Origin of the sequence: Pseudomonas sp. Sample_10, assembly GCF_004321495.1 — a bacterium.
Taxonomy (GTDB): Bacteria; Pseudomonadota; Gammaproteobacteria; order Pseudomonadales; family Pseudomonadaceae; genus Aquipseudomonas.
This window is the reverse complement of sequence record NZ_RCOE01000226.1, coordinates 1-55,851: the sequence shown is the minus strand read 5'-3', so window position 1 is coordinate 55,851 and position 55,851 is coordinate 1. Positions and strand designations below refer to the sequence as shown.

The window sequence follows — 55,851 nt, the reverse complement described above, 5'->3', positions numbered from 1 at the left end:
GGCTTCTTCTGATCCGGCGCGATATCGCGTAACGGCTATCGCGGGCAAGCCTTGCTCCTACAGACCGCGCAAATCTGTAGGAGCCGGCTTGCTGGCGATGGCATCCGCAAACACACCGCAAATCATCGCCCTGCCGCCCTGGCACGGGCTTTGCGTGCCCGCATTACACGCAACCGCAGCGCCCGAAAGTCCACAAGCTCAAAAAAAACCAGAGAGGACTTATGACTATTCCTTCCACACAGCTCAAACCCACACTCGGCACCCTGCATTTATGGGGCATTGCCGTCGGCCTGGTGATTTCCGGCGAGTACTTCGGCTGGAGTTACGGCTGGGGCACCGCAGGAACCCTGGGCTTTCTCGTCACCGCGCTGATGGTGGCGACGATGTACACCTGCTTCATCTTCAGTTTTACCGAGTTGACGACGGCGATTCCCCACGCAGGCGGACCATTTGCCTACAGCCGCCGAGCCTTCGGCGAGAAAGGTGGATTGATCGCCGGTATCGCCACCCTGATTGAATTTGTCTTTGCGCCCCCGGCCATCGCCATGGCCATCGGCGCCTACCTCAACGTGCAGTACCCGGAACTGGACCCGAAGCTCGCGGCAGTCGGCGCCTACATCATTTTCATGACCCTCAATATCCTCGGTGTCGGTATCGCGGCCGCCTTTGAATTGGTGGTCACTGTATTGGCCGTCGCCGAACTGCTGGTGTTCATGGGCGTGGTTGCGCCGGGGTTCAGCTTCAGCAACTTCGTACTCAACGGCTGGTCGGGTGCCAATGAATTCACGATAGCGTCGATTCCCGGCATTTTCGCGGCCATTCCCTTCGCCATCTGGTTCTTTCTCGCCATTGAAGGCGCGGCCATGGCGGCCGAAGAAGCCAAGGATCCGAAACGCACGATTCCCCGCGCTTACGTCAGCGGCATTCTGACCCTGGTGTTCCTGGCCATCGGTGTGATGGTGATGGCCGGGGGTGTCGGCGACTGGCGTCAACTGTCGAACATCAACGACCCGCTGCCCCAGGCCATGAAAGCCGTGGTCGGCAACGATTCGACCTGGATGCACATGCTCGTGTGGATCGGCCTGTTCGGCCTGGTGGCTAGTTTCCATGGGATCATTCTTGGCTACTCGCGACAGTTCTTTGCCTTGGCCCGCGCCGGCTACCTGCCACGCGGCCTGGCCAAGCTTTCGCGGTTCCAGACCCCGCATCGGGCGATTCTCGCCGGTGGCGTGATCGGCATCGCCGCGATCTACAGCGATGGCCTGGTCAACCTGCAGGGCATGACCCTGACGGCCGCGATGATCACCATGTCGGTATTTGGCGCGATCGTGATGTACATCATCAGTATGCTGAGCCTGTTCAAGCTGCGTAAAACCGAGCCGAACCTGGAACGCACCTTCCGTGCACCGGGCTACCCGATCGTACCGGGCATCGCGCTGTTTCTGGCCGTGGTGTGCCTGGTGGCGATGGCGTGGTTCAACACCTTGATCGGGTGTGTGTTCCTCGGCTTCATGGCCGCCGGCTACCTGTATTTCCAGCTGACCGCACGGCAACGTTCAGAGGCACCGACGGACGCTATGCTCGAAGGTATCTGAATGCACCGACGCCGGGCGCACGCCCTATTTGTGAGCGCCCGATTCCTGTAGGAGCGAGACTTGCCCGAAGGGCATGATGCGGTGTGACTGAAACGCTGTGTAATCGTTTTTCGCGGGCAAGCCTCGCTTCTACGGGTCATCAATTAACCAGGAGGACAGCATGGCCGTTTATGTCCATTGCGTCGGCGCCCAGACCTATCGCTTCGATAGCCTCAAGGAAGTGATGGCCAAGGCCAGCCCGGCGCGGTCCGGGGACTTCCTGGCCGGTGTCGCCGCGCTCAATGATGGCGAACGCGTCGCCGCGCAAATGGCGCTGGCTGACATCCCGCTCAGCCACTTCCTGCAGGAAGTGCTGGTTCCCTACGAGGACGATGAAGTCACCCGCCTGATCATCGACACCCACGACAAGCAGGCTTTCGCCGTCGTCAGCCACCTCACCGTCGGCGGCTTTCGCGACTGGTTGCTCAGTGATGCCGCCGACGAACAGGTCCTGCGCGCCCTCGCCCCCGGCCTGACCCCGGAAATGGCCGCGGCCGTGTCAAAGATCATGCGCGTGCAGGATCTGGTGCTGGTGGCGCAAAAAATCCGCGTGGTCACCCAGTTTCGCGGCACCCTGGGCTTGCGCGGGCGCCTGTCCACACGCCTGCAACCCAACCACCCGACCGACGAACCGGCCGGTATTGCCGCGAGCATTCTCGACGGTCTGCTGCACGGTAACGGCGATGCCATGATCGGCATCAACCCGGCCACCGACAGCATCGCCTCAATCTGCGCCATGCTGGAAATGCTCGACGCGATCATCCAGCGCTACGAGATTCCGACCCAGGCCTGCGTGCTGACCCATGTCACCACGTCTATCGAAGCGGTCAATCGTGGCGTGCCGCTGGACCTGGTGTTCCAGTCGATCGCCGGCACCGAAGCTGCGAATGCGAGCTTCGGTATCAATCTGAATGTACTCAAGGAAGGTTATGACGCCGGATTGAGCCTCAACCGCGGCACACTCGGGCAAAACCTGATGTATTTCGAAACCGGCCAGGGCAGCGCCCTGTCGGCCAACGCCCACCATGGCGTCGATCAACAAACCTGCGAAACCCGGGCCTACGCTGTCGCGCGACACTTCAAACCGTTTTTGGTGAACACCGTCGTAGGATTTATCGGTCCGGAATACCTCTATAACGGCAAACAGATTATTCGCGCCGGTCTCGAAGATCACTTCTGCGGCAAGCTGCTGGGCGTGCCGATGGGTTGCGACATCTGTTACACCAACCACGCCGAGGCCGACCAGGATGACATGGACACCCTGCTGACCTTGCTGGGCGTGGCCGGGATCAACTTCATCATGGGCATCCCCGGCTCCGACGACATCATGCTCAATTACCAGACCACGTCGTTCCACGATGCGCTCTATGCCCGGCAGACCCTGGGGCTCAAACCTGCGCCGGAGTTCGAACAGTGGCTGGCGAAAATGGGCATCTTCACCCAGGCGGACGGCCGGGTTCTGTTCGGCAACAGCCTGCCACCGGCCTTCCGCCAGGCCTTGGCGCAACTGGGATGAGTGTTGATATGGAAAAGCCGCCTTACGACCCGCACAACCCATGGCTGGAGCTGCGACGCCTGACACCGGCGCGCATTGCCCTTGGCCGTACGGGCACCAGCATGCCCACTCGCGCGCAGCTGGACTTTCAATATGCCCACGCTCAGGCCCGGGATGCGGTGCACTTGCCGTTTGACCACGGGGCATTGCGCTCACAACTGAGCGAGCGCGGGCATGCAAGTCTTTTGCTGCATAGCGCGGCCGTTGACCGCAACAGCTATTTGCAACGCCCCGATCTTGGGCGAAAACTGAGCGATGCGTCGGCCCAGGTTCTACGTGATCACGCTTCGGCCAATCCGGGCGGAGTCGACCTGGTGATCGTGGTCGCCGATGGTTTGTCAGCGTTGGCCGTTCATCGCCATACGCTGCCGTTTCTGGCGCGACTGGAAGAACAGGTTCGCGCCGAAAACTGGTCCGTCGCCCCGATCGTGCTGGTGGAACAGGGCCGCGTTGCCGTCGCCGATGAAGTCGGCGAATTGCTGGGGGCGAAAATGACCGTGATCCTGATCGGCGAGCGCCCAGGCCTGAGCTCGCCAGACAGTCTGGGGTTGTATTTCACCTATAACCCCAAAGTCGGCCTGACAGACGCCTATCGCAACTGCATCTCCAATGTGCGCCTGGAAGGCTTGAGCTACGGCATGGCGGCACACCGTTTGCTGTATTTGATGCGCGAGGCCTGTCGGCGGCAGTTATCCGGGGTCAATCTGAAGGACGAAGCGCAAGTCCAGACCCTGGAGTCAGACGCCGGCGCAGACATGAAGGGAAATTTCCTACTAGGCCCGCCGGATGCCTGAAGCGCTTGCGCGTTGCACTTTCGTTCCAGTTTCAGGCAGGATCGGCTCGCGGCTGCCAGGATTTCCCGTTGCCGTTCAAGCACGCAAGACAGCCACTTGAAGACGAGACCTACCATGCGGATTATTCAAGCGACCCTCGAACACCTGGACCTGCTGACCCCGTTGTTCGTCAAATATCGCGAGTTTTATGGCTCCCTGCCGTATCCGGACTCGTCCCGGGCGTTTCTCGAAAAACGCCTTCGTCGCAAAGAGTCGGTGATCTACCTGGCCCTTTCCGATGATGACAACAACAAACTGTTGGGCTTTTGTCAGTTGTACCCAAGCTTCTCTTCGCTTTCGCTTAAACGCGTGTGGATCCTCAACGACATCTACGTCGCCGAAGACGCACGTCGCCAACTGGTCGCCGACAATCTGATTCGTACCGCGAAAAAAATGGCCAAGGAAACCAATGCCGTGCGCATGCGGGTGTCTACCAGCAGCAACAACGCAGTGGCGCAGAAAACCTACGAATCCATCGGATTCAAGGAAGATACCGAGTTCAAGAACTACGTATTGCCGATCAGCGACGAGCTGTAAGGTCGCTGCAGCGGGGTCGATCTCTGCCATGCAGAGGATCGACCCCTGAGGCCGTCAATCCATCCGATGGAATTTTCCCGCCCCCTCAAACTCAAGGGTTCAGGGTGTGTTTGTGTGAGTTATTAATTGTCACCAGACTTGCGCACGTTCAACCGACATGCCCCGCTACAATCTCGACGCGCTTTTCACCACTCAACTCGTATAATGCCGATCTTTCCGGCTTGTAAGAAAAACTACGTCCGTTCGTAGGCTTTCGCGAAGTCATCCGCACAAGGCCCGCTGACCTGGACCGTTATCACAGGTGCTTTCCATGGATTTCAACCCGCTCGACCTAGTCCTGCATCTCGATGTCTACCTCGATTTGCTGGTAACCAATTACGGGCCATGGATCTACGCCATTCTGTTTCTGGTGATTTTTTGTGAAACCGGCCTGGTGGTCATGCCGTTCCTGCCGGGTGATTCGTTGCTGTTCATCGCCGGCGCAGTTGCCGCAGGTGGCGGCATGGACCCGGTGCTGCTGGGTGGCCTGCTGATGCTGGCGGCGATATTGGGCGATAGCACCAACTATGTGATCGGACGAACGGCGGGCGAACGCTTGTTCAGCAATCCGAACTCGAAGATCTTCCGCCGCGACTATCTGCAACAAACCCACGACTTCTATGAAAAGCACGGCGGTAAAACCGTGACCCTGGCGCGCTTCCTGCCCATCATCCGCACCTTTGCACCGTTCGTCGCGGGCGTTGCGCGGATGCCGTACCCGCGCTTCTTCGCCTTCAGCGTGCTGGGCACCATCCTTTGGGTCGGCGGTCTGGTCACCCTCGGTTACTTCTTCGGCAACGTACCGTTCATCAAGTCGAACCTGTCGTTGCTGGTGGTCGGCATCATCCTGCTATCGCTGGTTCCGATGATCATCGGCGTGGTGCGCAGTCGCTTCGGCAACGCAGCGTCCAAAGCTCACACGCGCTGATCCTCGATGTGGTCCCTGAGCGCCTGGCGTCGCCGGCGCATTCTGGCCAGGCACCCGATTGCCGACGATATGTGGCAACGGGTGCGCCATCACCTGAGCTTTCTCGACGGCATCACCGCGGCCCAGGACCAATGGCTGCGTGAAGCCTGCGTGCTGTTCCTCGAAGACAAACACCTGACTGCCCTGCCCGGCGTCGAATTGCATCAGGAGCAACGCCTGTTGCTCGCCGCCCAGGCGCAACTGCCGCTGATGAACCTGGGTGATCTGAACTGGTACCAGGGCTTTCACGAAATCATCCTCTACCCCGACGACTTCCTCAGCCCCCAGCGCCACCGCGACGCCAGTGGCATCGAACACGAATGGAACGGCGAGCACAGCGGTGAAGCCTGGCAGCAAGGGCCGATCATCCTCGCCTGGCCCGGTGTGATGGCCAGTGGTGGCTGGGAAGGCTACAACCTGGTCATCCACGAACTGGCGCACAAACTCGACATGCTCAACGGCGACGCCAATGGCCTGCCACCGCTGCACGCCGACATGCGCGTCAGCGCCTGGGCCAAAGTCATGCAGGACGCCTACGATGACCTCGACCGGCAGCTGGAACACAACCCGGACGCCGAGACCGCAATCGACCCATACGCCGCCGAGAACCCTGCCGAGTTCTTCGCCGTCACCAGTGAATACTTCTTCAGCGCCCCGGATTTGCTGCACGAGGCTTATCCACAGGTGTATGAGCAGTTGCAGCTGTTCTACCGCCAGGATCCGCTCGGAAGATTGAAGCAACTTCAGGCGCATGATCCGGTCTATCAGCCACACGACTAAGGTCTACACGACTTCTGGTCCATGGCGTCGGCGTAGGAATATGCCTATAATCGCCGCCACTTTTTGGTCAATCCGGCCAAGTGTTTTTGGTCAACTAACGGGGGCAACGCCCAATGAGCTACAGCAAGATTCCGGCTGGCAAAGACCTGCCGAACGACATCTACGTCGCGATCGAGATTCCGGCCAACCACGCGCCGATCAAATACGAAATCGACAAAGACAGCGATTGCCTGTTCGTTGACCGTTTCATGGCCACCCCAATGTTCTACCCGGCCAACTACGGTTACATCCCGAACACCCTGGCCGACGACGGTGATCCCCTCGACGTGCTGGTCGTGACCCCTTATCCGGTTGCACCAGGTTCGGTGATCCGCGCCCGTCCGGTCGGCATCCTGAACATGACCGACGACGGCGGCGGCGATGCCAAAGTCATCGCCGTTCCACACGACAAGCTGTCGCAGCTGTACGTCGACGTGAAGGAATACACCGATCTGCCACCCCTGCTGATCCAGCAGATCGAGCACTTCTTCGCGAACTACAAGGATCTCGAGAAGGGCAAGTGGGTCAAGATCGAAGGCTGGGCCGGCGCAGACGCCGCCCGCGAAGCGATCACCAAGTCGGTAGCTGCCTACAAAGGCTAAGCCGCCGCGGTACGCTTCTGGCGACCCGCTTCAAGAAAAACCCCGGTGATCCGGGGTTTTTTGTGGGCGCTTGAAAAGCATCACTTAAACGCCTTGTTTAAGATGGCTCTGTTTTGGTTTTTTCTTGTTTAATTTTCGCCGTTTACGTCTTACATCAAGTCTTAAATTTCCCTCGTTTTTGAACGGCTCGTTTATTCAAAGCCTTATGCCGCCTCCGTAGACTCATGTTTATGAAAAAGAACACTAGCGGCCCACGCTTTCGAGCGCTCCTTCGACTTGCCAACATCACGACATCCGGTTTTGCCGAGTTTTTGAACACGGCACCACAAAATGTCCACAACTGGTACACCCGAGGTGTGCCCGCCCACTGCCTGGAAGAAGTCGCCACGCGGCTCTCCGTGAACAGGGAATGGCTGAAAACCGGTGAAGGCCAGAAAGATGCCCGGCATCTGCGCGTGGCCGACGAGTCGGGCAACGTCTTCGACGCCCAGGCCATCCGCGGCGTCTATACCGTGGTCGAACCCACCGATGTCGACTTGCCGTTCTACAAGGAAGTCCCGACGGCCACTGACCCCAACAAAACCCACGTCGTCGAGGACCGAGAAGAGTCCATACGCCTTCCCCGCAGCCACCTCGACTCCCTGGAAATCAACCACTGCGACGCCATCTGCGCCCGTATGGTCGGCAACAGCATGGCCGAGAAAATCGAAGAAGGTTCGACGATCGCCATCGACCGGGGCCTGACACAAATCGTCGACGGCCAGATCTACGCTGTCGAGCACGACGGCATGCTGCGCATCAAATACCTGCACCGAATCCCCGGCAACGCCCTGCGGATGCGCAGCCACAACAGCGGCGAGTACCCAGACGAGATCCTCAGGCGCGAACAGATCGAAGAACAGAACTTCAGGGTGTTGGGTTGGGTGTTCTGGTGGTCGACGCTGAACAAACGCAGGCCGGAGGTGCCGTTCCTGTAAAACGTCATCAATTGCGGATGTCGTCGCATCGCAAGGCTCTGGTCGGCACCTTCTACTGGGAATTTCCATCAAACCTGCGTATGCTGCGCCCCACATTTGCGCATCGACCCGCCCCGCGGCTCAGATCGCACCGACAAGGCAGATGACTTTCTCGCCGAGTCCCGCAGCCGGACGCAAGATCCGGGTGTACGTTTTGAAGGCTGGCGCGGTTTACCAAAAATGATCCAAGCCAGTCCCCGAGAAGCCGGCCACAAGCCGGCTTTTTAATTGTCCAAAATAAACCTATCCCATCCGAGAAGCCACCTGATAGCTTAGCTATTCCGGGGTCTTCAGGCGCTTTCCTGTCCGATGGTGTTCAACACCATTTAACCTCATCCAACAACACAGTGGGGGGACAGGTGGGGGGACATAAGGGACGACAGGGAGAATCCAATGGGTAAGTTGAATCCGAAACAAGTCGAAAACCTGACCGAACCGGGCACCTATGAAGATGGTGATGGGCTTCGCTTGGTTGTCAAACCTACCGGGCGCAAATCCTGGCTACTTCGCTTCCAACTGGCAGGACGTCGCAGAGAGATGGGCTTGGGGTCATTCCCTGAAGTGAGCCTCAAGAAAGCTAGGCTTGAAGCCAGCGCTAAGCGCAGTCTATTAAGCGACGGTATAGATCCTCTAGCTGCTCGCGACATTGAACGCGCAGCCCAACTAGAAGCACAGCGAACAAGCGCGGCAAAACAGTTGAAGTTCGAAACACTCGCGAAGGACTATTGCGAGGCTCACGGAAGCACCTGGTCAGATAAGTGGCGCAAAGGCTGGCTGAGAAAGCTGGAGCTGTACGCGTTTGACCACATCGGCAAACTGTCAGCCGAGGAGATCGGCACGCCTCAGGTGCTCAAGGTGTTGCAACCCATCTGGGCTACCAAAACCAGAACCGCCGATGAGTTACGTGGGCAAATTGAACAGGTTCTGGATGCCGCCAAGGCCCGTAACCTGCGAGAAGGTGAGAACCCTGCTCGCTGGCGCGGACACTTAGACAATTTGTTGAGTCGCGCTGAAAAGAAGAAGGCTCGGAAGCGTGAGCACTTTGAGGCTTTGCGCTGGCAGGATGTGCCGGCACTGATGTTCAAGCTCAGGGCAAACTCCACACCTCCGTCTTGGGCCGCTCAACTGCTAATCATGACCAGCGCACGCGCTCACATGGTCAGGTTCGCTCGTTGGGATGAGTTTGACCTGGAAGCTGGAACTTGGTCGCTGCCGGATGAGCGAATGAAGATGCGAATAGCTTTCGTAATTCCACTCGCTGAAGAAGTCGTGACGCTGGTAAAGACCATTCCGCGAGATGAAGGAAGTACCTTTCTATTCCCTGGCCAGGGCAAGACAGGGGTCATGCATGCGAACGCTGTACGCACGCTACTGCATGGCATGGGATACGAGAGAATCACCCGACACGGCTTTCGGTCCTCATTTCGAGACTGGGCCGGGGAATGTACCCATTACCCGCGCGAGGTATGCGAGATGGCGTTGGCGCATGATGAGCGTGACCAGACTGAAGGGGCCTATTCCCGCTCGGACTTTCTCGACAAGCGCCGCGCCTTGATGAACGATTGGAGCAAATTTCTAACCACTCCCGTAACGGCCGCCAAACTCTGAGCTTGAGCCATGCCCGTTACCCACCCCAAAAATAGGGATATTAGAAACTGAGGTATCGGCCGACACGCAACGTCAACAACTACGATAAAGAACTACACAATGACAAAAACGACGTCACCACTCTTTTCAGCGCTTCAATTCGCAACACATCTGAATGAACGTATTGGCAATACCAGCATTGGTGAAGCCATCGCGAGAAACCACGGATTACTCTTGGAACATTTCTTCGAACCGCTGCTTGGCCGCGACGTACATATCAAACTGTTGAGTGATATCCGCGTGGTTACGAGCGATCTTGCACGACAAGCGGAGCTGGAGCAGGCGTGGGGTAGCGAAGTCAATGAGTATGACGACGAAACCAAGAGCATTCTCAAAGAGGCTCAATACGCCTGTTTGTACATTGAACTGGCTAGGGCCGCAGAAGCAAGCAACGAACATGTCCGCGCCTGGGCCTTCAACAACCACGCTAGCCTAATGGTCGGAGAAATTATAGAAAAATCAGCAGTCATCCAAAAACGCGAAGAATTTAAAAAACGCTCTCAACAAAACAGCAAAAACGGAAAAGCTCGAATTAAAAACTTCCTACCAGTCCAAGAAGAAGCAATAAGGCTGCTTGAGGAGTTGAAACCGAAGGGTGGCTGGCCTAGCTACCGTAGCGCAGCAACCGCACTAGAGGAGGATCTGGCCGAGTTCATTCTCAAAACCCGCCCACTTGGTTTGACCTCATCGAATATTCGAGAGCTTTTAGAGAAAACCTGGCTTCCTAAAGATAAACTCGTGAATCCTGCTTGGAAAAAGAATAAACATGCGGATGCACAATAAAGCTCAGATTTCCCGCAGCTGTGCTTTCGAGATCGACCATACGGCTCTCAGTGCCGCTGAGAGCCTTTGGCTGCGTTCCCCCCTATGCAGCGCGAGTGCTATCCGTAGGGACCGCCCTAGGCCTACCGCGCGGGTCTTTCTGACGAGGTCGTTCCATTTTTCCCATGCCGCGCCCAACCGCTTGAAGCTTCATGTAGAGATCAATCTTGGTCAGGTAGAGCACCGCCTTGCCTAGCCCATCCCGCATCAGGCTATCCCGGTGATCGACCATACCGATCCCACAGCTCTTGTAGCGCGATTTGTCCGCGTTACAGTTGTAATACACGCCTCGGCCTTTAGTAATCACATTGAGCCAGTACTGGCCTATTCGCTTGACCAGCGTTCCATCCTCCCGAACCTTGGAGCCATCAAAGAAAAACATCATATGATAATGGAAGCCTTTATCCGGCCCATGCTCCAGTTTCCATATGTAGCCCACCATATCGCCAAACAGCTTGTTCGACCTAGTGTTCTGGAACAGATGCTCTCGATCTTGCTTGGCCTCAGCCTGTGTCGTCTTGGAGAACTCTTTGCGGTAGCCCAGATCAACCCTCAGCACCAACAATCTGGAATAGCGCTCAAACAATGCATCTATGTACTCCGTCAGTTCTTTGTAATTTTTATTGCCTGAACGCTGGTAGTTTTTAAGCTTGGACTGGAACTGCTTAGATTTAGCCTCTTGGCGAATCCTATCAACACAACCGTTAAACAATGCGAGCAGCACCTGAGCATCACCGCATAGCGCTGCTCGTTTGTGCGACAAATACGTGTGATGCAAGCCCGCATCTGTAATCTGCCTGACGACCAATTCGATATACGGCTCAAACCTATACAACTCACCAAATCGGTCATCACTGAAAACATGCACTTTTACCAGCTTACGCAATATATCACCCGCAGCATTAAACTTCAGAGCGCTGCCACCGTCCCTGTCAACATACAACTCGAATGCGTCCCCCTCCGACTTGATGAGCTGCTGAGCCAAAAACGATGTTCGCTTCAGCTCACAGACCAAACCGATATCTAACTCGCCCTGTATGTCACCGCTCTCAAGCTTCATACGACACGTGCTCAAGAGCGCATTATAGCGCTCATGATTAGACACGCTTACATAGCCCTTCATACCCTTAAGCACTCAATAGATTACGTTGATTATTGATTGACTTGTCTTGGAACAAGTCAATCCATTCTTCTGTACTTTCTTCAGGCATGCCTCTCTATAAGATGGATAAGCATAAAGGACACCGATTATAATTGAACCCCATCATCACTAGAGCCATTACCAATGGCAAAGAGAGATACTACTAATTACTGCTGATAACATATAAGCCAGAAATATTTAGGCAAGCCGAGTCCGATCAAAGTACTGCCTGCAGCGCACCTCGCAACAAAAATATTAATTAAAACCCCATACAGAGTTAGTGTTCGAACTCAGCACAAAAATAGTCAGAAAATTTCAGTCTACTCACCGGTGAAGAGGCCTTTTAATGATTAGCATGCCTCCTTGGCAGACATGCGCTGCTCAATCCACGTGGTGATTTCGGAGTCGATCCAGCCAATGGCCGAGGCCCCCAGCTTGATCGGTTTGGGGAACGTAGGGTCGTACCTCGGCGACTGGACGTTCATGCGATCATAAATCGTTGACCGCCCAAGGCCGATACGCTCGGTCAATTGCTTAAGGCGCAATATCCTCGGGGAGAAAACCGTTTGGGTGTTTGTCACTTGGCTACTCGTTATGTGTTTGGGAGTGATGCGACTTTAAAGCGAGCGTGCCGCAACGATAAGACCGGCAGCGACAAGTATTTTTTTCCTGAGGATTGGCATGCTCCTCAAATGTGGAAACACGCTACCCGCCTCACGACCCGTGGAAGTGGTCTCTGCCCCCCGTTCGACGTTGCCCCTATGCATCTACACCGTCAATTCGTCTGACGTGCCTGTGAGGCCTGGCGGTGGTTTCTGGGTTTTAGCTCCGCTGCCGATGCTTCTTTTTGTGAATACTGCTCTAGGGGACCGGACACATCATTGGCCATTCCAGTAGTTTTCCATCGACGCATCGGTTGGCAAAAACCCTTCGTAAATACCCAAAAATCCCCGCCTAAAAGGAGCTTTCTGAACCGTAGGAACTAACTCAGTAGCTGAGGAACTAACTCCGCATGGCCTTTGGCTGCCAACGCCGCTAGCCCCCGCCACCAAAACGATATTGAAACTAATTTCACAACTACATCACCACACTGAATATCCCTCATGGAATCCAACACCATGTTATTTCAGTGCCCTTGCTGTACCTCCAGAAAAATTGCTTATCTCCAACCAGCCATGAAGATTGCTGCCTTCGTGGGTACTGTCGTCGGTGCCACGCACGGTGCAAGCACAGCACTCATCGATAGCCAATTAGGCTCGACCGCAGGCGCTCTTATCAGTCCGCTGGGCATCAAACTTGGACGCCTCTCGGGTGCCTTGCTTGGCGGGTTTGTCGGGAGCGTGCGCGGCTGCGCGCTCGGCGCTCAGCTCGGCGAAAAGTTGGATCGCTATGCGCTGGCCAACAACCTCTGTCTGGTCTGCGGACATCGCTTCAACCTGCCTACTTAATCAGCACACTCTCCCTAATCAACCCGGCTCGTGCTGCGATCTGCGCAGCGCTTATGCCGACCGTTACTCAAAGGAATCACATATGGCTCATCTCATTGAACAAATGGCTTATGTTGGTGCTACGCCCTGGCATGGCTTGGGCTCTGCTCTGTCACCGAATCAACCCCTGGAAGTCTGGCAACGCGAAGCCGGCATGAACTGGCAGATTCAGGACAGCCCAGTTCATTTCAAAGCCGATGCCGCCCGTCACCTAGGCACCATTCACTCATTCCCGGAGCAAAAGGTGCTGTACCGATCCGACACTAAAGCACCTCTGTCGGTGGTCTCGCATCGCTATCAAGTGGTCCAGCCCCGTGAAGTTTTGGAGTTCTATCGAGAACTGACGGAAGTCACGGGCTACGCACTTGAAACCGCTGGAGTGCTCAAAGGTGGTCGTAAGTTCTGGGCTCTCGCCAGGACAGGCCAGGCGACAACCCTAAGGGACAAGGATCAAGTCAACGGTTATCTACTGCTGGCGACTTCGTGCGACGGCACATTGGCTACCACTGCGACCCCCACCACCGTTCGCGTGGTCTGCAACAACACCCTGAGCATCTCCTTGAACAGCGCCAGTCACGCCATAAAAGTGCCGCACAGCACGCGTTTTGACCCGCAAACCATCAAAAAGCAACTAGGTATTGCCGTCTCGCGATGGGACGAATTCATGTATCGGATGCATGCCCTCGCCGAACGCAAAGTTCAGACGAAAGAAGTCATCGGCTTTTTTATGGAAGTGCTATGCGACACCGGCGCGCATGACCCCATTCCAAATGTACTGCCCAACAAACGAGCTATGGAGAAGGTGCAAAGCCTCTACGAAGGTAAAGGCCGAGGATCTGAAATGGAGTCCGCTCGCGGAACAGCATGGGGCTTGCTGAATGCCGTGACTGAATATGTGGATCATGAAAAGCGTGCCAGGAGTTCTGAGTATCGAATGGATTCGGCATGGTTTGGGCAAGGCGCAGTAATCAAACAGAAGGCACTCGATGCAGCGTTACAACTCGTTGCGTGAACCATCAAACACAGCATCGCCGAGCGCCTTCTCCAATGGGGCGTTCGGAATCTTTTTATCCCAGCACCGCCCTCAGTAACTGCGCGCCCACCCTCTTGTACTTTCACGCGTTCGGATAGGAATCCCAGCATGAAATATCCCAAGCTCAAATCCGGTGAAACGACCGACACCTATGCCCTGGAATCACCGCTCACCGAGGCGGACGTTTTACAAATGGCTCAACAACTCGCTATGTATCGCCTGACAAAAGGACGTGCATTGACTGAACGCAGACTCGTATTCAGCCACCTACAAACTCTGCTGCAGTTTCATGATTACGAAGTCTTTGCTTTGTTACTGCTCGATACAGAGCACCGGGTTATTGGTTTCAGAGAGCTATTTAGCGGCCCTCTGGAAGGCGCCGGCGTGTACCCACGGGAAGTGGTGAAAATCGTACTGGAACACAACGCTGCGGCTGTGATCTTGGTTCATAAACAACCCTCTGGCACCCAAGAGGTCAGTCAAGCCGATCGCGCACGCACAACTCCTCTTAAACAAGCTCTGAATATGGTTGGCACCCAGATTTTGGATCACGTTGTGGTGGCCCATGAAGGCTGCAAATCAATGGCAGAGCGAGGGAATCTGTAAGCGGCGCGTACGAGCCAATTTAGGAAGGTGGCGCCTAAAACTCTCACCGAGCCAAATCACTTAAAACAAGGAGACTCCCATGGCATTGATACGTTTCTTGATCACACTTTTCACCTTTATCGGCGTGCTGGCAAGCGCTTCAGCAGTAGTGTTGACTGTAATCCTGATATTACGATTCCCGCCGATCCTGATCGCCGTTGGCATAGCTTTATTGCTCTTTCAATGGCTTCTCCAGCGCCAATCCAGATTCGAATAAACGGCAGAAGCCGGACAGGAGGCAGACACGCCTCCTACCGGCACAAATTAATTTTCTTATCTGGCCGATCGAAAATCCGAGCTCTGTTTCTGCGCGACCTGCCGTTCTTCCTTGTTCGGCGCTCCTCGCAAACGTCAGGATTAATTCCCGCGCAGCACTTTCGCGGACGCAAGGGAGCGAGTGTTGCTATGCAGAGCCTATCTAAATCAAGGAGCTCCGTATCAGTCGACGAACGTGACTGTACGAATCGCCCCAAGGCCAATACTGTATATAATCACAGCACTCCGGGCCGGCGCCTTCCAAAACACCTGGATTCACCTGCCAACTCTTCAATACACTCACTCAGCTAGCTCCCGACTAAAGCAGCACAGGGTTGCGCTGAAGAAAGATTACTCGGGTTTCAAACCGGCTAAAGGAGCTCAATATGTGGGTACCACCAAGCGAAGCCCCAGGCTTAGCCGACGCAATATTTCTGGATGAATTCAAAGACATAAGTGAATTGGATAATCTCAAATTAATCCAGCCGTCAGGCGGCCTAAGCCATTGCGTTTGCTTGCAGGGCAATCCATTATCCACCACTATTGCCCCCTCGACGCCTACCGAGCTACCTCTAGTCAGCATGCCGAGTAAGCATCCAGCATCAATGGCGAAAAAAGACCACCATCGTGCTGCCTTTATTGGCGATAGCCAAGGGCTTCGCGAGACGCTCCCTACCCTGAAAACGACCGTATCCGGGCAGGAGCCCATGAAAAATTTCGAAACCCTCCCCTCACTACCTGCCCCCGGGCAACCTTTGATGTTCGCAGATCTCTTTGCGGGCTGTGGAGGCCTATCTCTAGGTCTATCGCTCGCAGGGCTAAACGGCGTTTTTGCCGTCGAACGCGACAAAATGGCATTTTCTACCCTTTCGGCAAACCTGCTCGAAGGGCGTAACGTGCCTGCACCTCAATTCGAATGGCCCGATTGGCTGGAAAGAAAAGCCTGGGGTATCGACGAAATTCTTGAACAGCACCCACTTAAACTTTCCGAGCTCAAGGGCAAAGTGCATGTGCTTGCAGGAGGCCCTCCCTGCCAAGGATTCAGCTTCTCAGGAAAGCGACTAGAGTCCGACCCACGAAACCAACTGTTTGAGAAGTACGTGGAAATGGTCAAGGCCATTCAGCCAGCGGCCATTGTCCTGGAAAACGTACCAGGCATGAAGGTCGCGCATAAAGCCAAAGCTTGGAAGGACCTTGGAATTCAAGTAAAGCCCCAGTCCTACTATGACAAGCTTGTCGCAAGCCTGGATAGCGTTGGATATCAGGTCCTCGGTCGAATATTGGACTCCTCACTTTTTGGAGTCCCCCAGAAGCGACCACGCCTAATCGTTATAGGAGTTCGCAAGGATCTTGCTCGTCATCTTCGTGGAGGCGCCAGCAGAGCTTTCGAGCTGCTAGAGGAAGCTAGGCTGAAACAACTGCAGGAGCTTGGCCTTCCAGAAATAGTCAGCGCTTCGGAGGCCATTTCGGATCTGGAGATAAAGCACACGGGTATCAGGCCATGCACTGATCCTTCTTCTCGTACCGGCTTCCAAGAGCTCGCGTACAAGGGGCCTCGGACACCGTATCAAGCCCTCATGCATCAGGGGAGTGACGGCTCCATGGACAGCGTACGCTTAGCAAAACACAAGCCTGAGGTCAGTGAACGGTTCTTGAAGATCATTCAGGACCCCGAGTGCATCAAGGGTAGCTTGATGAGCTTGGCCCAACGGGAGAAATATGGTCTCAAGAAGCACCGCATTTGCCTAATGCGAGCGGAAAATCCTGCTCCCACAATAACGACGTTGCCTGACGATGTGCTCCATTACAGCGAGCCCAGAATACTGACCGTCCGAGAGTCTGCGCGTCTGCAGTCGTTTCCCGACTGGTTCCAGTTCCGAGGTAAATTCACCACCGGCGGGAGCCAACGTACTAAGGAATGCCCGCGCTACACGCAGGTAGGCAACGCTGTTCCTCCTTACCTTGCAAGAGCCATTGGCCTGGCGATCGAGTCCGTACTAAAAGAAGCCATCGCCGCAAAAAGTCAAAAAACAATCAGTGAACCAGAACAAGAAATTTTAGCCATCGCTTAAAAACATAGGAGTCGAGGGGAATGGATAGCACCCAAATGGAAGGGGCGCGCTACCCCGCTGCCCTTGTCGACTGGGCCGGCCATCACTCGGGGGGAGTGAAGCGGCTTTTAGACAACGAAAGCGGGCAGCCCAACAAACTATTATTAAGGACAAGCCTTCTGGCTCGGCTCCAAGCCTGGACCGAGAAGCTTCCGGCCGACAGCACGAGCATCCCAAGGATTATCCTGCTGGTTGGCGGACCAGGTAATGGAAAAACCGAAGCGATCGAGTCCACTATCCACTGGCTAGACGCGAACCTAGGCTGTGGAGGACGGCTCATCGAAGAGCTTTCAAAGGCATTCCATCCATCCGCTGGATTCAAAGTTCCACGAATAGTAAGCGTCGATGCTGGAAGCCTTTCAAGACTCGATAGTAGTCTGAGCTTAGATATAGTTCAGGACGCCACTTCGACAGCTGGTCACGAGGGAAGCACTGCGCCAGCACTCCTTATCGAGGAGCTCGGCAGGCTTCTGGATGGGCCACCATCCCAAGCTTATCTATGCTGCGTTAACCGGGGCGTCCTCGATGACGCATTGATACATGCTCTCGACAATAATCTGGAAAAACCGCGCGCCATCCTCGAGGCTGTTACGCGGGCTGTAAGCCTGGCATACGATGCCCCTTCATGCTGGCCACTCGAAGGTTTCCCATCGATTGCAGTCTGGCCAATGGATGCAGAGTCCCTACTAGTCCAGCCTGACGACGCGACTTCGGCGCCAGCCGAAATCCTAATCGGCCAGGCCACTGCATCCGAAATGTGGCCCATAAAGGGAGCATGTCCAGCAGGCGAAAAATGCCCCTTCTGTACCAGCCAGGTCATCTTAGCCAGAGATGAGCACCGAACTGCGTTACTGAAGATTCTACGCTGGTATGAGCTAGCCAGCGGCAAGCGTTGGAGCTTCCGTGACCTTTTCTCCCTTACCTCGTACTTGTTGGCTGGTCACCACCCAGTAGTTCATGACTCAGCAAGGCACACGCACCAATCAACACCTTGCCAGTGGGCCGAGAATCTTGTCGAACTTGACCACAAAGCAGCCGGCACAAAAAAGCACAACCGGCAATCACTCACTGCGATTTTCCACCTAGCAACATCAAGCTACCAACATGCACTGTTCCATCGTTGGGACAAGGATGCGGCGACCTCGCTCCGCCGTGATCTCAAGGACCTAGGCCTCGAGAAGGAGCTAGATGCCGAAGCAGGGCGAACCCTGATGGGGCTCGTGCACTTTCTTGCAGAGAGAAAGACACATTACCTTCCGGCTACAATTGCGCCATTGCTGGAAGGCCTCGTCGATACCTTAGACCCAGCATTCGCAAGTCCCGACAGTCAGGTCGCGGTAAGTAGCCAAAGCATGGTTAGCCTCGGCGACCTCGACGTTCGCTTCAGTCGCTCCCTAGCCGGCGGAATAGAGTTCATCCGCAAATATAAAGTCTTATCGCGAAACGAGCTGGAGCTACTCAAGCGACTTTCTAATGCAGACGAAATGCTTTCAATGCCTATTGTCCGACGAAGGAGACCTGTCGCGGCCAGTCGTGTTCAACATTTACTCCGCGACTTTGCTTGCCGCCTAGTCCGCAGAAGCATTTGTACCCGAACGGCAGTAGTTGCAGATTTCAAGATCCTGCAGGCTTTCCAACTGGTCGTCGAAGAGAATGACAAGCACCAGCTTTACGAGGTTGTACAGCAAGTGAAGGGCCTGCTGAATACAGGTCAGGAATTCGAGGTCTCACTAACCACTACATTCGGACAACCACTTCCACCCAAGCAACGTCAGGCGACATTGGTTGTGCCTCTACGCCAGGTCAGGATGCTGCCCCAGAACACTCCAGGACGGCCTCGTCCACCAATCTGTTACCTCGGGGTCGGCCATGTGCAATCGGCGCAAGCAATCCCCCTTACCTATGACTTGTTCAAGGCAGTGAAGGAGCTAGAGAGGGGGCTATCCCCTGCTTCTCTCCCTCGTACGGTCTTGGCGCTATTAGATACAACAAAAGCTCGTCTTTCCGGTTCCATTGTCCGGGATGAGGAACTTCTCGAGCATGCCAAAATCCGCATCGGGTCAGATGGCACTGTAGTAGCTCGCTCATGGGATGGCTTAGTCGCGAGCAAGGAGGATGTCGAATGAGCCTTATGGAATTCAAACAAGCACCTTGGCGCTTCTCCAACAGCATTTATCAGAAGTCGGCTCTAGCCATGAGCCCCGCGCCGGAATACGCAAGCTCAGAGGTCCTTCTAGCCTCGCTCTACCGGACGATAGGCTTTGAATCAGTAAGCGAAGGCAGCGTGCCACAGGCGGGACGTGACTTAGATCGACGCATACAGAAACTTCGGGAAAAGAGCCAACTGCCGCCAACTGGAGCCGTAATAGGCGTGGATGCCTGGCACACAGTGCTTCACGGGATATTGGAGAGCCCAAAACTTCCTAACCAGTCTTCCAAACGCTTTGTGCAGGTTACTCCTCTCGTACCAGGAGCGGCGATCTTCTCTGGCTCCGCTCGCCTAAGTAGCAACTCCTGGCCTGCCGGCAGCTTGATACGCCGCATGGTTTGCCTGGGTTCAAAAGATCAGGAATCAGCACAGCGCCTTTGGAAACATCTCTTCGACTCTTTAAGTGTCAATGATAACGACGACTTCTTCGCTCGCTGGCTTGAGCAGGAGACATCGTCGTGGAATCAAGGCACAGGTGCATGGTCTCTTGCGCGGATTCCGGAAGAGGAAGCAACAACACTGACGGCGTCCGACTTTAAGGAAATTCAATTCCTGCCAGCCAGACGATTTGCCAAGGACCTGCAAGCCATCATGCAGGCGAAAGACTCCATGACTCGCCGGCAATGGACTAGTTTATTAGAGGCTGTGCTGCGCCTAGGAGCAGTCTCCCATGTGACATGGTTATGTGATGTCCACGCGAGGATTTGGAGCTGTCTCTCCGCAGCATTTACCGAGGGCGCGACGCCTAACGAGCAAGAGGTAAGGATCGCAATTTTCCCTGAAGCCCCGCAATACATGGCTTACGGAGGAAAGGCACTTCAAGGTATCAAGGACAAGGTGTCCAGCTACCTAAACGCGAGACTGGGGATAAATACGCTCCTTTGGTCACTGAAGCAAATAGGAACCCCCTACGAGGGCGATTTCTCCTCAAGCAAAGGAATTGCCGCACTTTGCCAGCATATCCAAAACCATAGAGATTCCCTCCTTCGCGCAGGGACTCTCGAAACCATTATCGATATACGCGAGCAAGAAGCTCGCGCGTTGCTATGTAGGAAAGGTATCGGCTCGAATTTGCTGGAATTCGCGAGGCACGCGCTAGGGCAACGCCAGACTGCAGTCCCGTTGCTCAGGGGGTATGACCAGGGATATATCCTCAAGAAGAAAGGAAGCAGTCCGTCCAGCCCATGGATCGTATCCCTTGGACCTGTAGCTGTGTTGGCTTTAGTCCACTGCGCCCTCGCCGGGATGGGTGGGCCTCGCTCAATCCATAGACTAGGACTACACCTCGAGGCCTACGGCATTACCGTAGATAAACACGAAATAGCCAGGAATGACTTGGGGCACCAGCTAAGGATGCTTGGTCTTGTGCTCGATAGCCCAGATGCCGAGAGCGGCATGCTGCTATTGCCACCCTTCCACACGAGCCAAGTCCTTCAGGAATACGAATATGAATAAACTCGCAAACTGGCTCGCATCAATTGTCCGTGAAAAAGCTTTGGGTGCAACACAGGGGCTTAGCGGCAAGAAATTTGAGTATCGGCTGATTTTCCGCGGCCCACCCCTTGAGATTCTCGAGCAAGTCTACGTGGAGCTCGCTCGTGATGGGGGAATTCAAGTTATGTCTGGAATAGACGGCAGTATGGTGACTCTACCAGTACTGCTCCAGTATCCAACTGACCAGTTGAATAGCCATAAGCTTCGTATCGGGGAGTCTGGCAAATGCGATAACGACCATTTGCTGGATGTACGAAATGATCCAAATAATTCCAGCTTCGTAGCCCTAGTTCCTGCGGGCCAGCACAACAACCTTTCGATCGAGTCTTCAAGTGATGTATTCGGCATGAGTGCCGATCTCGAAAAATGGTGGGACGACGGCTTTGTGCAGCAATCGGTAAATGAGGCATTGCTCGCCGCAGGCATCGTAGATCCGCAGAGAGACGATGCGAAGCAATTAATCCGTGCAGCTGCAAGCTCCATCGACGAGGTGGATCCAGAGCATGCCAACCACGCAGCTTCATGGCGCATGCTATCCCGCATATTTTCGATAGAGACTGCCCAACTACATCTCTCACCAGGAAATGCGCTTGCCCTGGCATGTGGTCTCCCCCCAATGGCAGACAATGGGCTCTCGTCGAAGGCACAGCTCTCCGTCATAGCGAAAATTGCAGATGAGCTTGCTGATGGGTTCAAGACTGGTATTGAACGCCTAGCACAGGGCGCGCCTGACGATATCGCTCAAGCTCTTCGCGAATTGCTCCACCACCTTCAAGCAAGCTGCGACGTCCCTACTGCCTTTGAACGTGCGACCCAGGCTTTTTATTTGCCAGGGAAAGCCCTAGCGCTAGTTTCTCCACCCGTTTGGTGGACGCTGCTAACTATAGAGCAATGGACTGTTCTGCTTGCCGAAGAGCCCGATGAAGTTATCGGAGAAATCAGTATTCGATGCACGAATAGTATTATTCCCGCAACCAAGGGCTTACCAGCGATAGTGCGTGATAAGGTGGAGCTAGCCGTCTCTACGAGCGAAAGCGGTCAACCAGAAGAGTTTCTACTGACAGGGGGCTCCTATGGTAAGGCGCCAACCCCGTTACAAGCATCCTCTAGCGGAATTAATGAATACACAGATCTTCTCCCTCCCGCACACAAGACACCCTTAACTTATAAGGTCACCTCTACGGGTTGCAAGCCTGCAAGTGTCCGGGTCATTTCGTTAATGAACTGGAAGCCAGGGATACTGGTAACCTGCAGGCTAGCGACAAAACTGTCACCACCTAAGAAACCCAGTAAAAAGACTGCAGCGATGGACTGGGAGACATCCCTTTCGCTGCCTGGTTCGGGGCGATATGAACTGCGCTTCCACTTATCGCCAGGAGCAACCATTGGCAAAGTGGAAGGCATGTCGGACGATGCTACTGAACTAGAAGGACAGCAACAATCCATCGACGCGCGGATCGTTGGAGAAGATGAATATCTAGTAGAAGTTGAGGCCGACGGTAAGTATCAGCTAGATATCGCCTTTAACCTCTTGGGCGAGGCCTCTCCTCAGACCTGCAGAGTTTACCTTGCTTGCGATGAAGCAAAGGAGGAAGGCTGCCGGAGTGAGTTCGAGCGCCTAATCAAGCTAAACCGCCGACATCTTGAAAAGTTCGACACAAAGGCCGTCGTCCATCTGGACCGGAATGCGCGTGCTTCAAGCTTGCAGACCTGGATACTTGAGGAGCAGAACGTAGCCAAATCGTTCAGCCCCCTAGTGATAGCAGATGACTACGTATCTAGTTGGGTTCCACCCAACTGGAATGCCGCTAACGGTCCAATTCTCTCGCAAGGCCGCTTCCTGCATGACCCGCGCCCGAACATTCTGAGTTTCCAGCCACCAAAAGGATTCGTGGAAGCTCGCCAAGAGATTGCAAAATATATACGAGGCGATGACCAGTCGGGACTCATCGAGTCTGCGACGCTAGGAGCCTGGCTCTCGGATGACACTGAGTTTCGCGTACTCGCCGAAACCTATCTTGATGCTTATATGTCTTGGCTCGACACCGACCCGGACATTGCTTGTTGGATAGATGCCATTGCGGTCTGCTCGCTAGAACTAGACGGACGAACCCTGAGTAGAATTCCAGACGCCATCATCCTTTCCCCCCTTCATCCATTGCGACTTGCATGGCATTGCCTTGCCCAGAAAGTCCTACGGGATGAAGTGGAAGGCGACTCCCCCTTACCTTGTCCGGCGGCAAGTATTCTTGACCCAGATTGTGTTCCCGACCTGTTGACCATCTCTCTACAGTCTCCAAGTGGCGTAGAGCGAATAGACTTTCTGTCCGTCGAATGTAGCTCGGACTATTGGTCCGTTCTCTGGAATGGCTCTCGTCTTGGACAGTTACCAGCCCGTACCCGCCGGCCCCCATTCGACAATACTTTTGGCCTAACTGTCGGTGGTATCTCAAGTGGATTCAGTCCAGCTCAGGTTTCGCGCGCACTCGACGATGTAACTAACCTTCTTGCAGCAAAGCCCATTATCAGTCTGGTAGTGTCTAGTGCAGGTGGTACCACTGATGCCTGCAACGAAGGTTTAACCAACTGGTGTACAAAGCGGTTCGGTAACGGAGGCGCGAAAGCACCGATGCAAAGTGTCGGTGCGAAGATTTTGGAAGTTTTCGATACTAGGCTTTCAGGAAGGCCTGACCAAGCCACGATCGCCAACCTCTCCGAGGACACCGATAACCACGTTCGCTGGTATGACAAACAACCTTTAGGCGCCACGCCTGATCTAGGCATCATTGCACAATTAGATTCGGCAGAACCTGGGTCCAAAGATGTAGGCATGCTCTCACCGATGGGCGTTGGCGGCCTAATCAGACATAGGGTTAGGCGTCAGCTTCAAGGCTCATTCCTAAGTGAATCACGTCAAGGCCTGCAGATGCCTCCCTCTGGCGAACCATTTGCCGACAAGGTGTCAACATGCATGCTCATGGTCGAAAGGATGAGGGACAGTAAGGTAGGCCTGCAGTTCTCGCCAAGCGTCCACGCAGTGTCAGACATGCTTAAGGAAAATAGCGCCGGTTACGTTGCAGTCTCGTCCTCTGCAATTGACCCTGCTTGCTTTTTGGGTGGATGGATCGAAGGCACTTACCTGTGGGACTACGACCTCCCCTCGTACTCCCATCGTGCAGGCGATACCAGTGGCTACTACCTCTTATCACAGGTCAAGGAAGCCGATCGTGATGCGTTACGCCGTGTACTGAAGCCCCTTCCAGGATGCGACAACTTAAACGATTCCAAGGTCGAGCAGATTCTTCTGGAGGTCGCTAGAAGGGGAATCCCCACCGTACGCGGCCTCTCTGGGGACGATACAGGTGCTACAGGCGACCTTGGCCTCTTCCTAGCGGTCCGACTCCTTCAAGACCAGTTCCGCGTTGAAGGAAACCTGAATAGCTTGTTACCAGTGCTGGCGGGGTCGTCAGAGGAATCTACAATCGCAATAATCGTTCCCGTCGACCCATTCAGAGGTTATCTTGCCGACCTTGCACGTTCCCTCGGCAAAGAACGCAAAGAGACCTCCCTTTCACGCCCCGACCTGCTGGTAGTCGGCGTACGAATCAGTAGCGACAAAGTGCATCTCCATCTGACGCCCATAGAGGTCAAGTGTCGTCAAGGAAGTGTGTTCGGAGCCACCGATGCCTTCGAAGCCCTTTCGCAAGCCAGAGCACTCTCAAAGCTTTTGGAGGCCATCGAGGAACGCGCCAGTAAATCTATGGCATGGAGCCTGGCTTACCAACATCTACTACTTTCTATGATTGGCTTTGGCTTACGAGTCTACAGTCAGCATCAGGCAGTAGAGGGGCAGGCGACCCGATGGGCGAGTTACCACGAGCGCATCGCCGCAGCGATCCTCGACCCTGCATCAAGACCTAGCCTAGATTTAAGAGGACGACTTATCGTCGTCGATGATTCAACCTTGAGCGGTCCACACGATCGTGATGGCGACAATTTCGAAGAGACGATTGTCATTTCAAGTAAGGATGCAGGTCGTATCGTAGTCGACAACGACCCACAGTCGTTCTACGACGCTGTGCGTGCCAAAGTGGGTGATTGGGGACTATTGCCTCCCCTGCTGACCAAGACTACCAGCGTGCCTTCGTTCGACAGTTCCGCAGCAAAAAACGAACAATCATTAGACCCTTCAATAATTTCGAACAGCGCACCGGTAGTGCAGTTAATCGACGAAGAAACATCCTCCAGCAATTCAAATGGAGAGATCGCACCTTCCTTGATACCTGACGAATTAGGCGCAGGCGTAATCCTTTCCGTAGGCAAAACAGTTGATGGTTTCGAGCCAAGACCGCTAAGTCTAAACATATCGGATACTCGACTAAATCAATTGAACATCGGTGTGGCAGGTGACCTTGGCACAGGTAAGACCCAATTCCTCAAGTCGCTTATCCTGCAGATATCCAGAGCCAGCGATGCAAACCGTGGGATCAAGCCACGCTTCTTGATCTTCGATTATAAGAGCGACTTTAGTAGCCCGGATTTCGTAAAGGCTACGGGGGCAAAGGTGGTAAAACCCTACCACCTACCCCTGAACCTCTTTGATACCACCGGAATGGGGGAATCTTCCGCACCATGGTTAGATCGGTTCCGGTTTTTCGCAGACGTCCTCGACAAGGTGTACTCGGGCATAGGTCCTGTGCAGCGGGACAAACTGAAAGCAGCTGTCCGTAACGCTTACGAGGCAGCTACTGCTCAAGACCGCCAGCCTACGATCTACGATATCCATGCGGAATACAGAGAGATACTCAGCGGAAAGTCGGACGCGCCAATGGCAATCATTGATGATCTGGTAGACATGGAGGTGTTTGCGAAGACCAAGGGGGAAACAAAACCTTTTGACGAATTCTTCGATGGCGTTGTGGTGATATCCCTGAGCTCCATGGGACAAGACGACCGCAGCAAGAACATGCTCGTCGCCATCTTACTAAACATGTTTTACGAGAACATGCTCAAGGTACCCAAGCGAGCTTTTACTGGCACCGACCCGCAGCTCAGGGCGATCGATTCCTACCTATTGGTGGACGAAGCCGACAATATCATGCGTTACGAATTCGACGTTCTACGCAAGCTGTTGCTACAAGGCCGGGAGTTTGGCACTGGCGTGATATTAGCATCGCAATTCCTTAGGCACTTTAAGGTCGGTGCGACCGACTACAGGGAACCACTACTGTCCTGGTTCATCCACAAGGTACCAAACATCACGCCTGCCGAGCTGGGAGTCCTCGGCTTTACATCGGATCTTGCTGAACTATCAGAGCGTGTGAAGACCCTACCTAATCATCACTGCCTCTATAAGTCTTTCGATGTCTCGGGAGAGGTAATTCATGGCTTACCTTTCTACGAACTGGTTAAGAAGGGAAATGAAAGCCCGGCCTAGGAGCTCTCAACGCGGAGGTCGGATATGACCGACTTCCTCTCCCCTAAAGAACGGTCAGAAAGGATGGCCCGAATCAAGGGGAGCAACACTCGCCCAGAAATAGCACTGCGCAAAATTTTGCATAGTCTAGGCCTGCGCTACCGTTTGAATGGGGTTGGCTTGCCCGGCAAGCCTGACCTTGTCTTTCCCCGGTATAAGGCTGTGGTTTTCGTCCACGGATGCTTCTGGCACAGGCACTTCAACTGCAGAATTGCCACGACACCGAAAAGCAATACAGCATTTTGGGTGGAAAAATTCGAGAAAAATGTCGCTCGGGATTGCCGCGTAACAAATACTCTCGAAGCGTCGGGCTGGAGAGTATTCGTTGTCTGGGAATGTGAGGTTGCATCCGTTAGAAAGGCAAAGGTAACAGGAGAGCGCCTTGCTGAATGCATACGCAAGAAACAGTAGCGGCTAAAAGGTGATAGTTAATCCATCCTCTGCGTTGCCATACGTGGTGACGTAGTCGAACGCACTGCGCCAGTCATCCCTATCCCATTTTTCATTGATAGCACTCGGGACATTAAATCCGACATTTGCAGGACGTTGATTACTGTAGCTGAGAATACGAGCTAGAGTTTCGTCATCTGGATGCCGGAAGCGCGAGCCATCGGTTGAAATCAGCCATTGTTGGCAAATCACACTTTCTATCAACGCCTTACACAGATTGCCATTGCTGCCATGGTGGGGGATTTTAAAGGCTGTCAGCTCAAGTGGCTGGGTCGGAGACAACAACTGCACTGATCTCTTCAAGTCAGTAGAGAACGAATCCCCGGACAGTAATATTCGCTTACCTTGATACTCCAGTAACAGGACAATGCTGCTGGCATTAGCCGGACTATCATCGCGGTTCCGACCTCGCTCGGCGAGGCGACTGAGCGCCGACTGGCTGTCTAGCTCCCGAAGCTCTACAGCGCCCCCCATCCGTTCCAGTACTGAGGTGCTATGCTGCTCCCTCTTCAGCGCTGCCTGCACTTCTTTCTTCCAAACAGGTTTCAGCGCACTGAGCCGTTCTGCTGTTGGTCCTAAAACGGTCAAGCGCATTCCGCCTTCCAGATCCAGCCAAGGAAGAGGGAGCGTCTTTTCACAACAAACGGGACCACCATTGAAATGCTTGTTCCAGTGTTGTGTCTCAAGCCAGCGGCTCAATCGTTCGCCCTGAACGGCACCCATCGACTCAAGCCCACTGTCTGGCTTGTGGCCATCGAGATGCGCAAAACCATTAAACCAAAAATCCTTAGTCGCAAAACCTGATAGGGGAGCGGCATCGACTAGGCATGACAACAAGCCACCAATATGGTCTCGGTCTATGTGGGTGACCACTACCAGCTCGAATACGCGTTGAGCTTCAGGCAGGCTGTTGATGCGTTCACGCAACTGCCTGCCAGTTTCCTCGGTGCCCATGTCGATCAGCATTTGATAAGGCGCTTCAGAGTTCCCCCAGCGCACCCAGATGGCATCACCCTCACGCGCGGGTAGGAGTTGCAGCGTCAGCATCGTGGTCCTCCGGTAATCGGTCGCATAAATAGGTCGAGCGCCAGTCGACAAAGGGCGCGCATTTACCCAGACGAGACAGGGCTTCGCTACGAGCACTACTATCACCCTCAGCAGGCCAGTAGCGCAGCAGATCAAGAAGTAAGGAGAAGGTTTCGGTAAATAAAATGCGCTGTTTACTGGCATCACAGGCAAGTTGCAACGCTATGTGACGCTTCTCAGGAATTCGCGCCAACTGCGAGGCTAGCAAGATTTTACCGTCAGGAAGCCAGTCGAAACGCTGTACCAAATGGATGAGAAGAGCCAGCTTGTCATTGAGGCGACCTGTCTTGTGAAGGATCAGTGCGGCCAGCACGGCACCAGTTGGGTCGACGAACTTCTCCAGCAAGGTTTTCATCGCGTTACTGGCGAGCCGTGCTGCAGACTCAAACTGACCAGCGAAAACCATGCTCTCCATCGCTGAGGCAATGCTACGGGATTGCGAGATATTGATCTCGGGTAGCTTGGAAGGAGCTTCGGCATGGCGCTTTACATGACAAGTCACCGAGTAGCGATGGTCGCCAGCACTAATAGGCAGGCTTGCTCGAACCGCGCGTCCAGCTATACGTATTGTCGCAACTGGAACCTGCTCCATGTCCTCTGTATGACGGATGATCCAATGGCTTTCCACTGCATATACAGTGACATCTGAACTGATGTCGACTAATTCCATTTCTGATTTCAAGGATTGAAGCTGGTGCATTTCGCTTAGCGAATGAAAATCGTGCTCCTTGGTAGAAGCCGGAGGCTGAAACGGCAAATCTGGGTCCAGCGAGATACGGGTCGACTCTTTTTCGGTGACCGCTACAATTTTGGTGGTTCGCTTCCCATCCTCGAGAACCGCGCTAATTTCGTAGAGCCCGATTGGCAGGTCAAAGCGTCGACGAGTGGTCGCAGGCTGGATCAAAATCAAATCACTGTCGCGAATTTCCACTCGGATCCCTTCGCCGCGATAGTAGAGTTTTGAATCGACATCTATCTGCAACACCCCACTCTTTTCTCCATTAGTTGTCATAGTGGCAGCACCTTCTCATTGCTGGGAGGTTGGAGATTCAGGCAATCCTCATCTTTACCTGGAGGAGTGAGAGTCGTTACTTCAATTGCATAAAGGCCCGCGCGGACCCTAGCCGTGAGTGGCCAGGCTGAATGATTCGCGTAAAGCAATGCACCTCGATGCTTGAGGTTGGCCGTGTAGTTGGCGCTGTTGAAACCTGATCGAATAGAGATTGTCAAGTCGACATCAGGCGGCTTCGAACATTCGTGGAAAATTGCGTTGGTGATTTTTCCAGTGCATTCAACCTGCTGTATCTCACCGGCTGCGTTGGCCAAGGACTGCACTGCCGCAGGTAGGTACTCGACCAACGTATTGACCGACACACGCCAAGGAGAGTTGCGCTCTCCTTCGGAGCGCGCCGCATGCCCCTCTTTAAGACCCGACATAAGAGCATCACAAAAGAGAGTCAGTTTATCCTTGCTTGCAAAGGCACCTTGCCCAGAAGATGCCGAGAGAAACAACGGAGAAGTCTTGGCTGAACCGGTACGGCTTACGTTACCACCCATCACACCGGCGAGGACGTCGTAGCGCTCGACGTCGGCAGGCACATCGCGGCATACATCGACGAACCAGAATTGTGTTTGGGCAGTTTCTCCATGGTTCATGGCGTCGTGCATCATTTTCATATCCACAGCACCGGTATACGTTGCATAACGATGCTGCGGGTCAGCGAAATCATTCAACAACAATACCGCGCCATTTTTACTAAACTGCACACCGTGCCCTACAACATACACAATGGCGATATTATCTTCGTGGCTTGCGGCAGCATCTCTGAATTCGGTGAACATGGCCTCGACATTTTGCCGGGTGGCCTTCCAATCACCTTTAAGGAGAGCGTGAATACTTGGCGAGATGGTCTCATCTGGTGAAGGAGATAACAGCACGCGCAAGCTGCGCAAAGGTAGTTCGCTGCGGCTATAGTCTTCCATCAACCAAGCGGCGAACTCTGATGCAGAGCGAGCAGCGGCTGAAAGTTGGCCGATACCAAATTCCTGACCTTGCGAGCTGCAATTTTGGCTCTCGAGCAGAAATTCGTAGGCACTCACTCCAATCACCAACGCATGGGTACCGGGCTGGCTCAAATCTTCTGTTATCAATGACGCCATGGTGGCAGCCCACTCCTTGCCTGATGCCGAACGAAAGCGCGTGAGCATAGCAACAAGCCATTATTGATGCAGAGGATTATCCGTAACGTAGCGACCTTGATCCGTCCTTCAGTCGACTCCAAGCACTGTAGTGCCCTGAATATCCCCCAACAGTTACGAAAGCCCTAAGTGGGGGGACAAATGGGGGGACAAAGATTTTATACCAACAAAAACCCAGCAAAATAAGGCATAATCAGGAAAATAACGCCGCCCACAAGCCGGCTTTTTAATGCCTGCTGAAAAGCAGTCCTCTGATCTGAAAAATCAGAATGGGGTTGTCTCGCTGTGGATGCCATTGCTACTGTAACGACAAACGTCATTACAGGTGTCCGACTATGGCTTCCATCAATATTCGCATCGACGATGAGCTCAAGCAGCGTTCGTTTGCTGAGCTGGAAAAACTTGGCGTAACGCCCTCCGAGCTTCTTCGCCAAACCCTTCAATATGTCGCCGAACGCGGGAAATTGCCTTTCAAGGTGGCATTACTCAGTGAAGAAGATGAAGCACTCATCGCCGTGGTCGCCGAACGTCTTGCCTCCCCTCAGCGAGTCAAGGTAAGTCTGGATGACCTGTAGGCTAAGTCCATCGACTGACTTTTCTCAGCAGCGCCGATACTGAAAAACAAACAGAGTCACCAACGCCCTCTCACGGATAACTAAACCCCTTAACCAACGTCAACTCCCCTACCGCCCGCATCGGCACCAGAAAAGTCTCCATCTTCTCGCTAGGCGTCCCCTCCTCCGTAATCACCGTCACCTGCGCCGTGGTCAGCGGTTGTACGGCATCCTCCTGTCCTTCTTCATCACTGCGATACCCACCACCAAAGTAGTTCACATAGACCAGATACTGCCCCTTGATCGGTGCGGGCATGGCGAAGATTTCCGGGCCGTAGCCGGTGGTGACGTCGACGTCGAGGGCGGCGCCGTTGGCGACGGCACGGTCGCCGTACCAGATGTGGGCGCCGTCGGGGGTGATGAGGTGCAGGTCCAGGTCGGTGCCGTCGCTGTCCCAGGCCAGCAGGACGCGGAGTTTGGCCGGGGTGGCGCCGCCGCTGGCGTTGAGGAATTGCGTGCGTTGGCGTTGTTGGCCGTCGGGGCTGCGGACTTCGACGCTGTTGCTGCCATTGGGAAAGGAGAACGGGCGATCGAAGCGGCCGGCGGGGTCGATCTTCAGGGGCATGCTGACGCCGTTGACGATCAATCGACCAGGCTCAGCGGATTTCGGCGTCGCATTGATCTGACCGCTGATGCGTGCGGTGTTGGCCTGCCCTGCCGGGGTGTTGACCGACGAAGCAGGGTAATTGACGGTCTGGCGGAAACTCTCGCCCTCACCTTCAGGCGCGCCGGTTCGCCAGCCACCGTTTGGCGTGTCGAGTTTGATGCCTTGCGCCATTGCCAACGGCAGTGCCGTCAGCGAACAAAGTAATAGCAAGACCTGTGGATAACGAAGTGTCATGGTCTATTCCAGCAAAAGGTGGCGGGCGAGCCCTTCGATGTAGGTTTCATCTTGGCCGTTGGGGTGAGCTTCAAAGGCCAGGTGCAGGTATTCGTGGGTCAGGTCGAGGCGATCCTGCAAGGACAGTGCGCCGCGCACGTAGATGCGCTGGCGTTCGCGGTCGACATAGGGTCGGCCGAATCCCAGGCGGCAGACTGCAAAGGTGCTGACTTCGCTGTAACCGGCCTCGCTTTCCAACTGCATACGCCAGCCACGCCGTTGTTTCTGCAGCCAGTCCTGCGCCGCGGGCAAGGTTTCGCAGGAGGCAACGGGGTTGTCCCAGCGACTGAGGCTGGCACGCGGATAGGCGTGCAGCAGGATGGCGTCGTAGCGCTGGCCGGCGTTGGCTTGTTCCACGGCTTGTTGCCAGGAGAGTTTGTCCGGGCCGGGTTGGTCGGAGTGGTAGGTGACGCCGGTGCCGGCAAGCACGAGGTCGTTGGTCCATGCGGCGATGTTGCGCGCCTCGGTGGTGGCCGGACGTGGGGCGACTCGTTGCCGTTGGCTGCTGTCGTCGATGCTCAGGCATTGACCGTTACGCGTGGCGTTTTGCAGCAGGTAGGTACGGATGGCGACCGCCAGGGCCTTGGCGGCTTCGACAGGTTCGGCAGCGGCTTCACGCTGTAGCACGCGGGCGACGTATTCCTCGCGGTCCAGACGCGCGACGATCTTGTCCTTCAACAAAAACAGTTCACCGTTGCTGTGGATATCGAGCTGGTTGCCGTTGCTGAATTCGACGCGAAAGTCGCCTTGCATCGGCCCGGAAGCAACAACACGATCTCCCGCCAGAACGCGCCCGATCGGATAGCGTGAAAACAGCTCCACCTCGACACATCGCCCAGGATCCACCGGCCAATCAACCGGCAACACCGAAGCCAAGGCTTGAGCGTAATTGCGCAGAACCCTCTGACTGGTCCCCCGTCCACCCGCCCAGATCGGCGTGCCCTTCGCCGTCCAACCGGCGAACCCGCCCTGACGCGACGAAGGATCATGTTCATCCAACCAACTCCAGGTTTTCACCCGCAAGCGGCCACCGAGTTCGCCCACGACGTTGCCGTCGGCGGCGTTCAGCACCACGTCAAGCAACACCCTCCGCGCCTGATCCTGTGCGGGCAGCACGGCCAGCATTTGCAGCAACTCCACTACCGAAACACGTGTGGACGGTTGCATCGCAGGCAAATCAAGCAGCCACTGCGGCGCTTTGCGCGCTTGCCAATACTGGCGCCAATCCGCGGCGGAAATGCCCAATCGCGCAGGCTCGAAGTACAACCCGCAGGACTTCACCAACGCCTGATCGCGTTCGATCCTGCCCCCCGCAGTACAGCAATAAACCTCTTCTTTGGACTGCCCGCGACATTCATACGCAGGTTCTCGGGCACCGGTATCGACCAGCCAGCCGTAGACAAACAACTTCCACAAACTACCCAAAGGCGCCTGCAATGAGTCGGGCAACGGCTCCCGAGCGATCACCCGGGTCCCGCTCAACGACAACAGTTCGCCTTCGAATCCCAGTCGCAGCGGGGCTTCCTGCGCTGTCGCCAGCGCAGGGATCAAACACAGCAGCCACCAGAGCAAACGTCGGGTCATGTCAGTTGACCGTGATCTGACCAAGCGCCGGTTTCTGTTCCTGGGCCTGATGCTGCGGTGCATAGACTTGCGTGAAACGCACCGGCGGTAGATGGAATTGGCCTTTTTGCGAGAAGCGCACCAGATGGCGCAGCCGCAGCTCGCCACTCAAGGCATCCACTGGAATCGCGTAAGCCATCTGACCCGGCTCGAAGCGCGCCTTCTCCAGCGCCGTCGGTTCGGTGCCGGCCTTACCCATCAACTTGATGCCCCACGTGGTGCGCTCGACATCCGCGCCCGGCGGCAGCGGCACTTCGATCATCCCGTATCGCAGCGGCCTGGCGGCTTTGCTGGTGATGATGATTTCGTCCAGATACAGGCTGTCGCTGGACAGCGGCTTGCTGCCCACCGCTTCGAGCTTGAAGGTGAATGCAGCGTCACCCGGTACCAATCGCGACAGGCGACGAGTGATGGACACGGCCATCGGCTCGACGGCCGGTTGCCGGGTCTGGAAGCTCAATGCCGCACGCAGCGGACGCTCCTGAACGCCGGACAGCGACAACACACTCGGCACCGGCGTCGCGCCCTGCCACGTCCAGTACATTTCCCCGGTGACACTGTGTTGTTTCTTCCAGCCCTCTCCCGGCGCCAGTGCGATGGTCGGCGAAGCCTGCTCGATACTGCGTTGCAGCCAGCTCAGCGCCAGTGCCCGTTCAAGGGTCGATTGCTGCGGCAACAGCCGTTGCAGCAGCGCCTGCGCACGGAGCTGATCGAACGGCTGCAGCGACAGATTCAGCGCTTCGGCAAACGGCTGCGAGCTCACAGCCAAGCGTTGCTGCGCATCGGCCAAATGCCGATTGAAGGCCTCCGGCAGCGCGACCTTCGATTGCCTGGCCAGCGACGCGGTCAACACCCTCGCCGCCGCCAGCCCCAAGGCCGAATCCGGATCGCTCATGACCAGGCTGTCTTCACCGCCCTCCATCAAGTTCGCGGCATTGCCCTCGCCCGCTTTCGCCAGATCGTCCACCAAACCGCTGAGCAAGGTGTTGATCGGCAACTGCATCTGTTTGGCGAACGCCACAATCAACGCCCGCTGCAACAGCGGCGTGTTGTTCGCCTGCTTGGCATACACCTCCAGCACCCGCTGCCAATGCTCCGGTGGCAGGCTCAATTGCAGCACCTGGCTGGCGTGCCAGTCGGCGAAATAGGCGTAGGCAGTCAGGAACGCATCCGGCTCACCGTCCATGCCCCACCAGGTAAAACTCGCCGAAGGCCCGGCCATTTGCACCAGGCGCAAACGGCTGTTCTGCATGATCAGGCGCAAGCGATCGCGGATCTGCGGATTCGACGACAGCGTCGGATACGCGATGCTCAGCGGCAGCAAGCGACTGGCGGTCTGCTCGACGCCGCCGTAGGGATAACTCAGCAGATCATCGAGCGCCGAGCGGAACAGCGCTTGCGGACTGTCGTCCAGACGCAGGCGAATGTCCGTGGCGTCCGCCGGCAACGCCAGCGGTGTATCACCACTGGCGACATCCAGGCTTTGGCTTTGTGTCACTTGCCAACCTTCGCCGGTCGCGCTCAAGTGCACAGCCAAGGCATCGACGGTTTTGCCGTCCTGCACCAGTTCCGCGGCCCACTCGCCCGTGCCCAAGGCAAACGTCGGTAACGGGATGTAGTTGATGCCGCTGTTGAGCGTGACGGCGATGCGCTGCTCGGCGCCCGCGTAATGTGTCACCAGTTCAGCCTTGACCGGATCTTGCGACTGACTGAAAGCAAACACACCGAGATCGGGTTTGTCCCCAGTGCGGAATTTGCCGGGTCCGCTCCACTTCAGGTACAGCGGTTTTTCCGAGCGCACGAATTGCTTCTTCTGCCCCACCGCACCGTCGTCGGCGATGGCCCGGGCGGTGATGCGCCAGCGGGTCAACGAGTCCGGCATCTTGAAGGTAAAGCGGGTTTTGCCGTTGGCATCGGTGAGCAGTTCCGGTTGCCACGCGGCGGTGTCGACGTCTTCACGCCGCGGCCGTTCCAGCACTTTCACCCCGCGTTCACTGCGATTGGCTTTACCCGGCGCACCGGGGCTGCCCGGCAGCGCGACGTCATAGCTGATGAACGACAGGCTGGCACTGGTGCGCACATTGTTGCGGCGTGGGTGATAGAAGAACTGGTCGATGCTCGGTGCCACTTCCGGTTGCAGGGCATAGACCATTTCGTCGACCACACTGACCGTCAGATGCGCGGGGATTGGCTTGCCGGCGAACTGCGTCGTCAGGTCCACCGATACCGTTTCACCCGGCTGGTAGGTGTCTTTGTCGGTGGTGATCGCCACGTCGATCTGCGGCGTAATCACTTTGATGCCGGCGTTCTGGAAGCTGTACTGCCCGCCCTTGGTGTACAGCACCGAGAACGTCAGGTTCGGGGCGAAACCGTCCTTCACCGGGATGCGCGCGCGGTACTGGGTGTCGCTGAGTTTCTCCATCTTCAGCCAGTCGCCGCCCTTGGACAGCAGCGCGGTGGCTTCGACCTTGTCGCGCTCCAGCGACAGCAGCGCATCGTTGATCGGCTCGGGGAAGGTGATCAACGCCAGTGCTTCATCGCCGGCCTTGTACTCGGGTTTATCGAGGACGATTTCGACGGTTCCCGGCACGGCCTTGACTCCGTCGCCGGTGACTGAATGACCGGTGGCGCCGAGGGTTCGGCCGTGGTCGTCCCTGAGCGTCAGGTTGTAGGTGCCGGGACGATCGAAGGCCAGGGTGAAACCTTTGTCGGTGGCCGCGAGCTTACCTTCGCCGCTGCTCTGGTCTTCCAGACGAACCCAGCCATAGCTGCTCGGGGTGACCGCTGCCTTCTGCTCGCTTTCGATGACGTAGCTGAACGCAACCTTGTCGCCCACCGCACTGAAGCGCTGCGGTGCGCTCAAGCGGAAATTCGCGGCGCCTCGGTCGATGAGGATTTCCTTGGTGGTCTTGACCCGATACGCCGCGCCATCACTGGCGAACACGGTGAGCATGTAGCGGCTCGGTTTGTCGGCGGCCGGCAGGTCCAGGGTCGCGTTGCCCTGGGCGTCAGTGGTCAATTCGGTGCTGGTCAGTTCCACCGGGAATTGCCCGAGGTATTGCAGTTCGTTGTCGACCATCGACAGTTGCTGGGCACGCAGGCTCAGGGTCAACTTGGCATTGGCCACCGGTTTGCCGTCGGGGTAGAGCAACACCAGACTGCCCTTGACCGGCTCGCCGGTGCGGTAATCCTGCTTGGCCAGATTGAGGGAAATTTCGAAGTGCGGCTTGATGTATTCAGCCACGCGGAAGGCACTGCTGTAAGCCTGATCCTTGTAGCTGAAGCGCAACTCGTATCCACCGGCCACGGCGTTGTCCGGCAGCTGGAAACGGCCCTGGGTGCCGGCCTTCGAATCGAGTTTCAAGTCCAGGGTTTGCAGGGCCGTACCGGTCGCATCCAGCACCGTTACGTTGACGTCGGCAGCGCTTGGCTGCACCGAATCCCGGGCGTTCTTGAATTCACGGCCAACGATTTTCAGCGACACCCAATCCCCCGGCCGATACAGCGGCCGGTCAGTGAAGGCATAGAGTTTGGTGTCGTAGATTTCGCTGTCGTAATAGAAGTTTTCCGAGACAAAAACCCCGCCCTCTTCGTCCTCGCCAATCACGAACGAACGCTCGGGGCTGACGTGTTTCAAACGCAGCAAACCATCGACATCGGTAGCACCGCTGCTCATCACGCCCAAACCGTCAGTCCACAGCACATTGACCTTCGGCGCCGAACTGCCTTGGTGTTTGCGCGCGGCCCACACCAGTAATTCATCACCGGCAATCTTGCTCACCGCCACGGTGTTGGAGACGAAGACCATGGTGGTCGCGCGGTACTTGCCGATCAGCGCCTCCACCAGGTACAGACCCGGCTTCAAGTTTCCCAACGGGATGTAGACGTTGCCCGGTGCGACGCTGACGAACTCACTGGAAGAGCCCGCCAGATTCACCCCTTCCGGTGGCTGGATCGGCTTGGCCTGCCACAGCGGATAACGGAACTGGCTGACCACCGGCAGGCCCGGAATCAAGGCAAATTGCGGTTGCGCGTCGTAGGGTGTCGGCGCGGCCATGGCAGCGCCCATTTTCAGTTCCGGCACTTCCTCGGTGACTTGTTTGCGCGACTCGTAGGAGAACGCCCGCTGCATCACCCGCCGCGACTTGCGGTACCAGTTATCCCACAGATAGGCGAGCGTGTTGGACAGCCCTTCGCCCTTGAACTGGCCGTCGCTGACCACGCGGTGCAGGTTCTTCTGGCGCTTGAGAAAGTCCAGCGGCTTGTCGATGCGATACACGCGAATGTCGGCACCGCCATAGGGCTCCATGCGGAAGCGGCGGTAGTCGCGGCCCGGCGCTTCGAGGCGCACCATCGCCTGTTCATCACTGGCAAAACTGCTGTCGGCCAACAGGAAAAAGCTTTCACCGGACACCGGCGTGTAGCCGCTGGGCTCGACGGTGTCTTGGGCGTTGACTGCCGAGAACGGCAACACCATGACCAACAGCAGAGACAGAAAACGCAGCATGCGGGCACCGGTCATTGGGAGAGAAAATTCAGTCGATAGACGCCGATGAAGTTGGGGTTGGCTGCATCGGGTATCCATCGGGTGTCCTTCCATGTCATGAGTTGTTGCAGGCTTGCCGAACGCATGCCGTTATCGGTGGGAGTGGTGGTGCCGGTGTGATAGGCGATGAAGCGCCCCATCCAGATCATCAGGTGCTGGTCGTCGCCCTGATCGAAGAACATCAGGTCGCCTGGGCGCGCCTGGGACACATCGCGGCCGACCAGATGACTGTTGAACTGGATCAACTTGATCGCGTTGACGTACGGCCCGACCTTGCCCCCGCCCTGCTGCCATTGCTGGGCGAGGCTGCGCTGGGCGTCGCTCAGCTGCAGCTCCGGCGGCAGGTAGCGATTGGACAGGCCATTGCTGCGCAGCCATTTGTCGTCATGGACTTTCAGCGCTTCGTTGGCGGCAAAGCGCACCAGCCCGGCGCAGTCCTGCTGATACCAGCGCGGGCTCGGGCCTTGGCTCAGTTGTTCCTGGGCGATGCGCACGAACCATGCACGGAACACCTGGGATTGCTGCGCATCCAGCGCCGGTGCATCGAGCGCCCGGGCACTCGCGCTCAACAGCAAGGCAAGCAAGCCGAGACTGCGGATCCACCCATTCACAGCGCTTTCCACTCCAGCGGCAACCATTGCCAGTGACCGTCCGGCTCGCTGCCTTCGGGCAAGGTCAGGGCATATTTGCCGTAGCCGCCGAGCGTGCGCAGTTTGGGGATCAGGTAGGTTTGCGCGGCGTTGTAGAACACCGGTTCCATGTCCTGCGGCAGGCTGTCGAGGGTTTCCTGCTGGATCAGCTGCGCCATGGAGTCAGGGCCGAAGTAGATCGGCATCAGCAGGTCTTTGGGCAACACGTCGGCCATCGGTGGGAAGCGCTTGTCGAGGGTGCCGAGGGCCTTGTCCACCAATTTGTCGTCGAGGGAAAACAGCAGCGTTGAACCATGTCGCGCAAGGCTTACACGCATGAACGCCTTACCGCTGATGGCGTCCGGATGTTCTGCATCCTTGGCCGCGTAGGGACCGAAACTGGAGCTGACCTGACGCTGCCATTGATGGCTCTGGCCTTGCTGTTTCTCCACCACCGGGAACACATGCTCATCGACCTTGCTTTCATGGGCGCCGACCATCGAACCGAACAACTTGCCCAGATCGCCATCCATGCTGGCGCTGTCTTGATCCTTGAGCCCGGCCACCAGCAGCGGTGTGTACAGTCGCGAATCGGCATACCAGCAAAGCCCTGCCGCACCGGCCATGTGTTCGGTCAGTGCTTGAGCCGCGCGCTCTTCGGCACCGAGTTTTACCAGCAACGGTTTTTGTTGTTCGGCCGCCAGCGGCAGGGCGACGCACGCGCTCGCGCCCATCGGCATGGCTTGCCAGACCGGTTTGAAATCGAAGTCTGGCTGATTCTCCAGCTCATCCATGGCGAGGAAGCTGTGCCAGCCTTTATCGTCCATGTCGAAACGCAGACCGGCGAAATTCGGGATGAAGCGCTGATAACCCATGGCCAACACGCTGGCGTTGACCGACAGCCGTTGCTTTACCTCGGGCGCACGGGGTGGCAGACCGAAAGCTTCGGGAAACAGTTTTTCGCCATTGAGCAAAGCGGCGATGGACTGGGTCGAAACGCTGCCGGCTTCCTGTGCCATGCCACTTTGCGGGTCATAAAGCTTGGTCGGATTCGACAGCACCACGAGTTTGTCGCCATGGGAAGCGAACACCAGCGCCTTGCTGGCGTTGTAGGTGAGCTGATACAGCTCGACGTTATCGGCGCCGACTTTCACCTCTGCGATTTTGCTCAGTTGCGAATCATCCAGCGCCACTTTCGCCAGCGGTTCCAGCACATTGGCCAGGCCGCCGCGATCCATCACCAGCAGGAAATCCCTCAGCCGCCCATCCGCCCCGCGCCACAGCGCGACATCTGCCGGCTGGTCGAACAGTTGCTCGATCAAGGAGTCCTGCAGTTTCAAATCGTGTTCATAAATGATCCGCCGCAGGCTGCCGATCAGGCCAAGACGATCGGCGTGGGTTTGGTAATAGAAGACGAAGTCTTCAGTCAGGGTTTCCTTGAGGAACGGAACGGCCAGCAAATCCTTGGGCAATTGGCTCAAGGAGTGGGTTTCGAGCAAGCCATCGGGGCGGCTCATGCCAAGTTTTTCCGCCGCCAGTTGCGGTGCCGGGGCTGTGCTTTTTTTCATCAGCCAGCCCATGCCGGCAGCCACAGCGGCGACCAGGCACAGCCCGAGCACAATGACCGGCCAACGACGGGACGGTTTGGCGCTCGGTGTATCGGCAGCCGGAGAAACAGTGTTATCGCTCATTTCACAAAACCCGATGTCATCCGTGGTGCGGGATGTTTAATAGTTGAAAGTCTTGACCAGCAGCAGGTCACCGATGGCCCGCAGGGGCACGATGAAGCTCTCGCGTTTTTCGTCGACGGTGTTTTCGTTGAGCACCAGGTTGATCTGCGAAGTGATCACCTCGTTCTGGTTGCCGGCCTCATCGAAGTTATAGCCGCCGCTGCCGAAGTTGCCCCAGTAGTTGACGTAAACCAGATAGGTGCCATGCAGCGGTGCGGTCATGGTGAACATTTCCGGGCCGGGACCGTCGACACCATCGGGGTCGAGGCCGCCGCCGTTGGTCAGCGCCGAGTGCGCCCAGAACGCATGCTGGCCGTCAGGCGTGATGATGTGCAGATCGAGTTCGGCCTTCGGATCATCCCAACCCAGCACCACACGAATCCGTGCGGGCGTGCGCAGGTTATTGGCTTCATAAAATTGAACGCGCTTGAGCGACTGGCCTTCGGCACTGCGCACTTCGACGCTGTTGGAGCCGGCACCGAACGCATACGGCCGGGCAAAACGGCCCTGGTCGTCGGTGTACAGGTTCAAGGGATTGCCATTGACTGCCAGCGTGTGTGGCCCGCGTTGCGCACCGATCGCCTTGAGCTGGCCCTGGATCATCGTGCGATTACGCTGCACACCCCGGTCGATGGGCGGTGTGGGATAGGCGACCTGCGGGTTTTCACTACGGTCGAGCAAACCGTTGAAACGCCAGCCACCCACCGGCTCCGACATCTCGGCACTCGGCGCGGCCAGCGCCGAAGCGCAAGCCAACCCGATCAGCAGCGAAAGAAGTGAACGCATGTGATGCCTCCTGCCATGCATGACGAAACCTTGCGCCAGATCCTCGGCGCGTTACAGATGGGGGTACTGCGTTTCGTCTGAAAGACCCGTGAATAACCGGTCGTCGATGGCGCGAAGGTTAATCGCTCGGTCGCTTTCTAACAATCGGATACATCTGAAATTGCAGCAGCATCAAGCGGGTGGGTGGACGGTGAGCCGAATAAAGATCATATTCGGCTCACTATATGAGCCGAATAGCATTTCTAATCGGCTCACTCTTTATGGAAGTTGAATGCATGGTTCCCCACTGGATCTGGCAACAGCCCGATTGGCCAAGTTTCACCTGGCATGCCGAGCGTTTGGCATCGCTGCTGCGCGAGTGTGTTCAGGCGCAAGGTCGATTGACTGGAATGATCAGCTCCGTGGGCAACTCGCTCAGTGCACAGAGTGAGCTCGATGCATTACTGCAAAACATCGTTACCTCTTCAGCGATTGAAGGTGAGCAGTTGAATGTCGGCTCGGTACGATCTTCTCTGGCGCGGCGTCTCGGTCTACAGATGCACGAGGGCGACCCCATCAGCCAACGCAGCGAAGGTCTGGCGCAGTTGATGCTCGATGCCACGCAGCATTTTGCCGAACCGCTGACCCTTGAACGGCTGCTTGATTGGCATGAGTGGCTGTTCCCCGATCAGGACAGCTCATTCACCGCTCAAAGTATCCGCGTCGGCGCATTGCGCGGCGATGACCCGATGCAAGTGGTGTCCGGGCGACTCGACAAGCCCATCGTCCACTTCGAAGCGCCGCCCCGCAGGGGCCTGGAACGGCAACTCGAGACTTTCCTCGAGTGGTTTGAAAGCAGCCGCCATGAGGTCGGGCTCGATCCACTGTTGCGCGCCGGTATCGCGCACTTCTGGTTTGTCACGCTGCACCCTTTCGACGACGGCAATGGTCGCCTGACGCGAACCCTCACCGACCTTGCCCTGGCGCAAGGCGAGGCTCAGGCCATTCGTTTCTACGCCATGTCGGCGAGCATTCTCGAGGACCGCTCCGGCTATTACCGCGTATTGGAAACCAGCCAGAAGGCCACGTTGGACATCACCCATTGGCTCGAGTGGTTTCTGCAAACCTTGCTGCGCAGCTTGCAGCAGGCGATGGTGCGAATCGAGTCGGTGCTGGGCAAGGCGCGTTTCTGGCAGGCGCATCGGGAATCAGAACTCTCCAGCGAGCAGACCAAAGTACTGAATCGTTTACTCGATGGCGGCGAACGTGGTTTCGAGGGCGGAATCAGCGCGGCTCAGTATCAAGCCGTAGCGAAGGTTTCCAAAGCCACCGCAACCCGTCATTTGGCTGAACTGCTGGAAAAGGGTTGCCTGGAACGACTGCCCGGCGGCGGTCGCAGTACTCGCTACCAAATTCACTATCCTGATCACTCCCCCCTCTAAGCGCTGCCGCAGGCTGCGTCTACAGGGGTTTGTATCATCTGTGAATTTGCCCATACCCCCCCTATCTGCTAGTGTCGCGCCGGTTTAACGTCAACCGGAAATCGCCGCCATGGCCCGCAAAAAAGCTGCACTGGATTTCGAACAATCCCTCGCCGACCTGCAAACGCTGGTGGAACGTCTGGAGAATGGCGAATTGTCGCTGGAAGATTCGTTGACCGCTTTCGAGCAAGGCATCGGTCTGACCCGCGATTGCCAGGCGGCGCTGGCGCAGGCTGAGCAGAAGGTTCAGGTGCTGCTCGAGCGTGATGGCGAGCTGGCCGAGGAACCCTTCGACGCGGACCAGCCAGAATGATTGCAGCGTATTCGGCGACCAGCCAGGCCCGGGTCAATGCGGCTCTCGAAACCCTGTTCATCGCCCCGAGCCCTGAGCTCGCGCGGCTCTACGAAGCAATGCGCTACAGCGTGATGAACGGCGGCAAGCGCGTGCGTCCATTGTTGGCCTATGCCGCCTGCGAAGCGCTTGGCGGAAAGGCCGAGCAAGCCAACGGCGCGGCCTGCGCAGTGGAATTGATCCACGCCTATTCGCTGGTGCATGACGATTTGCCGGCCATGGACGATGATGACCTGCGTCGCGGCCAGCCCACCACCCACAAGAAATTCGATGAAGCCTGCGCGATTCTCGCCGGTGACGGTTTGCAGAGCCTGGCGTTCAGCGCCCTGCTCGACCCGCGCCTGAGCCATGCAGAAGCCGACATCCGCCTGCAAATGGTCACCGCACTGGCCCAGGCTGCAGGCCCGGCCGGCATGGTCGGCGGTCAAGCCATCGACCTGGGCTCGGTCGGCCTGAAGCTCGATCAAAAAGCCCTCGAATACATGCATCGGCACAAGACCGGTGCCTTGATCGAAGTCAGCGTCAAACTCGGCGCCCTGGCCAGTGGCCGTGCCGAGAAGGACGAACTGAAATCCCTGCAGACTTATGCAAGGGCTATCGGCCTGGCGTTTCAGGTTCAGGACGACATTCTCGACGTCGAAAGCGATACCGAAACCCTCGGCAAACGCCAGGGTGCGGACATTGCCCGCGACAAGCCGACCTACCCGGCCCTGCTCGGCCTCGACGCGGCCAAGGCCTACGCCCTGGAACTGCGCGATCAGGCCCTGCATGCGCTGCGACCGTTTGACGCGGCGGCCGAGCCATTGCGTGACCTGGCCCGGTATATCGTCGAGCGCCGCAGCTGACGGCGTTTGCGCCAAAAAATACCAACGCGTGGGCAGGGGCCGATGCATCAGGTAAACTGCCGCATCTTTTATACCTATAACGATTCGCCTGATGCCCACGACGTTTCATGAGATTCCCCGCAAGCGCCCGACCACGCCCCTGCTCGACCGCGCGAACACGCCGGACGGCCTGCGCCGGTTAGGCGAAGCCGAGCTGGAAACCCTGGCCGATGAGTTGCGCCTGGAATTGCTCTACACGGTCGGCCAGACCGGTGGGCATTTCGGTGCCGGCCTGGGCGTGATCGAGCTGACCATCGCGCTGCATTACGTCTTCGACACCCCGGACGACCGTCTGCTGTGGGACGTCGGGCATCAGGCGTATCCGCACAAGATCCTCACCGGTCGCCGCGAGCGCATGGCCAGCCTGCGTCAGAAGGACGGCATCGCCGCGTTCCCGCGCCGCTCCGAGAGCGAGTACGACACCTTTGGCGTCGGCCACTCCAGCACCTCGATCAGTGCCGCGCTGGGCATGGCGATTGCCGCCCGCCTGCAAAACAGTGATCGCAAGGCCATCGCTGTGATCGGTGACGGCGCACTGACGGCCGGCATGGCGTTCGAAGCGCTGAACCATGCGCCGGAAGTGGACGCCAATATGCTGGTGATCCTCAACGACAACGACATGTCGATCTCGCGCAATGTCGGGGGTTTGTCGAACTACCTGGCGAAGATTCTTTCCAGCCGCACTTACGCGAGCATGCGCGAAGGCAGCAAAAAAGTGCTGTCGCGGCTGCCCGGAGCCTGGGAAATCGCCCGTCGTACCGAAGAGTACGCCAAAGGCATGCTGGTCCCCGGCACGCTGTTCGAAGAGCTGGGCTGGAACTACATCGGTCCGATCGATGGCCACGACTTGCCGACCCTGATCGCCACCCTGCGCAACATGCGCGATCTCAAAGGCCCGCAATTCCTGCACGTCGTCACCAAAAAAGGCAAAGGCTTCGCCCCGGCGGAAGTCGACCCGATCGGTTACCACGCCATCACCAAGCTCGAGCCGCTGGACGCCCCGGCCGCTGCGCCGAAAAAAGCCAGCGGGCCGAAGTATTCCGGTGTGTTCGGCGAATGGCTGTGCGACATGGCCGCTGCTGACCCGCGCTTGGTCGGCATCACGCCGGCGATGAAGGAAGGCTCCGACCTGGTGGCCTTCAGCGAGCGTTTCCCGCTGCGCTACTTCGACGTGGCGATTGCCGAGCAACACGCGGTGACCCTCGCGGCCGGCATGGCCTGTGAAGGCGCCAAACCGGTCGTGGCGATCTATTCGACCTTCCTGCAACGCGGTTACGACCAGTTGATACATGACGTGGCGGTGCAGAACCTCGACGTGCTGTTCGCCATCGATCGCGCCGGGCTGGTTGGCGAAGACGGCCCGACCCACGCTGGCAGCTTCGATCTGTCTTTCCTGCGCTGCATCCCCGGCATGCTGGTGATGACCCCGAGCGATGAGAACGAACTGCGCAAAATGCTCACCACCGGTCACCTTTACGAAGGCCCGGCGGCGGTGCGTTACCCGCGCGGCAATGGCCCGAATGCGACTATCGAAAAAGACCTCGAGCCCATCGAGATCGGCAAAGGCGTGGTTCGCCGCCAGGGCAGCAAAGTCGCCCTGCTGGTGTTCGGCGTGCAACTGGCCGAGGCGCTGAAAGTCGCAGAGAAGCTGGATGCAACCGTGGTCGACATGCGTTTCGTCAAACCGCTGGACGAAGAACTCGTTCGCCAGATCGCGGCCAGCCATGAGCTGTTGGTGACCATCGAAGAGAACGCGATCATGGGCGGCGCCGGTGGCGCAGTCAGCGAGTTCCTCGCCCGCGAGAACATCCTCAAGTCGATGCTGCACCTGGGCTTGCCAGACATCTACGTCGAACACGCCAAGCCTGCGCAAATGCTGGCTGAGTGCGGGCTGGATGAGGCCGGAATCGAAGCTTCGATCCGCACGCGCCTGCAACTGCTGAACACCTCAATATAAGACTTACGCAAAACCCTGTAGGAGCGAGCCTGCTCGCGATAGCGGACTGACAGTCAACCGATTCTCTGACTGACATACCGTCATCGCGAGCAGGCTCGCTCCTACATTGGTTTTTTGCGATCTTAAGATTTGGTTCGCTCCAACGTATTAACGGACTGCCATGAAACTCTCCCCTCTCGCCCTGTCGCTGACCCTCCTGCCGGCCGGCCCACTGCTGGCCGACACCTTCGAACGCGATCAAGCCCTGAAGCTGCCCGACGTGCTGATCAGCGCCAACCGTCAGGTCGAAGCGCGCAACGACAGCAGCGCCGCCAACACCGTGTTCACCCGCGAAGACATCGACCGCCTGCAACCAGACAGCGTCACCGAACTGCTGCGCCGGGTGCCGGGGGTGCAGGTAGCGCAAACCGGTGGGCGCGGCAGTCTGCCGGGGATTTACATTCGCGGCACACAGTCGGCGCAAAGCCTGGTGCTGGTGGACGGTCAACGCATCGGCAATTCATCGTCGGGCGACAGCAATCTGCAACACATCAACATTGAACAGGTCGAGCGCGTAGAAGTGTTGCGCGGCTCCCGTTCGGCGATTTATGGCAGCGATGCGATTGGCGGGGTGATCCAGATTTTCACCCGGCGTGGCAGCGAACCGGGATTGCGTCCACAAATGCATGTCGGTTTCGGCAGCAACCAGACCTGGGAACGCAGCCTCGGCTTGTCTGGCGGCGATGAGCAGACACGCTTCAATCTGGGTGCCAGCCTCAATGAAACCGCCGGAATAAATCGCACTCACGAGTCGTATCCCAGCGATGGCGATCACGATGCTTACCGCAATAAATCGTTCAGCCTGAGCCTCAGCCATGCCCTGACCGATGACATTGAAATCGGCGCCAATGTGCTGGATAACCGTGGCAAAACTGAATACGACAACCCGTTCGGTCGCTTCGACCTGAATACCTTCGAGTCAGTCCAGGAGCAGCCCTACAACGAGTTCGACGTGAGCAGCGTCAGCAGCTACGTCGACGCGCGGGTCAACGATCTGTGGAAAACCCGCATCGAATTCGGTCACAGCGAAAACCGCGAGAAAACCTTCGACAAACTCAGTGATGAACGCAGCGTGTTTAACACCTACCGCGACTCGGTGAACTGGCAGAACGACCTGACACTCAACGAGCGCAACAGCCTGATTCTTGGCGGTGACTGGTATGAAGACCGGCTCAACAGCAGCACCGCATTCGAGGAAGACAGTCGCTGGAACCGCGCAGCATTTATCCAGCATCGCTTTCAGGCCGACCACTTCTCCACCGAGCTGGGTTTGCGCCGTGACCAGAACCAGCAATTCGGCGGCCAGAACAGCTGGAGCGGCACCCTGACCCTGCCGCTGAACCCTGACAACGATGTGCTGCTGACCTACAGCGAAGGTTTCCGCGCACCAACCTTCAATGACTTGTATTACCCGGACTTCAGCAACCCCGACCTGAAACCGGAAACCTCGAAAAGCTACGAGTTGCAATGGCGCAGTCAGTTGACCGAGACCAGTCGACTGGAAGCATCGCTGTACCGTACTGACCTTGAAGACGCGATCATCTTCGGCAGCAACTCACGCCCGGAAAACGTTGCTTCGGCACGGATCAACGGCTTTGAAGCGGCGCTGAAGCAAGAACTGTTCGGTTGGCAGAGCAACCTCGGCGTGGCGATCATCGACCCACGGGACCGCGAAAGCGGCCACACCCTGGCCCGCCGCGCACGCCGCACTGTGAGCCTGGACCTCGACCGGCAGTTTGATCGACTGGGCCTCGGTGCCAGTTGGCAGGCGGTCAGCAACAGCTATGACGACTTGAACAATCAGCAGCCATTGGGCGGTTATGCGTTGCTGGGCTTACGCAGTAGCTGGGCGCTCAATCGCCAGATCAAGCTCGAGCTGAAGGTCGATAACCTGCTGGACAAGGGTTACAGCCGAGTGCTGTACAGCCATGAAGGCAATCAGTATGGGTATCGCGAGGAAGGTCGGGCGTGGATGTTCGGGGTGACCTGGACACCGGAACTCTGACCCACGAGCATTCCCACGCTCCGCGTGGGAATGCATCCCGTGACGCTCTGCGTCACATCAAGAGCGGACGCGGAGCGTCCATGGCGGCGTTCCCACGCAGAGCGTGGGAACGATCATTCAACGCTTTTTAGCGATCCGGCGCAATCAACTGGCACAACTTGGCGGTTGCCTCGATCATCTGCCCACTGGGCCGTTCCAGGCCTTTGTCCGTGACCAATCGCAACTGTCCTTGCGCCACGGCCGTGACCTGCGGCCATGCCTTCCACGCATCAAGCTGCGCCTGATCACTCGCCAGAATCAGCTCGGGATTACGTTGCAACACTGCCTCCACACTGACTTGCGGCGCCGGCAACGTCAGGTCGGCAAATACGTTACGGGCGCCGCAAACCTCCAGCGCATCACTGATGATCTGCCCGCCACCGACGGTGTAAAGCGGCCGATCCCAGACCTGATAGAACACCCGCACTGGTTGATCCCGTCGATAGCGTTGACGCAATTGCGTCAGCCGCTGGCGTAGATCGGCAGTCAGTGCAGCCCCGCGTTCGCGGCGGCCGAGTTGCGAGGCGATCGCCTCGATCTGCTGGGTCAGTTGATCGAGTGTGTGTGGCTCGGCGACGAAAGTCGGGATGTTCAGGCGCTGGAGCTGATCACGCTGGGCCGGGCTGACGCTGCCGGGCCAAAGCAACAGCAAGTCGGGCTGCAGGCTGAGCAAGCGCTCGATGTCCAACTGACCGTAGCGGCCAACGGAAGGCAGATGCTTGAGTTCGGCGGCACGCTCACCGGCATCCAGCACACCCACCAACAGGTCGGCCGAACCCAGTTCAACAACGATTTCGGAAAGAGAAGGCGCGAGGCTGACGACTCGCTCGACCGCGCTTGTCGAAACACTGAAGGCCAACAGCAGAACCGTCAGCCAGACCGCGCGCATCAACCGAGTTGACGCGGAATACGGTAGAGATAGAACAGCACCGCGGTCGACAGTGCCAGCAACATCAGCGGTACTGCTTCGAGGCCGACAAACACCGCCAACGCACCAATCCAGGCCGGCAGGCCAGCGACGAGCAATGCCGCACGGCGCTTGGCTGCCAGGCTGATCCACGCAGCGGGTTCTTCTGGGGTGTCGAGGGCTTTCTGGGTGGCGATCAGCGCGTGCTTGTATCGACCGAAAAACTTCAGGCTGACGAACATCGAGGCGACGCCAGCGATGAACAATGGCATCGCCAGCACTGGCAGAATCGCTTCGGTCTGGCCGAACACACCGTTGATCACGAACAGCGGCAACAAGGCCAGCGCCAGGTATTGCCACCAGTTGACGGACAGTCGCCGCCGCACCTGACCGCGGGTCACGCCCGGTCTACCTCGCCCTGATGCTCATTACCCATCATGTGGTCGAGCTTGCTGGCTTTGGTGGCCAGATAGAGTTTGTTGTGCGGATTATGGCCGGTGTGCAGCGGCACGCGCTCGGCAACCACGATGCCCATGTCGGTCAAGGCTTTGACCTTGCGTGGGTTGTTGGTCATCAGACGCAGGGACTTGACGCCCAGGTGCTCGAGCATCGGCAGGCACATGGCGTAATCCCGCTGGTCCGCGGCAAAGCCCAGGCGCTCGTTGGCTTCAACGGTGTCGGCACCGCCATCCTGCAATTCGTAGGCGCGGATCTTGTTCAGCAGGCCGATGCCACGACCTTCCTGCCGCAAGTACAACAGCACGCCACGGCCTTCACGGGCAATGGCTTGCAGCGCGGCCTCCAGTTGCGAACCGCAATCGCAGCGCTGGCTGAACAAGGCATCGCCAGTCAGGCATTCGGAATGCAGCCGGCCGAGTACCGGGGCACCGTCGGCGATCTCACCCAGGCTCAGCACGACGTGCTCGCGGCCGGTGGCTTCGTCGAGAAAACCGTGCATGGTGAATTGCGCAAAAGGCGTTGGCAGCTTGGAAGCGGCGACAAAAACGACAGGCACCGGTGTGCTCCTGATCTAAAGAGTCTGAAGATTCGCAGGTCGGCATTGTAACAGCACGTTCCGGGCGACGCTTAGGCTGAATTATCGGCGATAACTATCAAAAAGTTTGATATCCGGCCCGATCTGTTTCTGCAGGAGTCGCCGCAGGCTGCGATCTCTTGATCTTGTAAAGCAAAAATCAAAAGATTACAGGTTTCGACAGCGCCTCAAGAGGGTTGGTTAATTGCGCCGAGCCATCCTGGTTCTCCCACTTAACCCCTCAGGCGAAAATCCACACCAATCCTTGCATCGCCAGCCAGGCAAACACCCCGGCCAATACGTCATCGAGCATGATCCCGACACCGCCGTGGACGTGCCGATCGATCCAGTGAATCGGCCAAGGTTTGAGAATATCGAAGAGGCGGAACATCAAGAACCCTGCCAACAGCCACTGCCATCCTTCGGGCACCAGCCACAAGGTAATCCACATTCCGACCATTTCGTCCCAGACGATGCCTTCATGGTCGTGTACGCGCAAATCATCGGCCACTTTGCCGCACAGCCAGAACCCGAACAGCATGGTGATGCCGAGCATCAACCAGTAGCCCCAGTCGGGCAGCATCTGCCACAGAGGAACAAAGGGTAGCGCAACTAACGACCCCCAAGTCCCCGGAGCCTTTGGCAAGGTGCCCGAGCCGAAGCCGAACGCGAAAAAATGCCACGGATTACGCCAGACCGACGGCGGCACGAATTCCGCCGGGACCTGCTTGGGGTGATCTGTCACGGTGACTCCCGAAAATGTTGGTAACCCCGGGTTTGCGGGGTGATGTCCTGTCCGTCGGCATCCAGCAGCGTCACGCCCTGCCCGCTCACCACGCGGCCGATCACATGAATCGGCCAACCGTTGGCCAGCAACGCCGGCAACTCGACGGACGGTAAAGTGAACGCCAGTACGTAGTCATCGCCACCGCTCAGGGCTGCGCTTTGCGCATCGGGCTGGCCCAGGAAGGCCACCAGCGCCTGCGACAGTGGCAAACGGTCACGCTCGACTTGCAGGCCGACCTTCGACGCGAAAGCGATATGCCCGCAATCCGCGAGCAGGCCATCGGAAATGTCCAGCGCCGAAGTAGCCTTGCCGCGCAAAGCCTGGCCCAGCCCGAGTTGTGGTCGCGGTGACCAGTAGTGCGCCAGCAACGGCTCGGCGATGGCAGCATCTGCCGTGCGCTGACCGAGCACCAGCGGCAACGCGCCGGCGGCATTGCCCAACTCACCGCCGACACACAACAGATCGCCCGCTTGTGCGCCGCTGCGGGTCAACGCCTTGCCGGACGGCACGCGGCCAAACACGGTCATGGTCAGGCTCAACGGCCCCCGAGTCGTATCGCCACCGACCAACGCCACGCCGCAACTTTGCGCCATCTGGTTCAAACCACGGGCATAGGCTTGCAACCAATCGGTGGTTACCGTCGGCAAGGTCAGGGCAAGGGTAAAGGCGACCGGAGTGGCGCCCATGGCGGCGAGGTCGCTGACGGCGACGGCCAGCGAGCGCTGGCCGAGCAGAAAAGGATCGCAGGGGTCGGCGAAATGAACGCCGGCCACCAGCGTATCGGTAGAAATGGCCAACTGTTCCCCGGGAGGAACAGCCAGCAAGGCGCAATCATCGCCGATCCCGAGGGCAACGCCTTCGCCGCCCTGCGCACAAGGCGCGGCGGCAAAGTAATTGCGGATCAGCTCAAACTCGCCCATGGCGCAGTCAAGAGGTTCAAGCGCGGATCAGCGCTTGAACGCCTTCACTTCAGCTTCACGCAGACGCGGAGCCAGCTTGTCGAGCACACCATTGACGAACTTGTGGCCGTCGGTGGAACCGAAAACCTTGGCCAGTTCGATACCTTCGTTGATCACAACGCGGTACGGCACGTCGACGCGCTTGAGCAGTTCCCAGGTGGACAGACGCAAAACCGCCAGCTCAACCGGGTCCAGTTCTTCGATGGTCAGGTCGAGGCACGGCGTGAGTGCAGTGTCGATTTCGGTCTTGAACTGCGGAACCCCGTGCAGGATTTCGCGGAAATAGGCGCCATCGACATCGGTGAAATCGTTATCGACCCGGAACTGCGCTTCGATCTCGTTCAGCGACTGCTTGGCCATGTGCCATTGGTACAGCGCCTGGGTCGCGAGCTGACGGGCTTCGCGGCGCTTGACGCTTTTCGATGGCTTGCCGGCATCCGCAGGCTTTGGATCGCGCGGGTTGAAACGATCGCTTTCGTCGCTAATCACTTGGCCTCCAACTGCGCCAGCAGGCTGACCATTTCCAGAGCGGACAGGGCAGCTTCGGCACCTTTGTTACCGGCCTTGGTGCCGGAACGTTCGATGGCTTGCTCGATGGAGTCGACGGTCAGCACGCCGAACGCAACCGGAACGCCGAATTCCATGGAGACCTGGGCCAAGCCTTTGGTGCACTCGCCAGCCACGTATTCGAAGTGCGGAGTACCGCCACGAATGACCGCGCCCAGGGCGATGATTGCTGCGAACTCGCCTTTCTGAGCGACTTTCTGCGCAACCAGCGGAATTTCGAAGGCGCCAGGCGCGCGGATGATGGTGATGTCGCTTTCGCTCACGCCGTGGCGAACCAGGGCATCAACTGCACCGCTGACCAGGCTTTCAACGACGAAGCTGTTGAAACGGCCCACTACCAGAGCGTAGCGGCCTTTAGGGGCGATGAAGGTACCTTCGATGGTCTTCAGGGTCATTCGTTAGATCTCTTAAAGAGCCGGGACGCGTCTCGTACGCATCCCTCAGTGATATTTGAACCGCGAATACAGCGCCGGAAATCGCACATCGGTGTTCACTTGCACATCTATGTGGCGAGGGAGCTTGCTCCCGCTGGGCTGCGAAGCGGCCCCTATTGTGGGTGCTGCGCACCCAGGCGGGAGCAAGCTCCCTCGCCACAATAAATCAAATATGCCTTGAGCGAACAACGAGGCCAAAACCCGGCGTCTTATTCGGAGGGCACGTATTCTACAACTTCCAGATCGAAACCGGATATCGCATTAAATTTCATCGGTGCGCTCATCAAGCGCATTTTGCGCACGCCCAGGTCTCGCAGAATCTGCGAACCGGCACCGACAATGCTGTAGGTGGTCGGTTTTTTCGGGGTGGCGTGGTCGGCGGTTTCGCGGATATGCGCCAGCAACACGTCGCCATCGAGCGGGTGACCGAGCAACAACACCACGCCACTGCCGGCCTCGGCAACCGCAGCCATGGCGGCACGCAGGCTCCAGCGCCCTGGTTGCTTGACCATCAACAGGTCGCGCAGCGGGTCCATGTTGTGCACCCGAACCAGGGTCGGCTCTTCTGCGCAAACGTTGCCCAGAGTGAGCGCCATGTGCACGTCGCCTTCCACCGAATCACGATAGGTCACCAGGTTGAATTGGCCCAGTTCGCTGTCCAGCGGCTGCTCGGCAATCCGCTGAACGGTACGTTCGTGGATCATCCGATAGTGAATCAGGTCGGCAATGGTGCCGATCTTGATGTCGTGTTCGGCGGCAAACGCTTCCAGCTCGGCGCGACGGGACATGGTGCCATCGTCGTTCATCACTTCGCAGATCACGCCGCTTGGCTCGAAACCGGCCATGCGCGCCAGGTCGCACGCCGCTTCGGTGTGGCCGGCACGAGCCAGCGTACCGCCGGCCTGGGCCATCAGCGGGAAAATATGGCCCGGGCTGACGATGTCTTCGGCCTTGGCATCACGGGCCGCAGCCGCTTGCACGGTGCGCGCACGGTCGGCGGCGGAGATGCCGGTGGTGACACCGGTGGCCGCTTCGATCGATACAGTGAACTTGGTGCCGAAACCGGAACCGTTGCGCGGCGCCATCAATGGCAGCTTGAGCAATTCACAGCGCTCGCGGCTCATCGGCATGCAAATCAGGCCACGGGCGTGCTTGGCCATGAAATTGATGTGCTCGGGCTTGCAGCACTCGGCGGCCATGATCAGGTCGCCTTCGTTCTCGCGGTCTTCATCATCCATGAGGATGACCATCTTGCCTTGGCGGATATCTTCAACCAGCTCTTCGATGCTATTGAGCGCCACAAGGCACCCCCTTCTTTTGAAATTTGAGCTTCAGGATTTGAGGTAGCCGTTGGCGGCCAGAAAGCTTTCGGTGATGTTGCCGGAGGCTGGTTCTGCAGCCTTGTCGCCCAACAGCAGACGTTCCAGATAACGGGCCAGCAAGTCCACTTCCAGGTTCACCCGGCGACCTGGCTGGTAGGACGCCATGATGGTTTCACTCAGGGTGTGCGGAATGATGGTCAGCAGGAATTCCGCGCCATCGACCGCGTTCACGGTCAGGCTGGTGCCGTCGACAGTAATCGAGCCTTTATGCGCGATGTACTTGGCCAGGTCTTTTGGCGCGCGGATACGGAATTCCACGGCGCGGGCGTTCTCGGTGCGGGCAACCACTTCGCCGACGCCATCGACGTGACCGCTGACCAGATGCCCGCCGAGGCGCGTAGTCGGGGTCAGGGCTTTTTCCAGATTGACCGGGCTGCCGCTTTTCAGGTCGTTCATGGCGGTGCAGTCGAGGGTTTCACGGCTGACATCCGCCGCAAAGCCATTGCCCGGCAATTCAACGGCAGTCAGGCACACGCCATTGACCGCGATGCTGTCGCCCAGTTTGACGTCGCTCAGGTCGAGCTTGCCGGTTTCGACGTGAACCCGCACATCACCGCCCTTTGGGGTCAATGCACGAATACTGCCGATGGATTCGATGATGCCGGTAAACATGAGGTTCTCCTCGAGAACAAAGCCAGCGCCTACGCGATGGCCGGGAATTATACGCTCGCGGCTGGCGAAGGAATGGCAGTGACCCGCCAGTCATCGCCAACCGCGCGAATTTCGGTGATTTTCAGCTCGGGCGCATCCTTCATGTGCGCGAGCGGCCAATCCAGCAACGGCCGCGCCGAAGAGCCCATGAACTTGCCGGCGATGAAAATCTGGAACTCGTCCACCAGACCGAGTTGGGCGAAGGCACCCGCCAGCCGTGGGCCGGCCTCGACCAATACTTCATTGACGTCACGCCTGGCGAGCTCGACCAGCAACTGACGAAGATCGACCTGTCCATCGTAGCCCGGCACGATCAGGCATTCCGGGCCATTGGCATATTGTTCTTCCACCGCCACGCACGTCGCCACCAACGCTGGGCCAGCCTTGAAGAACGGCGCATCCAGCGGCACCCGCAGACGCCCGTCGACCAGCACCCGCAAGGGTGGCCGGCTCATGGCCAGTGCGGTTTGCTCCCCGTCCAGGCCCAGCTCATCGGCGCGTACGGTCAAACGGGCATTGTCCGCCAGCACCGTGTCCGCGCCAGTCAATACCACGCTGGCCTGGGCTCGCAGGCGTTGCACCGCCGAACGCGCCGCCGGGCCGGTGATCCATTGGCTCTCGCCGTTTTCCATCGCCGTGCGACCGTCAAGGCTCATGGCCAGTTTGACCCGCACGAACGGCAAGCCGTGTTCCATGCGTTTCAGGAAACCTTGATTGAGCTTGCGCGCTTCGCTTTCCAGCACACCGCTTTCGGTGGCGATGCCCGCCTGCTCCAGACGTTGCAGGCCACGGCCGGCAACCTCCGGGTTCGGGTCCTGCATGGCCGCGACGACCCGCGCCACACCGGCATTTACCAGCGCATCGGCGCAGGGCGGTGTGCGGCCGTGGTGGCTGCAAGGCTCGAGGGTGACGTAAGCGGTCGCGCCCCGGGCCAGTTCACCGGCGGCGCGCAAGGCATGGACTTCGGCGTGGGGTTCACCGGCGCGCTCATGCCAACCTTCGCCGACAATTTGCCCGGCCTGGACGATCACGCAGCCAACCCGTGGATTGGGATGCGTCGTGTAGTGCCCCTTGCGCGCCAGTTCGAGGGCGCGCGCCATGTAATGCGCGTCGAGGATGGCCTGTTCGGCGAACGTGGTCATTCTTTCACCGGCTCACGGGCCAGGCGATCGATTTCTTCGCGGAACTCGTTGAGGTCCTGGAAGCGGCGATACACCGAAGCGAAACGGATATAGGCGACTTCGTCGAGCTTTTGCAGCTCGGCCATCACCAGTTCACCGACCACCAGGGACTTGACCTCGCGTTCGCCGGTGGCGCGCAGTTTGTGTTTGATGTGCACCAGCGACGATTCGAGGCGTTCGACACTCACCGGGCGCTTTTCCAGCGCCCGCTGCATGCCGGCACGGAGTTTTTCTTCGTCGAACGGCTGGCGACTGCCGTCGGTTTTGATCAGGCGCGGCAACACCAGTTCGGCGGTCTCGAACGTCGTGAAACGTTCGCCGCAGGCCAGGCATTCACGCCGGCGGCGCA

47 protein-coding genes are annotated in these 55,851 nt (G+C 57.4%); 25 read left to right on the top strand and 22 right to left on the bottom strand.

All coding sequences use genetic code 11. The annotated features are described in order from the left end of the window. The first annotated feature begins 221 nt into the window (after window positions 1–221). From eat to D8U18_RS22965, 10 genes are all read left to right on the top strand, one after another. Window positions 222–1,595 (top strand): ethanolamine permease, encoded by a 1,374-nt coding sequence (gene eat / locus D8U18_RS23010; protein WP_131108510.1) that lies wholly within the window; start codon window positions 222–224, stop codon window positions 1,593–1,595. A 160-nt stretch (window positions 1,596–1,755) separates the two neighbouring features. Then, entirely contained in the window at window positions 1,756–3,150 is a 1,395-nt protein-coding gene (locus D8U18_RS23005) for an ethanolamine ammonia-lyase subunit EutB (RefSeq protein WP_056855827.1), read from the top strand. Between the two features lie 8 nt (window positions 3,151–3,158). After that, window positions 3,159–3,983, top strand: coding sequence for an ethanolamine ammonia-lyase subunit EutC (gene eutC, locus D8U18_RS23000; protein WP_056855828.1), 825 nt, complete (start codon window positions 3,159–3,161; stop codon window positions 3,981–3,983). Between the two features lie 114 nt (window positions 3,984–4,097). Beyond that, on the top strand, window positions 4,098–4,559 hold the full coding sequence (locus tag D8U18_RS22995) for a GNAT family N-acetyltransferase (protein ID WP_056855829.1): 462 nt from the start codon (window positions 4,098–4,100) through the stop codon (window positions 4,557–4,559). Window positions 4,560–4,869: 310 nt separating this feature from the next. Beyond that, the gene (locus D8U18_RS22990) at window positions 4,870–5,526 is read left to right on the top strand and encodes a DedA family protein (RefSeq protein ID WP_056855830.1); all 657 of its coding nucleotides are present in this window, start codon (window positions 4,870–4,872) and stop codon (window positions 5,524–5,526) included. A 6-nt stretch (window positions 5,527–5,532) separates the two neighbouring features. Then, window positions 5,533–6,345: a M90 family metallopeptidase gene (locus tag D8U18_RS22985; protein ID WP_131108508.1), complete on the top strand. Its 813-nt coding sequence runs from the start codon at window positions 5,533–5,535 to the stop codon at window positions 6,343–6,345. Between the two features lie 113 nt (window positions 6,346–6,458). Then, entirely contained in the window at window positions 6,459–6,986 is a 528-nt protein-coding gene (gene ppa / locus D8U18_RS22980) for an inorganic diphosphatase (RefSeq protein WP_003205933.1), read from the top strand. 230 nt (window positions 6,987–7,216) lie between these two features. Continuing rightward, the gene (locus D8U18_RS22975; RefSeq protein WP_131108506.1) at window positions 7,217–7,963 is read left to right on the top strand and encodes a helix-turn-helix transcriptional regulator; all 747 of its coding nucleotides are present in this window, start codon (window positions 7,217–7,219) and stop codon (window positions 7,961–7,963) included. A gap of 432 nt (window positions 7,964–8,395) precedes the next feature. Further along, window positions 8,396–9,610, top strand: coding sequence for an integrase arm-type DNA-binding domain-containing protein (locus tag D8U18_RS22970; protein WP_044287943.1), 1,215 nt, complete (start codon window positions 8,396–8,398; stop codon window positions 9,608–9,610). A gap of 99 nt (window positions 9,611–9,709) precedes the next feature. Further along, window positions 9,710–10,432 (top strand): hypothetical protein, encoded by a 723-nt coding sequence (locus D8U18_RS22965; protein ID WP_131108504.1) that lies wholly within the window; start codon window positions 9,710–9,712, stop codon window positions 10,430–10,432. Between the two features lie 82 nt (window positions 10,433–10,514). Here the strand turns inward: D8U18_RS22965 and D8U18_RS22960 are convergent, their stop codons facing one another. Next, a complete protein-coding gene (locus tag D8U18_RS22960; RefSeq protein WP_177435053.1) occupies window positions 10,515–11,531 on the bottom strand; it encodes an inovirus-type Gp2 protein in 1,017 nt (338 codons plus the stop codon). Between the two features lie 431 nt (window positions 11,532–11,962). Further along, window positions 11,963–12,193 (bottom strand): AlpA family transcriptional regulator, encoded by a 231-nt coding sequence (locus D8U18_RS22955; protein WP_131108502.1) that lies wholly within the window; start codon window positions 12,191–12,193, stop codon window positions 11,963–11,965. A gap of 594 nt (window positions 12,194–12,787) precedes the next feature. Here D8U18_RS22955 and D8U18_RS22950 point away from each other — a divergent pair. The 9 genes from D8U18_RS22950 to D8U18_RS22915 all read left to right on the top strand — a co-directional run bounded on the left by D8U18_RS22950 (window position 12,788) and on the right by D8U18_RS22915 (window position 26,733). Beyond that, on the top strand, window positions 12,788–13,060 hold the full coding sequence (locus D8U18_RS22950; protein ID WP_177435054.1) for a hypothetical protein: 273 nt from the start codon (window positions 12,788–12,790) through the stop codon (window positions 13,058–13,060). 82 nt (window positions 13,061–13,142) lie between these two features. Further along, window positions 13,143–14,111: a DUF932 domain-containing protein gene (locus D8U18_RS22945; RefSeq protein ID WP_044287947.1), complete on the top strand. Its 969-nt coding sequence runs from the start codon at window positions 13,143–13,145 to the stop codon at window positions 14,109–14,111. Between the two features lie 129 nt (window positions 14,112–14,240). Beyond that, window positions 14,241–14,738 carry a JAB domain-containing protein gene (locus tag D8U18_RS22940; RefSeq protein ID WP_131108499.1) on the top strand — a complete coding sequence of 166 codons (498 nt, stop codon included), beginning with the start codon at window positions 14,241–14,243 and terminating at the stop codon, window positions 14,736–14,738. A 79-nt stretch (window positions 14,739–14,817) separates the two neighbouring features. Beyond that, window positions 14,818–14,994: a hypothetical protein gene (locus tag D8U18_RS28800; RefSeq protein WP_167337373.1), complete on the top strand. Its 177-nt coding sequence runs from the start codon at window positions 14,818–14,820 to the stop codon at window positions 14,992–14,994. Between the two features lie 424 nt (window positions 14,995–15,418). Then, on the top strand, window positions 15,419–17,104 hold the full coding sequence (locus D8U18_RS22935; RefSeq protein WP_080923231.1) for a DNA cytosine methyltransferase: 1,686 nt from the start codon (window positions 15,419–15,421) through the stop codon (window positions 17,102–17,104). Between the two features lie 20 nt (window positions 17,105–17,124). Beyond that, window positions 17,125–19,269, top strand: a complete 2,145-nt coding sequence (locus D8U18_RS22930) for a hypothetical protein (RefSeq protein ID WP_044287949.1) — start codon at window positions 17,125–17,127, stop codon at window positions 19,267–19,269. Further along, window positions 19,266–20,807, top strand: a complete 1,542-nt coding sequence (locus D8U18_RS22925) for a hypothetical protein (RefSeq protein WP_044287951.1) — start codon at window positions 19,266–19,268, stop codon at window positions 20,805–20,807. Before D8U18_RS22930 ends, D8U18_RS22925 begins: the two co-directional genes overlap by 4 nt. Continuing rightward, complete coding sequence (locus tag D8U18_RS22920) at window positions 20,800–26,283, top strand: ATP-binding protein (RefSeq protein WP_177435052.1); 5,484 nt, start codon at window positions 20,800–20,802, stop codon at window positions 26,281–26,283. Before D8U18_RS22925 ends, D8U18_RS22920 begins: the two co-directional genes overlap by 8 nt. Before the next feature lie 24 nt (window positions 26,284–26,307). Next, window positions 26,308–26,733: a very short patch repair endonuclease gene (locus D8U18_RS22915; RefSeq protein WP_131108495.1), complete on the top strand. Its 426-nt coding sequence runs from the start codon at window positions 26,308–26,310 to the stop codon at window positions 26,731–26,733. Between the two features lie 3 nt (window positions 26,734–26,736). On the opposite strand, the gene D8U18_RS22910 is transcribed toward D8U18_RS22915, so the two are convergent. From D8U18_RS22910 to D8U18_RS22900, 3 genes are read right to left on the bottom strand one after another with little or no spacing between them, the layout of a single operon-like run. Then, the gene (locus D8U18_RS22910; RefSeq protein ID WP_131108493.1) at window positions 26,737–27,819 is read right to left on the bottom strand and encodes a hypothetical protein; all 1,083 of its coding nucleotides are present in this window, start codon (window positions 27,817–27,819) and stop codon (window positions 26,737–26,739) included. Further along, window positions 27,788–28,870 (bottom strand): hypothetical protein, encoded by a 1,083-nt coding sequence (locus tag D8U18_RS22905; protein ID WP_044287955.1) that lies wholly within the window; start codon window positions 28,868–28,870, stop codon window positions 27,788–27,790. The genes D8U18_RS22910 and D8U18_RS22905 overlap by 32 nt, the downstream gene beginning before the upstream one ends. After that, the gene (locus tag D8U18_RS22900; protein ID WP_131108491.1) at window positions 28,867–30,018 is read right to left on the bottom strand and encodes a caspase family protein; all 1,152 of its coding nucleotides are present in this window, start codon (window positions 30,016–30,018) and stop codon (window positions 28,867–28,869) included. Before D8U18_RS22900 ends, D8U18_RS22905 begins: the two co-directional genes overlap by 4 nt. Before the next feature lie 374 nt (window positions 30,019–30,392). Between D8U18_RS22900 and D8U18_RS22895 the strand changes: the two genes are divergently transcribed. After that, window positions 30,393–30,632, top strand: a complete 240-nt coding sequence (locus D8U18_RS22895; protein ID WP_131108489.1) for a type II toxin-antitoxin system RelB/DinJ family antitoxin — start codon at window positions 30,393–30,395, stop codon at window positions 30,630–30,632. A gap of 70 nt (window positions 30,633–30,702) precedes the next feature. Here D8U18_RS22895 and D8U18_RS22890 read toward each other — a convergent pair whose 3' ends face one another. From D8U18_RS22890 to D8U18_RS22865, 6 genes are read right to left on the bottom strand one after another with little or no spacing between them, the layout of a single operon-like run. Beyond that, window positions 30,703–31,512, bottom strand: coding sequence for a DUF2135 domain-containing protein (locus tag D8U18_RS22890; RefSeq protein WP_131108487.1), 810 nt, complete (start codon window positions 31,510–31,512; stop codon window positions 30,703–30,705). Between the two features lie 3 nt (window positions 31,513–31,515). Next, window positions 31,516–33,135, bottom strand: a complete 1,620-nt coding sequence (locus D8U18_RS22885; protein ID WP_131108485.1) for a DUF2300 domain-containing protein — start codon at window positions 33,133–33,135, stop codon at window positions 31,516–31,518. A gap of 1 nt (window position 33,136) precedes the next feature. After that, window positions 33,137–37,696 (bottom strand): alpha-2-macroglobulin, encoded by a 4,560-nt coding sequence (locus tag D8U18_RS22880; RefSeq protein ID WP_131108483.1) that lies wholly within the window; start codon window positions 37,694–37,696, stop codon window positions 33,137–33,139. Next, entirely contained in the window at window positions 37,693–38,358 is a 666-nt protein-coding gene (locus tag D8U18_RS22875; protein WP_056855835.1) for a DUF1175 family protein, read from the bottom strand. The genes D8U18_RS22880 and D8U18_RS22875 overlap by 4 nt, the downstream gene beginning before the upstream one ends. Next, window positions 38,328–40,040, bottom strand: coding sequence for a DUF2138 domain-containing protein (locus D8U18_RS22870; protein ID WP_131108481.1), 1,713 nt, complete (start codon window positions 40,038–40,040; stop codon window positions 38,328–38,330). Before D8U18_RS22870 ends, D8U18_RS22875 begins: the two co-directional genes overlap by 31 nt. Window positions 40,041–40,076: 36 nt before the next feature. Beyond that, window positions 40,077–40,865 carry a DUF2135 domain-containing protein gene (locus D8U18_RS22865; protein WP_131108480.1) on the bottom strand — a complete coding sequence of 263 codons (789 nt, stop codon included), beginning with the start codon at window positions 40,863–40,865 and terminating at the stop codon, window positions 40,077–40,079. A 275-nt stretch (window positions 40,866–41,140) separates the two neighbouring features. Here D8U18_RS22865 and D8U18_RS22860 point away from each other — a divergent pair, with 275 nt between their 5' ends. The 5 genes from D8U18_RS22860 to D8U18_RS22840 all read left to right on the top strand — a co-directional run bounded on the left by D8U18_RS22860 (window position 41,141) and on the right by D8U18_RS22840 (window position 47,562). Continuing rightward, entirely contained in the window at window positions 41,141–42,286 is a 1,146-nt protein-coding gene (locus D8U18_RS22860) for a Fic family protein (RefSeq protein WP_056855838.1), read from the top strand. A 109-nt stretch (window positions 42,287–42,395) separates the two neighbouring features. Further along, complete coding sequence (locus D8U18_RS22855) at window positions 42,396–42,638, top strand: exodeoxyribonuclease VII small subunit (RefSeq protein WP_007894317.1); 243 nt, start codon at window positions 42,396–42,398, stop codon at window positions 42,636–42,638. Continuing rightward, complete coding sequence (ispA, locus tag D8U18_RS22850; protein WP_130906181.1) at window positions 42,635–43,522, top strand: (2E,6E)-farnesyl diphosphate synthase; 888 nt, start codon at window positions 42,635–42,637, stop codon at window positions 43,520–43,522. The genes D8U18_RS22855 and ispA overlap by 4 nt, the downstream gene beginning before the upstream one ends. Before the next feature lie 91 nt (window positions 43,523–43,613). Continuing rightward, entirely contained in the window at window positions 43,614–45,518 is a 1,905-nt protein-coding gene (gene dxs / locus D8U18_RS22845; protein WP_131108478.1) for a 1-deoxy-D-xylulose-5-phosphate synthase, read from the top strand. A 160-nt stretch (window positions 45,519–45,678) separates the two neighbouring features. Then, on the top strand, window positions 45,679–47,562 hold the full coding sequence (locus D8U18_RS22840) for a TonB-dependent receptor (RefSeq protein WP_131108476.1): 1,884 nt from the start codon (window positions 45,679–45,681) through the stop codon (window positions 47,560–47,562). Window positions 47,563–47,689: 127 nt separating this feature from the next. Here D8U18_RS22840 and D8U18_RS22835 read toward each other — a convergent pair whose 3' ends face one another. From D8U18_RS22835 to nrdR, 11 genes are all read right to left on the bottom strand, one after another. Then, complete coding sequence (locus D8U18_RS22835; RefSeq protein WP_131108474.1) at window positions 47,690–48,490, bottom strand: cobalamin-binding protein; 801 nt, start codon at window positions 48,488–48,490, stop codon at window positions 47,690–47,692. Continuing rightward, window positions 48,490–48,909, bottom strand: a complete 420-nt coding sequence (locus tag D8U18_RS22830) for a hypothetical protein (protein WP_056855843.1) — start codon at window positions 48,907–48,909, stop codon at window positions 48,490–48,492. Before D8U18_RS22830 ends, D8U18_RS22835 begins: the two co-directional genes overlap by 1 nt. Further along, complete coding sequence (gene ribA, locus D8U18_RS22825) at window positions 48,906–49,523, bottom strand: GTP cyclohydrolase II (protein ID WP_044465292.1); 618 nt, start codon at window positions 49,521–49,523, stop codon at window positions 48,906–48,908. Before ribA ends, D8U18_RS22830 begins: the two co-directional genes overlap by 4 nt. Before the next feature lie 259 nt (window positions 49,524–49,782). Then, window positions 49,783–50,286 (bottom strand): phosphatidylglycerophosphatase A, encoded by a 504-nt coding sequence (locus D8U18_RS22820; protein WP_131108471.1) that lies wholly within the window; start codon window positions 50,284–50,286, stop codon window positions 49,783–49,785. Continuing rightward, window positions 50,283–51,248, bottom strand: coding sequence for a thiamine-phosphate kinase (thiL, locus tag D8U18_RS22815; protein WP_131108469.1), 966 nt, complete (start codon window positions 51,246–51,248; stop codon window positions 50,283–50,285). Before thiL ends, D8U18_RS22820 begins: the two co-directional genes overlap by 4 nt. A gap of 27 nt (window positions 51,249–51,275) precedes the next feature. After that, window positions 51,276–51,776: a transcription antitermination factor NusB gene (nusB, locus tag D8U18_RS22810; RefSeq protein WP_008053839.1), complete on the bottom strand. Its 501-nt coding sequence runs from the start codon at window positions 51,774–51,776 to the stop codon at window positions 51,276–51,278. After that, entirely contained in the window at window positions 51,773–52,249 is a 477-nt protein-coding gene (ribE, locus tag D8U18_RS22805) for a 6,7-dimethyl-8-ribityllumazine synthase (RefSeq protein ID WP_003228649.1), read from the bottom strand. Before ribE ends, nusB begins: the two co-directional genes overlap by 4 nt. Window positions 52,250–52,497: 248 nt before the next feature. Further along, entirely contained in the window at window positions 52,498–53,589 is a 1,092-nt protein-coding gene (gene ribBA / locus D8U18_RS22800) for a bifunctional 3,4-dihydroxy-2-butanone-4-phosphate synthase/GTP cyclohydrolase II (RefSeq protein WP_056855846.1), read from the bottom strand. 30 nt (window positions 53,590–53,619) lie between these two features. After that, on the bottom strand, window positions 53,620–54,282 hold the full coding sequence (locus tag D8U18_RS22795; RefSeq protein ID WP_056855847.1) for a riboflavin synthase: 663 nt from the start codon (window positions 54,280–54,282) through the stop codon (window positions 53,620–53,622). Window positions 54,283–54,329: 47 nt separating this feature from the next. Further along, window positions 54,330–55,463 (bottom strand): bifunctional diaminohydroxyphosphoribosylaminopyrimidine deaminase/5-amino-6-(5-phosphoribosylamino)uracil reductase RibD, encoded by a 1,134-nt coding sequence (ribD, locus tag D8U18_RS22790; protein ID WP_131108467.1) that lies wholly within the window; start codon window positions 55,461–55,463, stop codon window positions 54,330–54,332. After that, on the bottom strand, window positions 55,460–55,851 hold a 392-nt coding region (gene nrdR, locus D8U18_RS22785), incomplete at its 5' end, for a transcriptional regulator NrdR (protein ID WP_131108465.1). The genes nrdR and ribD, both read right to left, overlap by 4 nt.

Coding starts and splice junctions, on each gene's coding strand:
- D8U18_RS22840 (WP_131108476.1), top strand. CDS start 45,679: ATGAAACTCTCCCCTCTCGCCCTGTCGCTGACCCTCCTGCCGGCCGGC.
- ispA (WP_130906181.1), top strand. CDS start 42,635: ATGATTGCAGCGTATTCGGCGACCAGCCAGGCCCGGGTCAATGCGGCT.
- D8U18_RS22990 (WP_056855830.1), top strand. CDS start 4,870: ATGGATTTCAACCCGCTCGACCTAGTCCTGCATCTCGATGTCTACCTC.
- D8U18_RS22925 (WP_044287951.1), top strand. CDS start 19,266: ATGAGCCTTATGGAATTCAAACAAGCACCTTGGCGCTTCTCCAACAGC.
- D8U18_RS22900 (WP_131108491.1), bottom strand. CDS start 30,018: ATGGCGTCATTGATAACAGAAGATTTGAGCCAGCCCGGTACCCATGCG.
- D8U18_RS22935 (WP_080923231.1), top strand. CDS start 15,419: ATGTGGGTACCACCAAGCGAAGCCCCAGGCTTAGCCGACGCAATATTT.
- D8U18_RS22965 (WP_131108504.1), top strand. CDS start 9,710: ATGACAAAAACGACGTCACCACTCTTTTCAGCGCTTCAATTCGCAACA.
- thiL (WP_131108469.1), bottom strand. CDS start 51,248: ATGGGCGAGTTTGAGCTGATCCGCAATTACTTTGCCGCCGCGCCTTGT.
- D8U18_RS22865 (WP_131108480.1), bottom strand. CDS start 40,865: ATGCGTTCACTTCTTTCGCTGCTGATCGGGTTGGCTTGCGCTTCGGCG.
- D8U18_RS28800 (WP_167337373.1), top strand. CDS start 14,818: ATGGCATTGATACGTTTCTTGATCACACTTTTCACCTTTATCGGCGTG.
- D8U18_RS22950 (WP_177435054.1), top strand. CDS start 12,788: ATGAAGATTGCTGCCTTCGTGGGTACTGTCGTCGGTGCCACGCACGGT.
- D8U18_RS22995 (WP_056855829.1), top strand. CDS start 4,098: ATGCGGATTATTCAAGCGACCCTCGAACACCTGGACCTGCTGACCCCG.
- eat (WP_131108510.1), top strand. CDS start 222: ATGACTATTCCTTCCACACAGCTCAAACCCACACTCGGCACCCTGCAT.
- D8U18_RS22885 (WP_131108485.1), bottom strand. CDS start 33,135: ATGACCCGACGTTTGCTCTGGTGGCTGCTGTGTTTGATCCCTGCGCTG.
- D8U18_RS22905 (WP_044287955.1), bottom strand. CDS start 28,870: ATGACAACTAATGGAGAAAAGAGTGGGGTGTTGCAGATAGATGTCGAT.
- D8U18_RS22880 (WP_131108483.1), bottom strand. CDS start 37,696: ATGACCGGTGCCCGCATGCTGCGTTTTCTGTCTCTGCTGTTGGTCATG.
- dxs (WP_131108478.1), top strand. CDS start 43,614: ATGCCCACGACGTTTCATGAGATTCCCCGCAAGCGCCCGACCACGCCC.
- D8U18_RS22795 (WP_056855847.1), bottom strand. CDS start 54,282: ATGTTTACCGGCATCATCGAATCCATCGGCAGTATTCGTGCATTGACC.
- D8U18_RS22870 (WP_131108481.1), bottom strand. CDS start 40,040: ATGAGCGATAACACTGTTTCTCCGGCTGCCGATACACCGAGCGCCAAA.
- D8U18_RS22945 (WP_044287947.1), top strand. CDS start 13,143: ATGGCTCATCTCATTGAACAAATGGCTTATGTTGGTGCTACGCCCTGG.
- D8U18_RS22895 (WP_131108489.1), top strand. CDS start 30,393: ATGGCTTCCATCAATATTCGCATCGACGATGAGCTCAAGCAGCGTTCG.
- D8U18_RS23005 (WP_056855827.1), top strand. CDS start 1,756: ATGGCCGTTTATGTCCATTGCGTCGGCGCCCAGACCTATCGCTTCGAT.
- D8U18_RS22875 (WP_056855835.1), bottom strand. CDS start 38,358: ATGGTTGCCGCTGGAGTGGAAAGCGCTGTGAATGGGTGGATCCGCAGT.
- D8U18_RS22835 (WP_131108474.1), bottom strand. CDS start 48,490: ATGCGCGCGGTCTGGCTGACGGTTCTGCTGTTGGCCTTCAGTGTTTCG.
- D8U18_RS22860 (WP_056855838.1), top strand. CDS start 41,141: ATGGTTCCCCACTGGATCTGGCAACAGCCCGATTGGCCAAGTTTCACC.
- D8U18_RS22975 (WP_131108506.1), top strand. CDS start 7,217: ATGAAAAAGAACACTAGCGGCCCACGCTTTCGAGCGCTCCTTCGACTT.
- D8U18_RS22930 (WP_044287949.1), top strand. CDS start 17,125: ATGGATAGCACCCAAATGGAAGGGGCGCGCTACCCCGCTGCCCTTGTC.
- D8U18_RS22960 (WP_177435053.1), bottom strand. CDS start 11,531: ATGAAGCTTGAGAGCGGTGACATACAGGGCGAGTTAGATATCGGTTTG.
- D8U18_RS22940 (WP_131108499.1), top strand. CDS start 14,241: ATGAAATATCCCAAGCTCAAATCCGGTGAAACGACCGACACCTATGCC.
- D8U18_RS22910 (WP_131108493.1), bottom strand. CDS start 27,819: ATGCTGACGCTGCAACTCCTACCCGCGCGTGAGGGTGATGCCATCTGG.
- D8U18_RS22970 (WP_044287943.1), top strand. CDS start 8,396: ATGGGTAAGTTGAATCCGAAACAAGTCGAAAACCTGACCGAACCGGGC.
- ribE (WP_003228649.1), bottom strand. CDS start 52,249: ATGACCCTGAAGACCATCGAAGGTACCTTCATCGCCCCTAAAGGCCGC.
- D8U18_RS22985 (WP_131108508.1), top strand. CDS start 5,533: ATGTGGTCCCTGAGCGCCTGGCGTCGCCGGCGCATTCTGGCCAGGCAC.
- D8U18_RS22890 (WP_131108487.1), bottom strand. CDS start 31,512: ATGACACTTCGTTATCCACAGGTCTTGCTATTACTTTGTTCGCTGACG.
- ppa (WP_003205933.1), top strand. CDS start 6,459: ATGAGCTACAGCAAGATTCCGGCTGGCAAAGACCTGCCGAACGACATC.
- D8U18_RS22920 (WP_177435052.1), top strand. CDS start 20,800: ATGAATAAACTCGCAAACTGGCTCGCATCAATTGTCCGTGAAAAAGCT.
- eutC (WP_056855828.1), top strand. CDS start 3,159: ATGGAAAAGCCGCCTTACGACCCGCACAACCCATGGCTGGAGCTGCGA.
- D8U18_RS22855 (WP_007894317.1), top strand. CDS start 42,396: ATGGCCCGCAAAAAAGCTGCACTGGATTTCGAACAATCCCTCGCCGAC.
- D8U18_RS22915 (WP_131108495.1), top strand. CDS start 26,308: ATGACCGACTTCCTCTCCCCTAAAGAACGGTCAGAAAGGATGGCCCGA.
- ribD (WP_131108467.1), bottom strand. CDS start 55,463: ATGACCACGTTCGCCGAACAGGCCATCCTCGACGCGCATTACATGGCG.